The sequence below is a fragment of the Aeromonas sp. R5-1 genome, assembly GCF_040908265.1.
In the GTDB taxonomy this organism is placed as follows: domain Bacteria; phylum Pseudomonadota; class Gammaproteobacteria; order Enterobacterales; family Aeromonadaceae; genus Aeromonas; species Aeromonas caviae.
Genome location: NZ_JBFODJ010000102.1, coordinates 56,096 through 111,812, shown reverse-complemented (window position 1 = coordinate 111,812; position 55,717 = coordinate 56,096). Strand labels below are relative to the sequence as shown.

Annotated in this window: 54 protein-coding genes and 1 pseudogene (2 of these 55 cut by a window edge); 20 read left to right on the top strand and 35 right to left on the bottom strand. The window is 61.3% G+C overall.

The genetic code is table 11. The features are described from left to right. The 7 genes in view from rplV to rpsJ are tightly spaced (at most 22 nt apart) and all read right to left on the bottom strand, a layout consistent with a single transcriptional unit that may run on beyond the window. Positions 1 to 281 carry the 5' portion of a 50S ribosomal protein L22 gene (gene rplV, locus AB5Y64_RS13910; RefSeq protein WP_010672561.1) on the bottom strand. Its footprint begins 64 nt before the window's first position, so 281 of the gene's 345 nt are visible here — the first part of the coding sequence; its start codon is at positions 279 to 281; its stop codon lies off the left edge, out of view. Positions 282 to 291: 10 nt separating this feature from the next. Continuing rightward, positions 292 to 570: a 30S ribosomal protein S19 gene (gene rpsS, locus AB5Y64_RS13905; RefSeq protein ID WP_005307960.1), complete on the bottom strand. Its 279-nt coding sequence runs from the start codon at positions 568 to 570 to the stop codon at positions 292 to 294. Positions 571 to 592: 22 nt separating this feature from the next. Continuing rightward, a complete protein-coding gene (gene rplB, locus AB5Y64_RS13900; RefSeq protein WP_010672560.1) occupies positions 593 to 1,414 on the bottom strand; it encodes a 50S ribosomal protein L2 in 822 nt (273 codons plus the stop codon). 15 nt (positions 1,415 to 1,429) lie between these two features. Further along, positions 1,430 to 1,729, bottom strand: a complete 300-nt coding sequence (rplW, locus tag AB5Y64_RS13895) for a 50S ribosomal protein L23 (RefSeq protein WP_342690021.1) — start codon at positions 1,727 to 1,729, stop codon at positions 1,430 to 1,432. Beyond that, positions 1,729 to 2,334, bottom strand: coding sequence for a 50S ribosomal protein L4 (rplD, locus tag AB5Y64_RS13890; protein ID WP_005340616.1), 606 nt, complete (start codon positions 2,332 to 2,334; stop codon positions 1,729 to 1,731). The genes rplW and rplD overlap by 1 nt, the downstream gene beginning before the upstream one ends. Before the next feature lie 17 nt (positions 2,335 to 2,351). Beyond that, positions 2,352 to 2,984, bottom strand: coding sequence for a 50S ribosomal protein L3 (gene rplC / locus AB5Y64_RS13885; protein ID WP_010672559.1), 633 nt, complete (start codon positions 2,982 to 2,984; stop codon positions 2,352 to 2,354). Between the two features lie 22 nt (positions 2,985 to 3,006). Then, a complete protein-coding gene (gene rpsJ, locus AB5Y64_RS13880) occupies positions 3,007 to 3,318 on the bottom strand; it encodes a 30S ribosomal protein S10 (protein ID WP_005307944.1) in 312 nt (103 codons plus the stop codon). A gap of 354 nt (positions 3,319 to 3,672) precedes the next feature. On the opposite strand from rpsJ, the gene AB5Y64_RS13875 reads away from it, so the two are divergent. After that, complete coding sequence (locus AB5Y64_RS13875; protein WP_043153503.1) at positions 3,673 to 4,587, top strand: DMT family transporter; 915 nt, start codon at positions 3,673 to 3,675, stop codon at positions 4,585 to 4,587. Between the two features lie 36 nt (positions 4,588 to 4,623). Here AB5Y64_RS13875 and envZ read toward each other — a convergent pair whose 3' ends face one another. Both envZ and ompR read right to left on the bottom strand, forming a co-directional pair. Then, positions 4,624 to 5,934, bottom strand: coding sequence for a two-component system sensor histidine kinase EnvZ (gene envZ / locus AB5Y64_RS13870; RefSeq protein ID WP_010672557.1), 1,311 nt, complete (start codon positions 5,932 to 5,934; stop codon positions 4,624 to 4,626). Beyond that, positions 5,931 to 6,650: a two-component system response regulator OmpR gene (gene ompR, locus AB5Y64_RS13865; protein WP_010672556.1), complete on the bottom strand. Its 720-nt coding sequence runs from the start codon at positions 6,648 to 6,650 to the stop codon at positions 5,931 to 5,933. Before ompR ends, envZ begins: the two co-directional genes overlap by 4 nt. A 202-nt stretch (positions 6,651 to 6,852) precedes the next feature. On the opposite strand from ompR, the gene greB reads away from it, so the two are divergent. Continuing rightward, positions 6,853 to 7,326, top strand: coding sequence for a transcription elongation factor GreB (gene greB / locus AB5Y64_RS13860; protein WP_043153505.1), 474 nt, complete (start codon positions 6,853 to 6,855; stop codon positions 7,324 to 7,326). A gap of 268 nt (positions 7,327 to 7,594) precedes the next feature. Further along, complete coding sequence (locus tag AB5Y64_RS13855) at positions 7,595 to 9,901, top strand: Tex family protein (RefSeq protein ID WP_210537968.1); 2,307 nt, start codon at positions 7,595 to 7,597, stop codon at positions 9,899 to 9,901. A gap of 58 nt (positions 9,902 to 9,959) precedes the next feature. On the opposite strand, the gene AB5Y64_RS13850 is transcribed toward AB5Y64_RS13855, so the two are convergent. From AB5Y64_RS13850 to bioH, 3 genes are all read right to left on the bottom strand, one after another. Then, positions 9,960 to 10,721 carry a putative metalloprotease CJM1_0395 family protein gene (locus AB5Y64_RS13850; RefSeq protein ID WP_043153510.1) on the bottom strand — a complete coding sequence of 254 codons (762 nt, stop codon included), beginning with the start codon at positions 10,719 to 10,721 and terminating at the stop codon, positions 9,960 to 9,962. A gap of 1 nt (position 10,722) precedes the next feature. Beyond that, positions 10,723 to 10,956 (bottom strand): hypothetical protein, encoded by a 234-nt coding sequence (locus tag AB5Y64_RS13845; RefSeq protein WP_041214075.1) that lies wholly within the window; start codon positions 10,954 to 10,956, stop codon positions 10,723 to 10,725. Between the two features lie 72 nt (positions 10,957 to 11,028). Further along, positions 11,029 to 11,793, bottom strand: coding sequence for a pimeloyl-ACP methyl ester esterase BioH (gene bioH, locus AB5Y64_RS13840; protein WP_043153512.1), 765 nt, complete (start codon positions 11,791 to 11,793; stop codon positions 11,029 to 11,031). Between the two features lie 38 nt (positions 11,794 to 11,831). On the opposite strand from bioH, the gene AB5Y64_RS13835 reads away from it, so the two are divergent. After that, positions 11,832 to 12,560 (top strand): ComF family protein, encoded by a 729-nt coding sequence (locus tag AB5Y64_RS13835; protein ID WP_043153514.1) that lies wholly within the window; start codon positions 11,832 to 11,834, stop codon positions 12,558 to 12,560. A 148-nt stretch (positions 12,561 to 12,708) separates the two neighbouring features. Beyond that, positions 12,709 to 13,287: a Fe-S biogenesis protein NfuA gene (nfuA, locus tag AB5Y64_RS13830; RefSeq protein WP_010672549.1), complete on the top strand. Its 579-nt coding sequence runs from the start codon at positions 12,709 to 12,711 to the stop codon at positions 13,285 to 13,287. 69 nt (positions 13,288 to 13,356) lie between these two features. On the opposite strand, the gene gpsA is transcribed toward nfuA, so the two are convergent. Genes gpsA through AB5Y64_RS13815 form a run of 3 tightly spaced genes read right to left on the bottom strand, consistent with a single transcriptional unit; the run spans position 13,357 to position 15,313 of the window. Continuing rightward, complete coding sequence (gene gpsA / locus AB5Y64_RS13825; protein ID WP_368204005.1) at positions 13,357 to 14,361, bottom strand: NAD(P)H-dependent glycerol-3-phosphate dehydrogenase; 1,005 nt, start codon at positions 14,359 to 14,361, stop codon at positions 13,357 to 13,359. 2 nt (positions 14,362 to 14,363) lie between these two features. Next, positions 14,364 to 14,834, bottom strand: a complete 471-nt coding sequence (gene secB, locus AB5Y64_RS13820) for a protein-export chaperone SecB (protein WP_010672547.1) — start codon at positions 14,832 to 14,834, stop codon at positions 14,364 to 14,366. Positions 14,835 to 14,881: 47 nt separating this feature from the next. Then, a complete protein-coding gene (locus AB5Y64_RS13815; RefSeq protein ID WP_319902666.1) occupies positions 14,882 to 15,313 on the bottom strand; it encodes a rhodanese-like domain-containing protein in 432 nt (143 codons plus the stop codon). 348 nt (positions 15,314 to 15,661) lie between these two features. Here AB5Y64_RS13815 and gpmM point away from each other — a divergent pair, with 348 nt between their 5' ends. Continuing rightward, on the top strand, positions 15,662 to 17,191 hold the full coding sequence (gpmM, locus tag AB5Y64_RS13810; RefSeq protein WP_043153519.1) for a 2,3-bisphosphoglycerate-independent phosphoglycerate mutase: 1,530 nt from the start codon (positions 15,662 to 15,664) through the stop codon (positions 17,189 to 17,191). 9 nt (positions 17,192 to 17,200) lie between these two features. Beyond that, positions 17,201 to 18,604, top strand: coding sequence for a peptidoglycan DD-metalloendopeptidase family protein (locus tag AB5Y64_RS13805; RefSeq protein WP_043153520.1), 1,404 nt, complete (start codon positions 17,201 to 17,203; stop codon positions 18,602 to 18,604). A gap of 206 nt (positions 18,605 to 18,810) precedes the next feature. Here the strand turns inward: AB5Y64_RS13805 and AB5Y64_RS13800 are convergent, their stop codons facing one another. Then, positions 18,811 to 19,461: a Qnr family pentapeptide repeat protein gene (locus tag AB5Y64_RS13800; protein WP_041212172.1), complete on the bottom strand. Its 651-nt coding sequence runs from the start codon at positions 19,459 to 19,461 to the stop codon at positions 18,811 to 18,813. Positions 19,462 to 19,550: 89 nt separating this feature from the next. Between AB5Y64_RS13800 and AB5Y64_RS13795 the strand changes: the two genes are divergently transcribed. Together AB5Y64_RS13795 and AB5Y64_RS13790 are read left to right on the top strand one after the other, a co-directional pair. Further along, positions 19,551 to 20,558, top strand: a complete 1,008-nt coding sequence (locus AB5Y64_RS13795) for a substrate-binding domain-containing protein (RefSeq protein ID WP_039039499.1) — start codon at positions 19,551 to 19,553, stop codon at positions 20,556 to 20,558. Between the two features lie 110 nt (positions 20,559 to 20,668). Continuing rightward, the gene (locus AB5Y64_RS13790) at positions 20,669 to 21,058 is read left to right on the top strand and encodes a nuclear transport factor 2 family protein (RefSeq protein ID WP_103244080.1); all 390 of its coding nucleotides are present in this window, start codon (positions 20,669 to 20,671) and stop codon (positions 21,056 to 21,058) included. Positions 21,059 to 21,113: 55 nt separating this feature from the next. On the opposite strand, the gene AB5Y64_RS13785 is transcribed toward AB5Y64_RS13790, so the two are convergent. The 4 genes from AB5Y64_RS13785 to AB5Y64_RS13770 all read right to left on the bottom strand — a co-directional run bounded on the left by AB5Y64_RS13785 (position 21,114) and on the right by AB5Y64_RS13770 (position 24,962). After that, complete coding sequence (locus AB5Y64_RS13785; RefSeq protein ID WP_103244079.1) at positions 21,114 to 21,806, bottom strand: AraC family transcriptional regulator; 693 nt, start codon at positions 21,804 to 21,806, stop codon at positions 21,114 to 21,116. A 138-nt stretch (positions 21,807 to 21,944) separates the two neighbouring features. Next, positions 21,945 to 22,586, bottom strand: coding sequence for a bifunctional 4-hydroxy-2-oxoglutarate aldolase/2-dehydro-3-deoxy-phosphogluconate aldolase (locus AB5Y64_RS13780; RefSeq protein WP_039039502.1), 642 nt, complete (start codon positions 22,584 to 22,586; stop codon positions 21,945 to 21,947). Between the two features lie 9 nt (positions 22,587 to 22,595). Beyond that, on the bottom strand, positions 22,596 to 24,392 hold the full coding sequence (gene edd / locus AB5Y64_RS13775) for a phosphogluconate dehydratase (RefSeq protein WP_180907125.1): 1,797 nt from the start codon (positions 24,390 to 24,392) through the stop codon (positions 22,596 to 22,598). Between the two features lie 60 nt (positions 24,393 to 24,452). Further along, positions 24,453 to 24,962: a gluconokinase gene (locus AB5Y64_RS13770; protein WP_039039504.1), complete on the bottom strand. Its 510-nt coding sequence runs from the start codon at positions 24,960 to 24,962 to the stop codon at positions 24,453 to 24,455. Between the two features lie 153 nt (positions 24,963 to 25,115). Here AB5Y64_RS13770 and AB5Y64_RS13765 point away from each other — a divergent pair. The 4 genes and pseudogenes from AB5Y64_RS13765 (at position 25,116) to AB5Y64_RS13750 (ending at position 32,557) form a co-directional block, all read left to right on the top strand. Next, positions 25,116 to 26,488 (top strand): annotated as a pseudogene (locus AB5Y64_RS13765) (GntP family permease). 152 nt (positions 26,489 to 26,640) lie between these two features. Further along, positions 26,641 to 27,990, top strand: a complete 1,350-nt coding sequence (gene pssA, locus AB5Y64_RS13760) for a CDP-diacylglycerol--serine O-phosphatidyltransferase (protein ID WP_042015252.1) — start codon at positions 26,641 to 26,643, stop codon at positions 27,988 to 27,990. A 176-nt stretch (positions 27,991 to 28,166) separates the two neighbouring features. Then, positions 28,167 to 30,236, top strand: a complete 2,070-nt coding sequence (recG, locus tag AB5Y64_RS13755) for an ATP-dependent DNA helicase RecG (protein ID WP_010672534.1) — start codon at positions 28,167 to 28,169, stop codon at positions 30,234 to 30,236. A 254-nt stretch (positions 30,237 to 30,490) separates the two neighbouring features. Next, entirely contained in the window at positions 30,491 to 32,557 is a 2,067-nt protein-coding gene (locus AB5Y64_RS13750; protein WP_043153532.1) for an AsmA-like C-terminal region-containing protein, read from the top strand. A 46-nt stretch (positions 32,558 to 32,603) separates the two neighbouring features. Here AB5Y64_RS13750 and AB5Y64_RS13745 read toward each other — a convergent pair whose 3' ends face one another. Beyond that, positions 32,604 to 33,512, bottom strand: coding sequence for a bifunctional GNAT family N-acetyltransferase/hotdog fold thioesterase (locus tag AB5Y64_RS13745; protein ID WP_010672532.1), 909 nt, complete (start codon positions 33,510 to 33,512; stop codon positions 32,604 to 32,606). Positions 33,513 to 33,685: 173 nt separating this feature from the next. On the opposite strand from AB5Y64_RS13745, the gene AB5Y64_RS13740 reads away from it, so the two are divergent. Continuing rightward, positions 33,686 to 34,366 carry a spermidine synthase gene (locus AB5Y64_RS13740; RefSeq protein ID WP_182955805.1) on the top strand — a complete coding sequence of 227 codons (681 nt, stop codon included), beginning with the start codon at positions 33,686 to 33,688 and terminating at the stop codon, positions 34,364 to 34,366. A 65-nt stretch (positions 34,367 to 34,431) separates the two neighbouring features. Here the strand turns inward: AB5Y64_RS13740 and dtd are convergent, their stop codons facing one another. The 3 genes from dtd to typA form a co-directional block, all read right to left on the bottom strand. Continuing rightward, positions 34,432 to 34,869, bottom strand: a complete 438-nt coding sequence (gene dtd, locus AB5Y64_RS13735; RefSeq protein WP_039039510.1) for a D-aminoacyl-tRNA deacylase — start codon at positions 34,867 to 34,869, stop codon at positions 34,432 to 34,434. Between the two features lie 126 nt (positions 34,870 to 34,995). Further along, entirely contained in the window at positions 34,996 to 35,868 is an 873-nt protein-coding gene (locus tag AB5Y64_RS13730; protein WP_039039511.1) for a virulence factor BrkB family protein, read from the bottom strand. Between the two features lie 177 nt (positions 35,869 to 36,045). After that, the gene (typA, locus tag AB5Y64_RS13725) at positions 36,046 to 37,857 is read right to left on the bottom strand and encodes a translational GTPase TypA (protein WP_043153538.1); all 1,812 of its coding nucleotides are present in this window, start codon (positions 37,855 to 37,857) and stop codon (positions 36,046 to 36,048) included. Positions 37,858 to 38,207: 350 nt separating this feature from the next. On the opposite strand from typA, the gene glnA reads away from it, so the two are divergent. The 5 genes from glnA to add all read left to right on the top strand — a co-directional run bounded on the left by glnA (position 38,208) and on the right by add (position 44,091). Beyond that, positions 38,208 to 39,617 carry a glutamate--ammonia ligase gene (gene glnA / locus AB5Y64_RS13720; RefSeq protein WP_010672526.1) on the top strand — a complete coding sequence of 470 codons (1,410 nt, stop codon included), beginning with the start codon at positions 38,208 to 38,210 and terminating at the stop codon, positions 39,615 to 39,617. 191 nt (positions 39,618 to 39,808) lie between these two features. After that, positions 39,809 to 40,378, top strand: a complete 570-nt coding sequence (locus AB5Y64_RS13715) for a DUF4124 domain-containing protein (protein WP_010672525.1) — start codon at positions 39,809 to 39,811, stop codon at positions 40,376 to 40,378. An 86-nt stretch (positions 40,379 to 40,464) separates the two neighbouring features. Continuing rightward, complete coding sequence (gene glnL, locus AB5Y64_RS13710; protein WP_010672524.1) at positions 40,465 to 41,520, top strand: nitrogen regulation protein NR(II); 1,056 nt, start codon at positions 40,465 to 40,467, stop codon at positions 41,518 to 41,520. 9 nt (positions 41,521 to 41,529) lie between these two features. After that, the gene (glnG, locus tag AB5Y64_RS13705; protein ID WP_010672523.1) at positions 41,530 to 42,948 is read left to right on the top strand and encodes a nitrogen regulation protein NR(I); all 1,419 of its coding nucleotides are present in this window, start codon (positions 41,530 to 41,532) and stop codon (positions 42,946 to 42,948) included. Positions 42,949 to 43,089: 141 nt separating this feature from the next. Further along, positions 43,090 to 44,091: an adenosine deaminase gene (add, locus tag AB5Y64_RS13700; protein WP_041212164.1), complete on the top strand. Its 1,002-nt coding sequence runs from the start codon at positions 43,090 to 43,092 to the stop codon at positions 44,089 to 44,091. 67 nt (positions 44,092 to 44,158) lie between these two features. Here add and hemN read toward each other — a convergent pair whose 3' ends face one another. The 4 genes from hemN to AB5Y64_RS13680 all read right to left on the bottom strand — a co-directional run bounded on the left by hemN (position 44,159) and on the right by AB5Y64_RS13680 (position 48,012). Further along, on the bottom strand, positions 44,159 to 45,532 hold the full coding sequence (gene hemN, locus AB5Y64_RS13695) for an oxygen-independent coproporphyrinogen III oxidase (RefSeq protein ID WP_082180933.1): 1,374 nt from the start codon (positions 45,530 to 45,532) through the stop codon (positions 44,159 to 44,161). Positions 45,533 to 45,560: 28 nt separating this feature from the next. Continuing rightward, entirely contained in the window at positions 45,561 to 46,001 is a 441-nt protein-coding gene (locus AB5Y64_RS13690; RefSeq protein ID WP_043153541.1) for a DUF2489 domain-containing protein, read from the bottom strand. 11 nt (positions 46,002 to 46,012) lie between these two features. Continuing rightward, positions 46,013 to 46,594 carry a Der GTPase-activating protein YihI gene (gene yihI, locus AB5Y64_RS13685; protein ID WP_039039515.1) on the bottom strand — a complete coding sequence of 194 codons (582 nt, stop codon included), beginning with the start codon at positions 46,592 to 46,594 and terminating at the stop codon, positions 46,013 to 46,015. An 800-nt stretch (positions 46,595 to 47,394) separates the two neighbouring features. After that, positions 47,395 to 48,012: a cytochrome c gene (locus AB5Y64_RS13680; protein ID WP_042882257.1), complete on the bottom strand. Its 618-nt coding sequence runs from the start codon at positions 48,010 to 48,012 to the stop codon at positions 47,395 to 47,397. Between the two features lie 143 nt (positions 48,013 to 48,155). Between AB5Y64_RS13680 and yihA the strand changes: the two genes are divergently transcribed. After that, positions 48,156 to 48,809: a ribosome biogenesis GTP-binding protein YihA/YsxC gene (gene yihA, locus AB5Y64_RS13675; RefSeq protein WP_041212162.1), complete on the top strand. Its 654-nt coding sequence runs from the start codon at positions 48,156 to 48,158 to the stop codon at positions 48,807 to 48,809. 980 nt (positions 48,810 to 49,789) lie between these two features. On the opposite strand, the gene aroE is transcribed toward yihA, so the two are convergent. From aroE to AB5Y64_RS13640, 7 genes are all read right to left on the bottom strand, one after another. Continuing rightward, complete coding sequence (aroE, locus tag AB5Y64_RS13670; RefSeq protein WP_043153544.1) at positions 49,790 to 50,611, bottom strand: shikimate dehydrogenase; 822 nt, start codon at positions 50,609 to 50,611, stop codon at positions 49,790 to 49,792. A gap of 103 nt (positions 50,612 to 50,714) precedes the next feature. Beyond that, positions 50,715 to 51,623: an oxygen-dependent coproporphyrinogen oxidase gene (hemF, locus tag AB5Y64_RS13665; RefSeq protein WP_043153546.1), complete on the bottom strand. Its 909-nt coding sequence runs from the start codon at positions 51,621 to 51,623 to the stop codon at positions 50,715 to 50,717. Positions 51,624 to 51,723: 100 nt separating this feature from the next. Then, positions 51,724 to 52,284 (bottom strand): Sua5/YciO/YrdC/YwlC family protein, encoded by a 561-nt coding sequence (locus tag AB5Y64_RS13660; protein ID WP_039039520.1) that lies wholly within the window; start codon positions 52,282 to 52,284, stop codon positions 51,724 to 51,726. A gap of 273 nt (positions 52,285 to 52,557) precedes the next feature. Continuing rightward, entirely contained in the window at positions 52,558 to 53,115 is a 558-nt protein-coding gene (locus AB5Y64_RS13655) for a type I DNA topoisomerase (protein WP_201871925.1), read from the bottom strand. A gap of 55 nt (positions 53,116 to 53,170) precedes the next feature. Next, positions 53,171 to 53,644, bottom strand: coding sequence for a DUF494 family protein (locus AB5Y64_RS13650; protein ID WP_010672510.1), 474 nt, complete (start codon positions 53,642 to 53,644; stop codon positions 53,171 to 53,173). Beyond that, a complete protein-coding gene (dprA, locus tag AB5Y64_RS13645) occupies positions 53,637 to 54,752 on the bottom strand; it encodes a DNA-processing protein DprA (protein ID WP_042882248.1) in 1,116 nt (371 codons plus the stop codon). Before dprA ends, AB5Y64_RS13650 begins: the two co-directional genes overlap by 8 nt. Position 54,753: 1 nt before the next feature. Beyond that, positions 54,754 to 55,717, bottom strand: partial view of a LysM peptidoglycan-binding domain-containing protein gene (locus tag AB5Y64_RS13640; protein WP_039039523.1) — the 3' portion only. It continues 125 nt past the right edge of the window; only the last 964 of its 1,089 coding nucleotides appear in the window; its start codon lies beyond the right edge, outside the window; the stop codon is at positions 54,754 to 54,756.

Here is a 55,717-nt window from a genome sequence, read left to right as displayed (position 1 = left end):
TCCGCGCGACCTTTGGCACGCGGGCGGATGCGCTTCATGGAGGGACCTTCGTCTACCATGATGGTGGCAACACGCAGGGTGTCGATATCGGCACCTTCGTTGTGCTCAGCGTTGGCAATGGCAGATTCCAGCACTTTCTTCACCAGAACAGCAGCCTTTTTCGGACTGAAGGTCAGGATGTTCAGAGCCTTGTCTACGGACAGACCACGTACTTGATCGGCTACCAGACGAGCTTTCTGGGCAGAAGTACGGGCATAACGGTGTTTAGCGATAGCTTCCATCATTTATCCCTTAGCGCTTCTTAGCCTTCTTATCAGCAGCATGGCCGCGATAAGTACGAGTCGGTGCGAATTCACCCAGTTTGTGACCGATCATTTCTTCGGTAACGAAAACCGGAACGTGCTGACGACCATTATGGACAGCGATGGTCAAACCGATCATGTTCGGGATGATCATTGAACGACGGGACCAGGTCTTAACCGGCTTTTTATCCCCGCTTTCCACCGCTTTCTCTACCTTCTTCAGCAAGTGCAGGTCGATAAATGGACCCTTCTTGAGAGAACGTGGCATGGTGATTCCTCTATGTTAACAATTACTTGTTACGACGACGTACGATGTACTTGTCGGTACGCTTGTTCTTACGGGTCTTGAAGCCCTTAGCCTTCTGGCCCCATGGGGACACAGGCTGCATGCCCTTGTTACGACCCTCACCACCACCGTGCGGGTGATCAACCGGGTTCATCGCCATACCGCGAACGGTCGGACGAATACCACGCCAGCGGTTAGCACCGGCTTTACCCAGTTGACGCAGCATGTGCTCGGAGTTACCCACTTCACCGATGGTAGCGCGGCACTCGGCCAGAACTTTACGTACTTCGCCGGAACGCAGACGCAGAGTTACATAGTTACCTTCACGAGCCAGGATCTGGATGAAAGTACCAGCGGAACGAGCCAGCTGGGCACCTTTACCAGGCTTCATCTCAACGGCGTGAACGGTAGAACCGACCGGGATGTTGCGCATCGGCAGGGTGTTACCCACCTTGATGGCAGCATCAGCACCAGAGGCGATTGCATCACCAGCTTTCAGGCCTTTCGGAGCCAGGATGTAACGACGCTCACCGTCTGCATACAGCACCAGGGCGATGTTTGCGGTACGGTTAGGATCGTATTCCAGACGCTCAACTTTGGCCGGAATGCCGTCTTTGTCGCGCTTGAAGTCGATCAGACGGTAGTGTTGCTTGTGACCACCACCGATGTGACGAGTGGTGATACGACCGTTGTTGTTACGGCCACCGGACTTGCTTTTGCTGTCCAGCAGAGCGGCGAAGGGCTTGCCCTTGTACAGCTCTTGGTTGACGATCTTGACGACGTGGCGGCGGCCCGGAGAAGTAGGCTTGCACTTAACGATTGCCATTTTTCAGAACTCCTCTTACTCGGCTGCGCCCATGAAGTCGATGTCCTGACCAGCTTTCAGGGTCACATAAGCCTTTTTCCAATCGGAACGACGGCCTACGCGTGCACCTGCGCGCTTGGTCTTACCCTTCATGTTCAGGGTACGGACGGTCTCAACTTCGACCTCGAACAGTTTCGCAACTGCAGCTTTGACTTCCGCCTTGGTGGCATCAACAGCAACTTTGAACACGATAGTGTTCTGCTTTTCTGCGACCATGGTGCTCTTTTCAGAGATGTGCGGAGCCTTCAGAACTTTCAGCAGACGCTCTTCACGGATCATGCCAGCATCTCCTCGATTTGCTTAACTGCGTCAGCAGTCATCAGAACCTTGTCGAAAGCGATCAGGCTGACCGGGTCGATACCGGCAACGTCACGCACGTCAACTTTGTACAGGTTACGAGCAGCCAGGAACAGGTTCTCATCGACTTCAGCAGTCACGATCAGAACGTCAGTCAGTTCCATTTCTTTCAGCTTGGCGATCAGTTCTTTGGTCTTCGGCGCTTCGATGCCGAACTTCTCAACAACGATCAGGCGCTCTTGACGTACCAGCTCGGACAGGATGCTACGGATAGCGCCGCGGTACATCTTCTTGTTTACTTTCTGGCTGTGATCTTGCGGCTTAGCAGCAAAGGTCACACCACCGGAACGCCAGATGGGCGAACGGATGGAGCCAGCACGGGCACGACCAGTACCCTTCTGACGCCACGGCTTTTTGCCGCCACCAGACACTTCAGAGCGAGTCAGCTGCGCACGAGTACCCTGACGGGCACCAGCGGCATATGCAACGACAACCTGGTGAACCAGAGCTTCGTTGAATTCGCGCCCGAAGGTAGTCTCGGAAACTTCAAGAGCGCTCTTGGCGTCTTTCATTACCAATTCCATTACTATCTCCTCAGACGTTACGCTTTGACGGCAGGTTTGACGATCACGTTGCCGTTGGTTGCACCCGGTACTGCGCCTTTGATGAGCAGCAGGTTGCGTTCAGCGTCAACACGAACCAGTTCCAGGTTCTGAGTCGTTACACGCTCAGCACCCATGTGACCAGCCATCTTCTTGCCCTTGAATACACGGCCCGGGGTCTGGTTTTGACCGATGGAGCCAGGTACACGGTGGGACAGGGAGTTACCGTGGGTCATATCCTGGGTACGGAAGTTCCAGCGCTTAACAGTACCGGCAAAACCTTTACCCTTGGATGTGCCGGTAACGTCTACCAGCTTAACGTCAGCGAGAAGATCTACTTTCAGCTCGCTACCAACAGTGAAAGTTTCACCGTTGTTCAGGCGGAATTCCCACAGACCGCGACCGGCTTCTACACCAGCTTTGGCGAAGTGGCCAGCTTCCGGCTTGGTTACGCGGCTGGCTTTCTTGGCGCCAGTGGTAACCTGAATAGCGTTGTAGCCGTCGGTTTCTACAGATTTGACCTGAGTTACACGGTTAGCTTCAACTTCGATAACAGTCACCGGGATAGAAACGCCATCTTCAGTGAAGATGCGAGTCATACCCACTTTGCGACCTACAAGACCGATTGTCATTGTTATCAACCTCTTTCCGTAATTAACCCAGGCTGATCTGGACGTCTACACCAGCTGCCAGATCCAGACGCATCAGAGCGTCAACGGTCTTGTCAGTCGGTTCAACGATGTCTACCAGACGCTTGTGAGTGCGGATCTCGTACTGATCACGCGCGTCTTTGTTGACGTGCGGGGAGATCAGAACGGTGAAACGCTCTTTGCGAGTCGGCAGCGGGATAGGACCGCGAACCTGCGCGCCAGTGCGCTTAGCAGTTTCAACGATTTCCGCAGTGGATTGATCGATCAGGCGATGATCAAAAGCCTTCAGGCGGATACGGATTCTTTGGTTCTGCATTGACAGAGCTCCAATAGATAAAAGAACATAAATCAACACCGCCCGACCGAGATTACTCCCGCCAGAGGTGTGATTTTTCACGTTTCCTCCCATATCGGGAGGACTGTATGGCTGGCAACTCGTAAACGGGAAGCTCAGCAAGCAGACATATCGTCTGGCTGCCTCATGGGCAAGCGGAGGGGATTATACGGATTTTTTCCACTCACGCAAGTGAAGGCGGACAGATTGTGCGCAATGTTGTGTGGCGGATGGATCTCCAGGCGATCAAATCATCGCCCTCGGCGAGACGGTAACGACAATGTTGCAAACAGGCTGATAGACTGCGCCCTCGCCCCTGTTTGCGGAACGCATCCCATGCTCAAGAATCAGAAGAAAGCCTACCAGTACGGGCTCTGTGCCGTCGCCCTCTGGTCCACGGTGGCCAGCGCCTTCAAGATCTCCCTCGCCTACTTTGAACCAGTACAGCTGCTGCTGGTCGCCGCCAGCACCTCGACCCTGACCCTGGGATGCATCGTGGCCTGTCAGGGCAAACTGCCGCTACTGCTCGACTACATCAAGAGTCGCCCCCTCTACTACCTCGCTCTCGGGGTCCTGAACCCCTTCCTCTATTACCTGCTGCTGTTCAAGGCATATGATCTGCTGCCCGCCCAGCAGGCGCAGACTCTCAACTACACCTGGGCCATCACCCTCAGCCTGCTGGCCGTTCCCTTCCTCGGTCAAAAGCTGCGCCGCCGCGATGGCGTCGCCATCGTGCTCGGCTATTTCGGCGCCCTGGTGATCGCCACCAGGGGGGACGTGTTCGGTCTACAGTTCGACAGCCCCCTCGGCGTCACGCTGGCGCTGGTGTCGACCCTGATCTGGGCCGGTTACTGGATCCTCAACACCCGCAATCAGGGGGATCCCGTCGTCAGCCTGCTGCTCGGCTTCCTCATCAGCCTGCCCTTCATCATCGTGGCGACCTGGTTGCTCTCGGACTTTGCCATGACCGCCTGGCAGGGATGGGCCGGCGCCATCTATGTGGGGCTGTTCGAGATGGGCTTCGGTTTCGTGCTCTGGCTGATGGCCCTGCGCCACGCCACCAACACAGCCCCCATCAGCAACCTCATCTTCATCTCGCCGTTTGCCTCTCTGGTGCTGCTCAACCTGTTGATCGGCGAAACCATTCACCCGGCAACCCCCATCGGGTTGGCTCTCATCGTCGCCGCCCTGCTTATCCAGCAACTCAAATATGGCAAGCGCTACCGCAAGGTGAGCGACCCCCACGCCTGACAGACAAAAGGGCGCATCTCTCGATACGCCCTGCTTTCAATCCATCCACTCCAGCGGCTGGTTCTTGGGTAGCCGGATCTCCACCTGCAAGCCCCCCAGTTCGGAGCGCCCCAACCTGATGGTGCCGTGATGCTGGGAAACTATCTTGGCAACGATGGCCAGCCCCAGCCCACTGCCGCCACCGGTGCGCGCCACATTGCCCTGGGTGAAGGGCTTGAGCACCCGGGAGTAGTCCTCTTCTGCGATCCCCGGGCCATTGTCGGAGAGTCGCAGCCGCACCCAGTGGCCATCATCCCTGAGCTCGGCCTGCAACCGGGTCGCGCCATAGCGCAGGGAGTTGCCCGACAGATTGTTGAGGATACGGCGAATGCTGATGGGATGGCAGGCCACACGCACCGCCTCCTCCGGCAGGAGCAGCTCCACTTCCAGTCCCTGATCGGTCTGCATCAGCAACGCATCGTGAATGAGCTGGGTCAGGTCGACGGGCCGGGCATCGAGCCCCTCGTTCGGGCGAATGTAGTCGATGAACTGATCGATGATGCCGTTCGACTCATCGATATCCGCATTGATGCTCTCCTTGAGGTACTCATCCCCCGAGGACATCATCTCGGTCGCGAGACGAATGCGGGTGAGAGGGGTGCGCAAATCGTGGGATACCCCGGCCATCATCAGGTTGCGCTCCTCGATCAGCCCCTTGATGGAGCTCGACATGTGGTTGAAGGTGCGGGTCAGGCGGCGCACCTCCCGCGAGCCCTGCTCCCCCAGGGCATCGGGAAAGTTGCCGCGCGCCACCGCCACGGCCCCCGCTTCCAGATCCTCCAGCGGTCGCACCAGCTGACGGGCAAAACGCCAGGCTGCAAACAGGGTCACCACCAGCAAGACGCTCATATAGAGGATGAGCGGTTCGATGTCGTCATCTTCAATTTCAGTCAGGGGAATGCGCACCCACATCTGGCTGGCCTGGGGAGGCTGGATCCAGATGATGTAGTGATCCTGGATTTCAACTCTGACCCTGGTATCCCCTTTCAATTCGCGGCTGATGCTCTGCTCCAGATAGGGGTAGGGCTTGGAATCATTCAGCCCGTGCTGCTCCGCCTCGCTCTGGGTATAGATGTCGCTGCCAGTGGTCACATAGACCAGCGCCTCGGCATCTTCACTGAGCGCCAGCTGGTTGTTGTCCACCGGAAAGATGAGTTTGACCTGGTTTGCCAGCAGGTGGCTGATCTGCTTGACGGTCGGCGCCAGCAGGTAGTTGTAGAAGGTAACGTAGGAGACGACTTGATAGACCACCAGCACGGCAGCCAGAAACCAGAGCATGCGGGAGAACATGCTGCCCACTTTCTTCATGCGTTCTCACCGTCCGGTACGAACACATACCCCAGACCCCAGACGGTCTGCAGATAGCGAGGCTGGGCCGGGTCCTGTTCCAGCAGGCGGCGCAGGCGGGAGACCTGCACATCAATGCTGCGCTCGGTGGCCGTGTACTCGCGACCACGGGCCAGGTTCATCAGCTTGTCACGGGAGAGCGGTTCGCGAGGATGACTCACCAGCACCTTGAGCACGGCGAACTCCCCGCTGGTCAGGGCAACCGGTTCGCCATCACGGCTCAGTTCACGGGTCGCCAGATTGAGCTGGTAGGCCCCGAAACTCACCATCTTCTCCGCCGCGGAAGGGGCGCCGGGCAGCTCCACGGTGTGGCGGCGCAGCACGGCGCGGATCCGGGCCAGCAGCTCACGGGGGTTGAACGGCTTGGGCAGATAATCGTCGGCCCCCATCTCCAGACCGACGATGCGATCCACTTCGTCCCCCTTGGCGGTGAGCATCAAGACAGGGATCTGGTTGCCGGCCTCGCGCAGGCGGCGGCAGATGGAGAGGCCGTCTTCCCCCGGCAGCATCAGATCAAGCACCATCAGGCTGAAGTTTTCACGCGTCAGCAGGCGATCGGCCTGCTCCCCGTTGGCGACACCTCGCACTACAAACCCCTGCTCGGTGAGGTAGCGCTCCAGCAAGGAACGCAGTTTCAGATCGTCGTCCACCACCAGGACCTTGTATTGCTGACTCATTGCCACCTCTCTTTTCTGTCTCCCCTCATACTAGAGCCGCCCCCTGCAACCACAAAGCATAAATATGTTACCGGTTATTGCCCTCATTCGGCCCCGGAGCCGGGAAGGATGGATGGCCAGCTCTGCTTTTTGCTCGACAGCGCGGCGACAATGACTAAGATCCCGAGCAACCGGATGCAATTGGCGAGGGAGTGATAACTCCATGAAAACCAAACTCATTACCCGTGAAGGCTACACCATGCTCCGGCAGGAGCACGACATGCTCTGGCGGGAGGAGAGGCCCGATGTCACCAAAAAAGTGGCCTGGGCAGCGAGCCTGGGTGATCGCAGCGAGAATGCCGATTACCAGTACAACAAGAAACGCCTGCGGGAGATCGACCGCCGGGTTCGCTACCTGCGCAAGTGCCTGGAAGAGCTGACCATAGTCGACTACTCCCCCTCCCAGGAGGGCAAGGTCTTCTTCGGCGCCTGGGTCGAGGTGGAAAACGACGAGGGTGAGACCAAGCGCTTTCGCATCGTCGGCTATGACGAGATCTTCGGCCGCAAGGATTACATCTCCATCGACTCCCCCATGGCCCGTGCCCTGCTCAAGAAAGAGGTGGGCGATGAAGCCATGGTTCAAACGCCAGTGGGTGACGCCTGCTGGTACATCAATGAGATCAGCTATCCCAAATAAGCCAGGCCTAGCCTCACTGCCAAATCGGCTGACAAGGCCAGGAGAGACCGAGCATGTCCGCCCACCGGGTATGAGAAACGTCATTTCTGCCGGGGTGGCATCCCGCTGCCCGACCCCATATAGTGCTCACACTCGGCGCCTTGCGGCGCCAACCGGCCCGCGCGGCAGTGGCCTGGCAGGTATCTAAAGTATCGCCAGGACAGACCCCCTGTTCGGCGACATAGCCCCACGCTGGCCAGTTAGACAGAACCCGACCAAGAGACCCTCGATGCAAAGCCACGTAATAGAACATCAGATCGCCGGTGAGCTGAATGCCCGCCCGGAACAGGTGCAGGCAGCCGTTCGCCTGCTGGACGAAGGCGCGACCGTTCCCTTCATCGCCCGTTACCGCAAAGAGGTGACCGGCGGTCTGGACGACAGCCAGCTGCGTACCCTGGAGAGCCGCCTCGGCTACCTGCGTGAACTGGCGGATCGCCGTCAGGTGATCCTGCGCTCCATCGAGGAGCAGGGCAAACTGACCCCCGAGCTGGCCCGCGAGCTGAACGAGGCCGACAGCAAGACCCGTCTGGAAGACCTCTACCTTCCCTACAAGCCCAAGCGCCGCACCAAGGGGCAGATGGCCATCGAGGCGGGGCTGGAGCCACTGGCGGATTTGCTGCTGGGTGACCCCATGAAGGATCCCGAACAGGAGGCGGTTCGCTTCCTCAATGTCGAGCAGGGGATCACCGACGGCAAGGCCGCCCTCGACGGTGCCCGTTACATCCTGATGGAGCGTTTCGCCGAGCAGGCCGATCTCCTTGAGAAGTTGCGGGACTACCTGTGGCACAACGCCACCCTGCGTACCCGCGTAGTGGCAGGCAAGGAGCAGGAAGGGGCCAAGTTCAAGGACTACTTCGAACACGACGAACCCCTGCACAAGGCCCCCTCCCACCGGGTGCTGGCCATGTTGCGCGGCCGCAACGAGGGGATCCTCAACCTGGCGCTGGTCACCGGCGAGGATGAGGGTACCAGCCCCTGCGAAGGGATCATTGCCCATCACCTCAGACTCAACCTGCAACACCGCCCGGCCGACAAGTGGCTGCAGGGGGTGGTGAGCTGGACCTGGAAGATCAAGCTCTCCCTGCAGATGGAAACCGAGCTGATCGGCCGTATCCGCGAGTCAGCGGAGGAGGAGGCGATCAAGGTGTTCGCCATGAACCTCAAGGATCTGCTGATGGCGGCACCGGCCGGCATGCGCTGCACCATGGGGCTGGATCCCGGCATCCGCACCGGGGTCAAGGTAGCGGTGGTGGATGCCACCGGCAAGCTGGTCGATCACGCGACCATCTATCCGTTCGAACCCAAACGCCAGGTTGACCAGAGTCTCAAGACCCTGAGCGAGCTGTGCCAGAAGCACAAGGTCGAGCTCATCAGCATCGGCAACGGCACCGCATCCCGGGAAACCGACCGCCTGGTGAGCGATCTGTTCGAGCGCTACCCGGCCGCCAAGGCACAGAAGATAGTAGTGAGTGAAGCGGGGGCATCGGTCTACTCCGCCTCCGAGCTCGCCTCCCAGGAATTCCCGGATCTCGACGTCTCCATTCGCGGCGCCGTCTCCATCGCTCGTCGTCTCCAGGATCCCCTGGCAGAGCTGGTCAAGATCGATCCCAAGAGCATCGGTGTGGGCCAGTACCAGCACGACGTCGGCCAGAGCCAGCTGGCCCGCCGCCTCGACGCGGTGGTCGAGGATTGCGTGAACGCGGTCGGGGTGGATGTGAATACCGCCTCGGTCGCCCTGCTCAACCGGGTTTCCGGCCTCTCCCAGACCCTGGCCCAGAACATCGTCGCCTACCGCGACGAGAACGGCGCCTTCAAGAGTCGTCAGCAGCTGCTGAAAGTAAGCCGACTCGGGCCCAAGGCATTCGAGCAATGCGCCGGCTTCCTGCGCATTCGGGGCGGCAGCAACCCGCTGGACGGCTCGGCGGTGCACCCGGAATCCTACCCGGTGGTGGAGCGGATCCTCGCCAAGCTGGAGCAGACCGTGGACAGCCTGCTCGGCAACAGCAGCCTGCTGCGCACCCTCAAGCCCACCGACTACACCGACGATCAGTTCGGGGTGCCTACCGTCACCGACATCATTGGCGAGCTGGACAAGCCCGGCCGCGACCCGCGTCCCGAGTTCAAGACCGCCACCTTCAAGGAAGGGGTGGAGAAAATCAGCGATCTGGTGCCCGAGATGGTGCTGGAGGGTGTGGTCACCAACGTCACCAACTTCGGCGCCTTCGTCGACATCGGCGTCCATCAGGACGGGCTGGTGCACATTTCTTCCCTCACCGATCGCTTCGTCAAGGATCCCCGCGAGGTGGTCAAGGCCGGTGACATCGTCCGGGTCAAGGTGCTGGAAGTCGACGTACCGCGCAAACGCATCAGTCTGACCATGCGTCTGGATGAAAAAGCCGGCCAGCCTGCACGCAAAACGGCCGAGCCGCGTCACACCGGCAACACCCGACCGAAACAGGCGCCCCGTCAGAGCGCTCCGACCGAGGGTGCCATGGGCAACGCCTTCGCGGCTGCCCTGTCGAAACTGAAGAAATAAGCCCCCAGAATGCAAAAAAGCCCCGAAAGGGGCTTTTTCATGCCTGCACGGAGCGGGATCAGACGTCCTGACTCAGGCTATGCGGGGAGGCCGGCCTCACCGCTTGCTGATAGTGCCTGGCAATCACCTGGTTTCGATTGTCCATATAAGCACCGAGCGGGCCTGTGGTTTCCTGCCTGAGGGTCATCAGATCCTTGCGGGCCTGTGCCTCCTTGCCAGAGGCGGCACGGGCCACACTCATGTCTTGTGACGATGGTTCATCGGGAGCCAGTGCTGCGGCACGCACCTGCTGCATCTTGGCGATGGTCGCGGCGGGATCCCCGGGAATGGTCCCCATGTCGATGACCACCTCCCCCCCGGTGGCATAACGCTTGCCATCCGGCCCACGGGAAAACTGGTAGGTAGGGCTCCCCGCATGCTCGCCGCCGGCTGCCTGGTGCGCCTGCTCGTGCTTGCGAACTTCGAGATCCCGTTCGACCAGCGCAGCCACCTGACGCTGCTGCTTTTGCTGCTCCTGCTGTTCACCCTCCTGACGTTGTCGACGCTCCCCCTCCTCCCCCGTTGCCTCGACAAAACGGTGCGCCACCATCACGGGGCCGGTCTGGCCGTTCTCTTTCGTGGACGAGGATGGGGCGGCGGGATTGGCCTGGGCGGCCCGGGATCTCTCTTTCTGGGAACCGACGCCGGACTCGGCGTTGGACGCCTCACTCTGGCGGCTGGGGGGCACCAGTTCTGCGCGGCGGTTGTCAGTCTGTGCCGATTCCGTCTGCGGCTGCAGTTGATTCGGAATGATGGTCGGCAGACTGACGTTGATGTTCATGTCACACCCGGATATCGATCAGGGTGCCCAGCATGTCGCTGGCCGTCTGGATCACCTTGGCGGATGCCCCGGCATGCAGCTCGGCCACCTTGAGATTCACCAGTTCATCCGGCAACTGCACCTGCTCACCCGCTGGCGTATTGAGACGGGCGATTTGGCTGGACGCCTGGCCCGCCAACTGCTCGGCCCGTTGGAACCCCTGCACGCCCGCCGTCATGGCTGATTCGATACGCATTGGCACACTCCTCTGTAGGGTTGGCTAATTATCCATCAACCTGACGAGTTATTGAAGCCTGCCGCTCAAATCTCAGTCAATGAACTGCCGCAGGAGGGTGATGAACTGCTCTGGATGGGAGATGAAGGGGGCATGGGATGCCTTCTCCAGCACCAGACTGTGGCTGGCAGGGTAGCGCGCATCCAGCAAGGGAATGGCGGCCTTCGGCACCAGGGTATCCAGCCTGCCGTAAAGACGCAGCCAGGGCAGATCCAGGCCGATCAGTTCATCCCGCAGATCGACCTCGGCCAGCAGGCCCAGACCCGCCTCCAGGGCCGCAAGCCGGGGAGCTGGTCGCTCCGCCAGCCAGTGACGCAACTGGCGAATGTCATTTCTGGCGTGCTCGCTGCCCATGGCCTGGATCGCGAGGAAACGCTCTATGGTCTGCATGAAGTCGCCGGCCAGCATCTGGTTGAACCCCGCCAGCACCTTGGGGGCAATCCCGGGCCACTCGTCGCGGGCCATGAAGCAGGGAGAACTGGCTACGGTAATGAGAGAGTGAAGGCGTTCAGGCATGGTCAGCGCCAACTGGCTCGCCACCAGACCACCGAGGGACCAGCCGAGCAGATGGCATTTTTCAGGCAATATGGCCGCCACCTGCTCTGCCAGCCAGGGCAGGGTGTAGTCTGTTCCTGATTGCAGGGGGCTGTTGCCAAAGCCGGGCAGGTCCACCAGATGCAGCCGATAGTGGGCAGCCAGTTCTTGGGCAATACCGTGCCAGACGGCCCCGTTCATGCCCCAGCCATGCAACAACACCAGGTCCGGGCCCTGGCCAAACCGCTCAACCGATACGCTCATCTAGACTCAAGATCCCTGTTTATCTGCTTGGAGCCTGCATGTTAAAGCGGCTGCTCGCCAAAGCAAGTCCGATCCTTGGCACCCAGTCCGACTGGCTCGGTCTGTGCCTGCTCTGTCGCCAACCCTGTGATGACACGCCCTTGTTGTGCTCCTGGTGTCGCCACGCCCAGCGCCAACACGACAGACGATGCCTGATGTGTGCAGCACCGCTGCCGGAGCAACATCGCGAGAGCGAACTGCTGTGCGGTCGCTGCCAGCGCAGACCCTCCCCCTGGGAGCGTTTACAGGTGATCGGCGATTATCAGGCACCTTATGCCCAACTCATCCCCCAGCTGAAGTATTCCGGTCAGATCCTGCTCGCGCCGCTGCTTGCCCGCCTGCTGGCAGACCATCTGGACCTCGCCAACCCACCGCAGGTCATCATTCCGGTTCCCCTGCACTGGTGGCGCCAGTGGTGGCGCGGCTTCAATCAGGCAGAAGAAATCGGCCATGCCCTGAGCGCACTCACCGGCATTCCTTGCGACACCCGCGTACTGCGCCGGACAAGGTCGACCCCGCAACAGACCCGGCTCAGTGCCGGCCAGCGGCGACGCAATCTGCGTGGCGCCTTCGAAATAGAACCTCACCACTACCGGCATGTGGCACTGCTTGATGATGTGGTCACCACGGGCGCCACCGCAGGTCAGCTCACCCGGTTGCTTCATGAGCACGGCGTCACCACGGTAGAGGTGTGGGCCATCTGCCGTACCCTCCGACACCTGAAATAACCGGGCTGGGATCCGGCCCGGGAGTCCGCTGGCGGCATGATTCCGATACGCCCGGGCTCACAGGCTCGCCATCGGCACGCTACCCAAGCCCCGCCAAGCGAGTTATCATGAATACCCTAGTCGTACACTCAGGTTTATGAGGATAGTGATGATCAGCATTTCCGACACCGCCCAGGCCCACTTCCGCAAGTTGCTGGAGAAGCAGCCTGATGGCACCAACATCCGGGTGTTTGTGGTCAATCCGGGAACCCAGAATGCCGAGTGCGGCGTATCCTATTGCCCACCCGACGCGGTCGATCCGGAAGATCAGCACCTGCCCTTCAGCGGCTTCGACTGCCTGGTCGATCCCCTGAGCGCCCCCTTCCTGGTGGATGCCACCATCGATTTCGTCACCGATCAGATGGGCTCCCAGCTCACCCTGAAAGCCCCCAACGCCAAGATGCGCAAGGTGGCCGACGACGCCCCGCTGATCGACCGTATCGAATACGTGTTGATGTCCGAGGTGAACCCCATGCTGGCCGGTCACGGCGGCAAGGTCACCCTGGTCGAGCTGACCGACGACAAACTGGCCATCCTGCAGTTTGGCGGCGGTTGCAACGGTTGCTCCATGGTCGACTACACCCTGAAAGAGGGGATCGAGAAGCAGCTGCTGGAGAAATTCCCGGGCGAGCTCAACGGCGTCAAGGATGCCACCGAGCACCAGCGCGGCGACCACTCCTACTACTGATTTGCCCCCTTGCGGCAAAGAAAAGGCCCCGCCAGCTGGCGGGGCCTTTTGCATGCTGCGGCTGGCAGATCACTCGTCCTTCTTGTCTCGCGACAGCAGGGCGATGGCTGCCTCTTTCGGGTTCTTGCCCTCGTACAGCACCTTGAAGATCTGTTCGCAGATGGGCATCTCGACGCCACAACGGGCCGCCAGCAGATGCACTTCCTTGGTGTTGCGATAGCCTTCCACCACCTGGCCTATCTCGGCCATGGCGGTGTCAACCGACTTGCCCGCTCCCAGCGCCAGACCGAAACGGCGGTTGCGCGACTGGTTGTCGGTACAGGTCAGCACCAGATCCCCGAGCCCCGCCATCCCCATGAAGGTCTTGGCGTCGGCCCCGAGGGCGGCGCCCAGACGCTGCATCTCCACCAGACCTCGGGTGATGAGCGCGGTTCTGGCGTTGGCGCCAAAGCCGAGTCCGTCAGAGAGGCCGGCACCGATGGCGATGACGTTCTTGACCGCCCCGCCCAGCTGCAGACCGATGAAGTCCGGATTGGTATAGACCCGGAACGAGCGGCCGCAGTGCAGCAGGTGGGAGAGATCGTCGGCAAAGTCGTCGTGGGTCGAGGCCACCGAGATGGCGGTCGGCAGACCGGCAGCCAGCTCGCGGGCGAAGGTCGGGCCCGAGATGACCGCCAGTGGAATGGCATCCCCCAGCACCTCGCGCGCCACGTCTTGCAGCAAGCGGCCGCTGTCCGGCTCCAGCCCCTTGGTGGCCCAGGCGATCCGGGTATCCGGGCGCAGGAAGGGTTTGACCCGGGCCAGTACCTGGCCGAACACATGGCTCGGCACCACCAGCAGCAGCACGGGAGCGGCTTGCACCGCCGCCTGCAGATCCGACGTCAGTTGCAGATCGGCCGGGAAGGGGACATCCGGCAAGAATGCCTTGTTGCAGCGATCCTGTTCCAGCTCGGCGACATGGGCAGGGTCGTGACCCCACAGCAGGGTCGGATGACCATTGCGCGCCAGAGAAATGGCAAGGGCGGAGCCATAAGACCCCGCCCCCAGGACCGAGATTGCGATCTGGTCGGCCATTATCAGGCTTCCGCAGTCGCCTGCTGGGCCTGTACCTGCGCCATGTGCTGGGCGAACAGGGCGTCGAAGTTGACCGGTGCCAGGTTCAGTTGCGGGAAGGAACCCTTGCTCACCAGGTTGGACACCGCTTCGCGGGCATACGGGAACAGGATGTTCGGGCAGAAGGCCGCCAGGCAGTGGGCCAGTTGCGGCTCAGGCAGGTTGCCGATGGTGAAGATGCCGGCTTGCTGCACTTCGCACAGGAAGGCGGTCTCGGTTTCCAGCTTGCAGGTGACGGTCAGGGTCAGCACCACTTCATAGACGCTGTCGGCCAGGACATTGGTCTTGGTGTCCATGTCCAGCTTGACGTCCGGCTGCCACTCTTTCTGGAAGATGTGCGGGGTATTCGGGGCTTCGAAGGAGACATCCTTGGTGTAGACACGCTGGATGTGGAATTCCGGTTGCACTTCCTGGTTGTTGATTTCGTCAGCCATTTCGTTTGATTCCTTTTTAAGATAATGAGTGGGCGCAGGCCCTTAAATCAGCGTTTTTTGGTCACCGGCAGATTGTCTGCACGCCATTGGGCCATGCCACCGCTGAGCACATACACCTGCTTGAAACCGGCCTTGCTCAGTTGGCGACCCGCGCCACCAGCGGCCATCCCCGACTCGCACACCACTATGATGGGGGCATCCTTGTGCTTTTCAACCGGACCCAGATTATTCGCCTGGATCTGGGCGAGCGGCAGGTGATGGGCCCCGGCCAGATGGCCCTTGGCAAATTCATCCTGACTGCGAATGTCCACGACGGTGGCATTTTCACGGTTGATAAGCAGGGTAGCGGCGTGGTTGTTGACCGCCTTCACCGGAGAAAAACGAGCACGCACAGTGGTATACACCAGGGTGCCTGCCAGGCCCAACCAGGCTGCGGTCAGCAGCGGATTGCGGGCCGCGAAATCCAAATACTCTTGCATCTTCAACTATCCAGGGACCAAGACAAGGGCCCGAGTATACATGGGGCCCTGCATAAGATCAGCCATCTTGGCGGCAAAGCGAGAGCAAGCTCCCATCAAGGATGGCTGCCGATTCTTCCTCCTCCAACCGGGCAGAACGAGAGGATGCGCCATGCCGAAAAGAGGGGGGAAACAGAGGAAAGCCCGCCGCGGCAGACAAGCCGGCAACATGCCTAAAACAGCGGGATAACAGTTAAAAAGCGAGGCTGGAGAGGGACTTGGCTATCAGGTGACTATTTCGGCAGATGTAGTAATATTACGCTAGTTTCACTTCCCGCAATTCATTCCTATCCGAGAGGACATAGCCTTATGTCAACAGCTAAGAAACCGCTGGTTCTGGTCATCATGGACGGTTGGGGCTACAGCACCAAGCAAGAGTACAACGCCGTTGCTGCTGCCAAGACCCCCAATCTGGATCGCCTGGCCCGTGACTACACCAGCACCCTGATCTCCGGCTCCGGCCTGGACGTGGGTCTGCCGGACGGCCAGATGGGCAACTCCGAAGTGGGCCACACCAACATCGGTGCCGGTCGCGTCGTCTATCAGGAGCTGACCCGCATCTCCAAGGACATCCAGGACGGCGACTTCTTCCAGAACGTCGAGCTGGCCAAGGCTGTCGACGCTGCCGTGACCAAGGGCAAGGCCGTGCACATCATGGGTCTGATGTCCCCGGGTGGCGTACACAGCCACGAAGAGCACATCATGGGCATGATCGAGATGGCCGCCAAGCGTGGCGCCGAGCAGATCTACTTCCACGCCTTCCTGGATGGCCGCGACGTCCCGCCGCGCAGTGCCCAGTCCTCCATCGAGCTGTTCGACGCCCTGTTTGCCCGACTGGGCAAGGGTCGTTTCGCCTCCATGATCGGTCGTTACTACGCCATGGACCGCGACAACCGCTGGGATCGCGTGCAGCAGGCCTATGACCTGATGACCCAGGGCAAGGGCGAATTCACCGCCGACAACGCCACCGACGCGCTGGCCGCTGCCTATGCCCGCGACGAGAACGACGAGTTCGTCAAGGCCACCCGCATCGGCGACGCTGCACCGATGATCGACGGCGACGCGCTGATCTTCATGAACTTCCGTGCCGACCGCGCCCGCGAAATCACCCGCGCCTTCGTCGATACCGACTTCACCGGCTTCGCCCGCACCGCCACCCCGGCCCTGCACTTCGTGATGCTGACCGAATACGCGGCCGACATCAAAACCGCCTGCGCCTATCCGCCCACCGCCCTGGTCAATACCCTGGGTGAGTGGCTGGCCAAGCAGGGCAAGACCCAGCTGCGCATCTCCGAGACCGAGAAGTACGCCCACGTCACCTTCTTCTTCAACGGTGGCGAAGAGGCCTGCTTCAGCGGCGAAGATCGCGAAATCGTGGCGAGCCCGAAAGTGGCTACCTATGACCTGCAGCCGGAGATGAGCTCCGAAGAGCTGACCGACAAGCTGGTTGCGGCCATCAAGAGCGGCAAGTACGACGTCATCATCTGCAACTACCCGAACGGCGACATGGTCGGTCACACCGGCGTGTTCGATGCGGCCGTCAAAGCCTGTGAAGCGGTCGACCACTGCATCGGTCGCGTCACCGACGCCCTGGCGGAAGTGGGTGGCGAGTGCCTCATCACCGCAGACCATGGCAACGCCGAGAAGATGATGGACGAAGAGACCGGTCAGGCCCACACCGCCCACACCAATCTGCCGGTTCCCCTCATCTACTTCGGTCGTAAAGCCGAGGTCGCCGAAGGCGGCAAACTGTCCGATCTGGCCCCCACCATGCTGACCCTGATGGGTCTGCCGGTGCCGCCGGAAATGACTGGCAAGCCCCTGATGATTCTGAAATAATCCTGCCCCATGCGGGGATGCGAAATTATTTCACAGAAAACCAGTCGCGTCGGCCTGTTGGTCGGCGCGCTGTTTTTTTGCCTGATCGGCGGTACCGGCACAGCCCGGGCTGCGAACCAGCAGCTGGGGGCCATGCAGTCCCAGATCAAGGAACAGCAACAGACCCTCAAGCTCAGCAAGCAGGAGCTTGCCAAGCTCAACACCCAGCTCAAGGCTGACGAGCAGGCCATTTCGGCTGCCGCCGCCAAACTCGAGCAGACCAGACAGCAACTCCGGCAGAACCAGCAGAAGCTGGCGTCCCTGCAGCAGGACAAGCTGGCACTGGAGCAACAAGCCAAACACCAGAAGCAGTTGCTGGCCAAGCAGGCGGAAAGCGCCTTCCAGGCGGGCAACCACGATTACCTCAAACTGCTGCTCAACCAGCAGGATCCGGCCAAGCTGAGCCGCGCCCTCGACTATTTCGATTACCTCAACAAGGCCCGTATCGAGGCCATTGAAGCCCTGCGCGCCACCCGTGACAAGCTGGCCAAGAACCAGCAGGCCACCAGGGAGACCGAGAACCGCCTCCAGACCCTGCTCGGCGAGCAGCAGGAGCATCACCAGAGCCTGCTGGCCAGCCAGCAGAGCCGTGCCAAGGTGCGCAACCAGTTGCAGCAATCGGTGCAGGCCGACGAGCAGAAGCTCGACAAGCTGGTCAAGGCGGAGAAGGCGCTCAAGGCGCGGCTGGAAGAGCTGCGTCGCCAGCAGGAAGAAAAGGAACGCCGCGAACGGGCAGAGCGGGAGCGCCTCGCCAAGATCAAGGCCGAGCAGGAGCGCCAGCGCCGTCTGGAGGCCCAGCGCCTGGCAGCCGAACAGAAACGCATCGAGGAGCAGCAGCGGATCGCGGCCCAGCAGCGCCAGGTCGGCGAACAGCAGCGGCTGGCGGCCCAGCAGCAGCGCGTCGCCGAACAGCAGGCCAAGGTGGCGCAGCAGCAAGCTGCCGCCCGCAACAGCGCCAAGGCGAGCAGCAACGGCTACGGCGGTCTGAGCACGGGTGGCAACCTGCGCTGGCCGGTGCAGGGCCCCATCCTCATCTCCTACGGCTCGCCGCGTACCGCCGAGCTGAAGTGGAAGGGCACCCTGATCGGCGCCAGCGAAGGGACCCAGGTCAAGGCGGTGGCTCCGGGCCAGGTGGTCTACGCCGACTGGCTCGACGGCTTCGGCATGCTGCTGGTCATCGACCACGGCAAGGGTTACATGAGCCTCTACGGCCACAACCAGTCGCTGCTGCGCCAGGTGGGACAAAAGGTGGAGCAGGGTGAGCCCGTGGCCCTGGTCGGCGACAGCGGCGGACAGGAGCGCTCCGGCCTCTACTTCGAGATCCGCTATCAGGGCGAGGCCATCAACCCGACCAAGTGGCTGGCCAGACGCTAAGCCCGCCTTGGCGGTGCCCGATCGGAGTCCGCTACCTCATCCCCAGCCCTTCTCCCGCGAGGGGAGCAGGGAGCAAAAGACAGCAACACCGCGTCGTTTACCACTTCACCTGACAAAAAGTCTGCATCGCGCAGGCTTTTTACTTGGCAGGGGAGGCACCACACCGCCCGCCCCGATGATGAAAACTTACCTCTTTTCCATCCCGCTCAGGGGAAGACCACCAGCCCGATCTGCTCCAGTAGCCCCTGCTGCTGATCTTCATTGATCTGCACCCCGGCGAGGTTGACCCGGCGCAGATCCAGGCCGGGCAGATCGCACTGGCGCAGATCGCAGCCTTGCAGGTTGAAGCTGGTCCAGTCGATTTGCCCGAACTCGGAGCCGCTGAGATCCGAGCCCGCCAGGGAGGCGCCCAGCAGGTTGGCCCCCTGCCAGCGGTTGCCGGCAAGCTCGCACCGCTCCAGCAGGCAGCTTTCGAAGTTGGCGTAGCTGAAGTTGTTGCCGGTGAGGTGGGCTTCGCAGAAGTAGCTTTTGGCGGTGATCCGGTTGGCGAAGCTGGCATGGGCGAAGTTGATCCCCATGGCCTGGCAGTCGCGCATCTCCAGCCCAAGACACTGGCTGCGGCCGAAGTCCGCCAGGGTGAGATCGCAGCGCAGGAAGCTCGCCTCCCTCAGATCGCAGCCCTGAAACAGGCATCCCAGCTCCCGTTCCCTGTCATAGAAGCTGCAGTCGACGAAGCGGCTCTCCCCGAGATCGAGCCAGGAGAAGTGACAGCCGATGAAGCGGCACCCCTGGAACTGCTCCCCCTCCACCTCCTGCTGCTCGAAGTGGACCCCCTCGAAACACCTGCCCTTGATCATCCCCTGCCCCCTGTTGATGGCGTCATATGCTGACATTGCCGTGCAAAAACGGTAATGTTACGTGTAACATTTTTTTGCCGGATCCCCAGATGAACGACACCCGCAAGCGCCGCCCTACCCTGCAGGACATTGCCGACCTGACCGGTGTCACCAAGATGACCGTCAGCCGCTACCTGCGCGACCCGTCCGCCGTGGCCGAAGGGACCCGCGAGCGCATCGCCGCCGCGGTGGAGGAGCTCGGCTACATCCCGAACCGGGCGCCGGACATGCTGTCGAACGCCACCAGCAAGGCGATCGGCATCCTGATCCCCTCCCTCTCCAACCAGGTCTTCTCAGCGGTGATCCACGGCATCGAGGCGGTGACCCGGCCCGCCGGCTACCAGACCCTGCTCGCCCACTACGGCTACAGCCCGGAGCGGGAGGAGGAGCAGGTCGCCTCGCTCCTCTCCTACAACGTGGACGGGCTCATCCTCTCGGACACCCAGCACACCGAGCGCACCCGCAAGATGATCGCCACCGCCGGCATCCCGGTGGTGGAGACCATGGATCTGCCCCTCTCCCCCATCGACATGGTGGTGGGCATGGATCACCGGGCCGCCGCCCGGGCCATGGTAACAGAGATGCTGCGCCGGGGACGGCGCAAGGTGATCTACCTCGGCGCCCGGCTCGACGTGCGCACCCAGCTGCGAATGGAAGGCTACTACCAGGCGATGGCCGATTTCGGTCTGACCGGCCAGCACCTGCTGACGGAGCAATCCTCCAGCTTCACCCTGGGGGGAGAGCTGCTGGCCCAGGCCATGGCGCGCTTCCCCGATCTCGACGGCCTGTTCTGCACCAACGACGACCTCGCAGTGGGGGCCCTGCTGCAATGCCAGGCCAGGTGGATCCCGGTGCCCCAGCAGGTGGCCATCGCCGGCAGCAACGCCCTCGACATCGGCCACGCCATGACCCCCAAGCTCGCCAGCATCGTCACCCCCCGCGAGACCATAGGTCGCGAAGCCGCCATCATGCTGCTGGCCCGCCTCGGCGGCCAGCCGCTGGCGACCAGGTGCAAGGACATCGGCTTCTCCCTCTATGAGGGGGAAAGCCTCGGCTGATCCCCGTCCATCATGGCGCGTTCGACCGCCATGATGGCGCCTTCTCCCCTCTCCCCTCGCCGCCCCCTGGCCTATGCTGGCTCTTCCATCCACCCTGTCAGGAGCAGACCATGCACCACACCGAACGATTGAAAGCCTGCCTGCAGCGCGTCATCTGCGATCCCGCCTTCCCCCTGTCGGAGCTCGACGCCTGGTTCACCCCCGACTACTGCCAGGAGGTGAACGGCGAGCGGCTCGACTACCCGGCGTTTCACCAGCACATCGCCACACTGCGCCGCCATCTGGCCGGTGCGAGCATCGAGTTTGTCGCCACCCTGGCGCAGGGGGAGCGGGTGCACTCGACCCATGTGGTACGGGCCACCCGCCAGGACGGCGGCACCCTGGTCTACAAGGTGAGCGGCCTCTTCACCTTTCGCGGCGATCGGATCTGCCACACCGACGAGGTGACCTGTCTGCTGGCAGGCAGCAAGGAGGATGCGGATATCGGCTCGCGGCGCTGACTGCCGGCAACCCGCAGACACCGCCATGGCGGGAAGGAAGGCAGACGACGGGCCCTCAGGCCGCCGGTTCGCGCCGAGCAAGGCGCTGGAGGGCGCGGGACAAGGCGCCGGGATCTTCGTAGCCGAGCCGATCGGCGATCTGGGCCAGCGTTAGCCCCCGGTGCTGCAACTGGCGCGCCCGTCCCAGCACCACCTGCTCCCGCCACTGGCGAAAGCTGCACCCCAGCTGCTGGAGGAAGAGCCGGTTGAGGGTGCGCACCGAGGCGCCGCAATCTGCTGCCAGCGCCGTCAGCGTCAGATGGATGGCGGGTGCCTGGCACACCCTGTCCAGCACCCGCAGCAGGCGCGGGTCCAGCTCCCCGGTGAGGGGAATGCGCGCCGCGAGCGGGTCGGCGCGCTCCAGCTCCTGGCCAAGCACCGTCAGATAGGCCCCCTTCACCTCCCCCTCGGCCAGCTCGGGCAGGCGGGCGAAGAGGCCCGCCAGCAGCGTGCTGGCCTGCAGGGGGCCGAAGGCGGTGCGGGCCGACGTCGGCACATAGAGGAGGGAGAGCCGGGAGCGGCGCAGCACGCGAAACTCGTGCTCCCACCCCGCCGGAATAAAGCAGATCTGGCCCGCCACCAGCAGTTCTCCCTCCCCTCGCCCCGTGATGATGCCGCCCCCGTCGTGCAGATAGCAGTATTGGGCATGGGGGTGGCAGTGCAGCGCGGTGAAGTGCCCTTGCGGGTAGGATGGATGCAGACAGGACATGAAGGCTCCAGGGGAGAGGGGCGGCCCCCGACCTTAAGCCAGGGCGAGGCCGGAAGCAAACGGCCCACCCCCTCCGGGGGCGGAAAAACAGCAGGCCACCCGGGGGTGGCCTGTTTAATTTTTCTAAACGATATTTGCTTATCGTTTAACCAATTCAACCGCTTCCCGGGAGAGGCGGGTCACCTCCTCCCAGTTGCCGCTCTTGACGGCGTCTGCCGGCAGCATCCAGGAGCCGCCGACGGTGGCCACACATTTCAGCGCCAGGTAGTCGGCCACGTTTTTCGGGCCGATGCCGCCGGTGGGGCAGAATTTCACCTGGGGCAGGGGCGCCGCGATGGCGGAGAGTGCCTTGGTGCCGCCGTTCGCCTCGGCCGGGAAAAATTTGAGGTGGTCGTAGCCTGCTTCCAGCGCCTGCATCACCTCGGACGGGGTGGCCACGCCCGGGATCAGCGGCGCCGTGCTCTTGGCCGCGTGGGCCAGCAGGGCCGGGGTCATGCCCGGGGAGATGACGAAGCGGGCACCGGCAGCGACGGCGGCATCAAACTGCGCGCAGTTGAGCACGGTACCGGCACCGACCATGGCATCCGGCATCGCCTTGGCGATGAGGGCGATGGCGTCCAGCGCCACCGGGGTGCGCAGGGTGATCTCGAACACCGAGATGCCACCATCCAGCAGGGCCTTGGCCATGGGCAGGGCCTGCTCCAGGTCGTTGATGACCATCACGGGTACCAGGGGGGAGGCAGCAAACACCTCGGCAGGGGTCACTTTCCAGTTCTGCATAGCTCTTCCTTAGTCAAAGATGGTGGCGCCGCACTCGGCGCTCGATACCGCGCGACGCATCACGCTGAACAGTTCACGGCCCCACCCCTCTTGTTCCAGGGTGAGGTCGATCTCGGCCTGGGTACGGCCGCTCAAATCGGTCAGGCAGTCGAGGCGGCCTGACTCGGCATCCACCCGCAGCAGGTCGCCATTGGCGAGCAGGCCGATGGCCCCGCCGTGCAGGGCTTCCGGGGTGACGTGGATGGCGGCCGGGATCTTGCCGGAGGCGCCGGAGAGGCGGCCATCGGTGACCAGGGCCACCTTGTGACCCGCCTTCTGCAGGTTGCCAAGCACCGGCATCAGCTTGTGCAGCTCCGGCATGCCGTTGGCGGCCGGGCCGTTGTGGCGCACCACGATGACGGCGTCCTGGTTCAACTCACCGGCCTTGTAGGCCGCCTCCACCGCATGCTGGGAGGAGAAGACCCGGGCCGGGGCCTCGATGACCCGATACTCGGGCGCGACGGCGGAAACCTTGACCACGGCGCGGCCCAGGTTGCCCGCCAGCAGCTTGGTGCCGCCGGTGGCCTGGAACTCGCTGCCAGAGGGGGAGAGCACGCTCGGATCCCCGCTCTCGCCCACCGGTTGCCACACCAGCTTGCCATCCACCAGTGCCGGACGGCTGAGGTAGTCCTGCATCTCGCCGAAGACCGGGGTGGCATCCATGTGGATCAGCCCTTCTTCGGCCAGACGACGCATCAGGCCGGGCACGCCCCCCGCCTGCTCGAAGGCGTTGACGTCCGCCGGGCCGTTCGGGTACATGCGCACCAGGAGCGGCACCACGTCGGAGAGATCGCTCAGGTCGTCCCAGGTCAGCTCCAGCCCGGCGGCACGGGCCAGCGCCACCATGTGGATGCTGTGGTTGGTGCTGCCGCCGGAGGCGAGCAGGGCCACCAGGCCGTTGACCAGGGCGCGCTCGTCGATCACCGCACTCAGGGGGCGATAGGCGGGGGAGCCCGGGATCATGGCGCTGATGCGGCGGGCCGCTTCCTCGGTGAGGGCGTGGCGCAGCTCGCTGTGCGGATGCACGAAGGCGGAGCCCGGCAGCATCAGGCCCATGGCTTCGAACACCAGCTGGTTGGTGTTGGCGGTGCCGTAGAAGGTGCAGGTGCCCGCCGCGTGGTAGGCGCCGCACTCCATCTTGAGCAGGGCGTCGCGGCCCACTTCACCGGCAGCGTACTGCTGGCGCACCTTCACCTTCTCGTCGTTGCTGATGCCGCTCGCCATGGGGCCGGCAGGCACGAAGGCGGTGGGCAGGTGGGCGTGGGAAAGCGCCCCCATGATCTGGCCCGGGGCAATCTTGTCGCAGATGCCGAGCAGCAGGGTGGCGTCGAAGGTGTTGTGGGAGAGGGAGACCGCGGTGGCCTGGGCGATGAGGTCCCGGGAGAAGAGGGACATGTCCATCCCCGGCTGACCCTGGGTCACGCCGTCGCACATGGCGGGCACGCCGCCGGCGACCTGGGCGCTGTGGCCGAGCTCCGCCAGGGCGCCCTTGATGATGTCCGGGTAGCCCTGATAGGGCTGATGGGCACTCAGCATGTCGTTGTAGGCGGTGACGATGGCCACGTTGGCGCGGGTCATGTCGAGGATCCGCCCCTTCTCGTCACAGCTCGAGGCGGCCACGGCGTGGGCCAGGTTGCCACAGGAGAGGGAGGCGCGGGTCTTGCCCTGATCAGCCTGGCGCTGGATGCGGGCCAGGAAGCGGGCACGGCGGGCGGTGCTGCGCTCGCGGATGCGGTTGGTCACCTGGGTGATCACGGGATGGGTCATAGCTTTCTCTCCAACTCTATATACGGGCGCGGTCGGCTGCAGCCGGGCGCGCGACATGGCTCATTGCGCCTGCGTCAGCGCGGTGACGGCACGGTCGACCACCTGTTCGAAGGTCCCGTCGATATCGATGCGAAACACGCCGGGCTCGCCATCCGGTCGCTCCAGGGTATCAAACTGGCTTTGTACCATGGCTTCGCGCATGAAGTGGCCCTGCCGTGCCCGCATCCGTTCGAGAATGAGGGACTGGCTGCCATCCAGAAACAGGAAACTCACCGAGTCGTTGCCCTCGCGGATCTGGTCGCGGTACTGCTTCTTGAGGGCCGAGCAGACGATGACGCCGAGCTCGTTCTTGCGCTCCAGGCTGTAGGCCGCATCGCGGATCCGCTCCAGCCAGGGGGCCCTGTCTTCATCGTTGAGCGGGTTGCCCGCCGCCATCTTCTGGATGTTCGCGCGAGGGTGCAGATCATCGCCGTCGATGAACTTGGCCCCCAGGGCATTGGCCACCTTGAGGCCGATGCTGGACTTGCCGCTGCCACACACACCCATCACGATAATGCACTTGCCCGCCATTATTTGACCTCTCTCTCACTTTTCAAAAAACGTTCGCCTGATGGGTTCTAAGCTACCACGTTACCGGTAACATGTTACCGGTAACGTTTCGCAATGTGAAGTGCAGCACAGAAATGTGCAGAACAACAACTAGAACCATTTGAGGACAATTTTATGGACGGAGCAATGAACACACCCGATGTCGCCTATCTGCTCTCGGTAGCGGGCGGAGCCATTGTCATGTTGCTGGTGCTGATCATGCGATTCAAGGTACATGCCTTCGTGGCATTGACCCTGGTCAGCATGCTGACGGCCCTGGCCACCGGGGTCACCTATGACCAGGTGATCCCCACCATGCTGACCGGTTTCGGCGGCACCCTGGCCTCGGTCGCGCTGCTGGTCGGCCTCGGCGCCATGATAGGCCGGATCCTGGAGATGACGGGGGCGCCAAGGTACTGGCCGATACCCTGATCAACCGCTTCGGCTCCCACCGCGCCCCCTTCGCGCTGGGTGTGGCCTCCCTGCTGTTCGGCTTCCCGATCTTCTTCGACGCCGGTCTCATCGTCATGCTGCCCATCATCTTCAGCGTGGCGAAGCAGTTCGGCGGCTCCGTCCTCAAGTATGCCCTGCCCTCCGCCGGCGCCTTCGCGGTGATGCACGCCTTCCTGCCGCCCCACCCGGGCCCGGTGGCCGCCAGCGAGCTGCTGGGTGCCAACATCGGTCTGCTCACCGTCGTGGGCCTGCTGGTCGCGCTGCCCACCTGGTATCTGGGTGCTTACCTGTTCGGGCTCTGGTCCGGCAAGAAGTTTGAGTTGCCCCTGCCCCCGAGCTTCACCGCCAGTGCCGAGCAGCTCTCCGACAAGGCGCCGAGCTTCGGCCAGGTGATCTCCATCCTGCTGCTGCCGCTGGTGCTCATCTTCATGGATACCGGCCTCAATACCCTGGGCGTCATGGGCGTCATCGACAAGGGTGCGGACTGGGTCAACGTGCTGCGCATGGTCGGCAAGACCCCGGTCGCCCTGCTCATCACTGTGCTGTACGCCCTCTGGATGTTCCGCCAGAGCCAGGGCAAGGTGCAGCTCGAGAAGTTCTGCAACGACGCCCTGGCCCCGGTCTGCGCCGTCATCCTGGTCACCGGTGCCGGCGGCATGTTCGGCGGCGTATTGCGGGCGAGCGGCATCGGCACCGCGCTGGCCGACGTGCTCTCCGATACCGGCATGCCGGTGATCCTCGCAGCCTTCCTGGTGTCCGCCGCGCTGCGGGTTGCCCAGGGTTCCGCCACCGTGGCCCTGACCACCACCGCCGCCCTGATGGCGCCGACCGTGGCCGCCACCACCGGCCTGAGCGAGCTGGACCTGACCTTCATCGTCATCGCCATCGCCGGGGGCGCCACCGTGCTCTCCCACTTCAATGACTCCGGCTTCTGGCTGGTCAGCCGCTTCCTCAACATGGACGAGAAGACCACCCTCAAGACCTGGACCGTGATGGAGACCCTGCTCGGCACCATCGCCTTCCTCATCGTGGCCACGGCCAGCGCCATCCTCTGACGGAAACACATCGGGGCCGCATCCGTCGGCCCCGATGTGATATTGCACCGACTTTTTACGGATTCTTGCTTGGGCCCATCGCCACAGATTGCTAGAATTGCCTATTCTTCGCCCCGAGTGGAACGCTTCATCCCGTGATTTCAGGCTTCTCTATGCATTCATCGGCACATTATCGACAGTTGCTGACCCGCTTACCCCAGATCGCGGTCGCCGCGGATCAGTTCCAGATACTCAGCAGCGCCAAAGACTTCAAGAGCCGGATCCTGTCGCTCATCGCCCATGCGACCCAGCGCATCTATCTGATCGCGCTCTATCTGCAGGATGACGAGGCGGGACGGGAGATCCTCTCCGCCCTCTATGCCGCCAAGCAGCGCAATCCCTCTCTCGACATCAAGGTGTTCGTCGACTTCCACCGCGCCCAGCGCGGCCTGATCGGCAAGGGCAAGCAGGGGGGCAACCACCTGATGTACCAGGCCATGGCCGCCAGCCACCAACACCAGATCGAGATCTACGGCGTGCCGGTCAAGGGCCGCGAGCTGCTCGGGGTGCTGCACCTCAAGGGCTTCATCTTCGACGACACCCTGCTTTACTCCGGCGCCAGCCTCAACGACATCTACCTGCACCAGCAGGAGCGCTACCGCTTCGATCGCTATCACCAGATCCACAGCCCGGCACTGACCCGCAGCATGGTCAACTACGTGGATGACGTCTTCCTCGGCAGCGAGGCCGTCCAGCGGCTGGATCGCACCGGCATCCCCGGCGCCAAGCAGCTCAAGGGGCCGATCCGCCGCTTCAAGCAGCGTCTGCGCCTCTGCCAGTACCGCTTCGAGAGCATCAAGCCCAACGATCGGGAGATCGCCGTGACCCCCATGGTGGGCCTGGGCAAGCGGGGCAACCAGCTCAACCGGATGATCCGCAACCTGGTGCGGGCCACCGAGCGGGAGATCTTCATCTGCACCCCCTACTTCAACCCCCCCAAGGAGTTGAACAAGGACGTGGAGGCGCTGCTCAAACGCGGCTGCAAGGTGACCATCGTCGTGGGCGACAAGACCGCCAACGACTTCTTCATCCCCCCGGAGGAGAAGTTCTCCACCATCGGTGGTCTGCCCTATCTCTACGAGACCAACCTGCGCAAGTTTGCCGAGCGCAACCAGCACCACATCGACAACGGCCGGCTCAACCTCATGCTCTGGTGCTGCGAGAAGAACTCCTATCACCTCAAGGGGATCTTCGTGGATGAGGAGTGGGCCCTGCTCACCGGCAACAACCTCAATCCCCGAGCCTGGGCGCTGGATCTGGAGAACGGCCTGCTGGTACACGACCAGCACCATCACCTGCGCGAGCAGTTCAGTGCGGAGCGGGAGAACATCCTGGCCCACACCCGCCGCATCAGTCACTTCGACCAGATAGAGCAGATCAAGGATTACCCGGATCAGGTGCGCAAGCTGCTGGCCCGGATCCACAGGGTCAAGGCTCACCTCCTGCTCAAGCGCATCATCTGACCGCCAGGGCGCCCCGTCAGTGAAAAGGCCTGCCGTTTCCGGCAGGCCTTTTTCATGGATGACCCTCCCCCCGCTCCCTTGCCCACCAGCCCGGAACGGCACAACGCGGCTTGCATCGAGGCCGCAACAACCCCTATCATCTGGACATATTTACAGTGTTTTCGGGCATCTAATTGATGAAATTGGATAAAATCTCCCTCGACAGCCTCAAGGGTGTCGGCAGCAAGATGCTGGAGAAACTCGAGCGGCTGGGGCTGGCCACGGTACAGGACCTGCTGTTCCACCTCCCCCTGCGCTACGAGGACCGCACCCAGGTGTGGCCCATCGGCGATCTGCCGCCCGGCCTGCACGGTGCCGTCGAGGGCGAGATCCAGGACACCCAGCTGGTGATGGGGCGCCGCCGCATGCTGGTGTGCCGTATCAGCGACGGCACCGGCAGCCTGACCCTGCGCTTCTTCAATTTCACCGCTGCCCAGAAAAACAGCCTGGCCCAGGGCCGCCTTATCCGCTGCTTTGGCGAGACACGTCCCGGCAAGTACGGCCTGGAGATGGCCCACCCCGAGTACAAGCTGCTCGGCGAGGAGCAGGCCGGCCAGACCGAAGAGGCCCTCACCCCCGTCTACCCCACCACAGAGGGGCTGCGCCAGCTCACCCTGCGCAGCCTCACGGATCAGGCCCTGGCCCAGCTCGACCTCTACGGGGTCGAGGAGCTGCTGCCTGCCGGCCTCTATCCCCAGCAGATCGATCTTGCCGCCGCCCTGAAGCTGCTGCACCGCCCGCCTCCCTCGGTGGCGCTGGCCCTGCTCGAGAGCGGCCAGCACCCGGCACAGCAGCGGCTCGTACTGGAAGAGCTGCTGGCCCACAACCTCTCGGTCTTGAAGGTGCGGGCCCAGGCACAGACCCAGCTGGCCCGAGCCCTCAAGCCCGCTCCCGAGCTGGTCCGGCAGCTGCTCGGCGCCCTGCCGTTCACCCCCACCGGTGCCCAGAGCCGTGTGGTGGCGGAGATAGCCAGGGATCTGCAACAGAGCCACCCCATGATGCGCCTGGTCCAGGGGGACGTGGGCTCAGGTAAAACGCTGGTCGCTGCACTGGCCGCCCTGCAGGCCATCGGCAACGGCTGCCAGGTGGGGCTGATGGCCCCGACCGAGCTGCTGGCCGAACAGCACGCCATCAACTTCGCCAGGTGGCTGGAACCGCTCGGCATCAAGGTCGGCTGGCTGGCGGGCAAGCAGAAGGGCAAGGCGCGGGAAGAGGCGCTAGCCGCCATCGCGGACGGCAGCGTCAAGATGGTGGTGGGCACCCACGCCATCTTCCAGGAGCAGGTGGTGTTCCAGCGCCTCGCCCTGGTCATCATCGATGAACAGCACAGGTTCGGGGTGCATCAGCGCCTCGCCCTGCGGGAAAAAGGAGAGCGGGAAGGGGTGCATCCCCACCAGCTCATCATGACCGCCACCCCCATCCCCCGCACCCTGGCGATGACCGCCTATGCGGACCTCGACACCTCCATCATCGACGAGCTGCCGCCGGGCCGCACTCCCATTACCACGGTCGCCCTGCCGGACAGTCGCCGCCAGGACGTGATCGAGCGGGTGAGGCTCGCCTGCGAGGAGGGCAAGCAGGCCTACTGGGTCTGCACCCTGATCGAGGAGTCGGAGGTGCTGGAGTGCCAGGCCGCCGAAGACACCGCCGCCGAGCTGCAAACCCTGCTGCCCGGCCTGCACATCGGCCTGGTACACGGCCGGATGCGCCCTGTCGAGAAACAACGGGTGATGGAGGAGTTCAAGGCGGGCATACTGCAACTGCTGGTCGCCACCACCGTCATCGAGGTGGGGGTGGATGTGCCCAATGCCAGCCTGATGATCATCGAAAACCCGGAGCGACTGGGGCTGGCCCAGTTGCACCAGCTGCGCGGCCGGGTCGGGCGGGGGTCGGTGGCCTCTCACTGCGTGCTGCTCTATCATGCCCCCTTGTCCAAGACCGCCCAGAGCCGCCTCGGGGTACTGCGGGAGACCAATGACGGCTTTCTCATCGCCCAGCGGGATCTGGAACTGCGCGGCCCAGGCGAGCTGCTCGGTACCCGCCAGACCGGCCTGGCCGATCTCAAGATCGCCGATCTGGTGCGCGACCAGCCGCTCATCCCTCAGGTGCAGAAGATGGCGCGCTTCCTGATGGACAAACACCCGGCGCATGTCGAGCCTCTGATCCGCCGCTGGCTGGGCCTGCGAGACCACTACTCCAATGCTTGACCAAGGCAGATGCAGAAGAGGGTCACCTTGCCTGATGGATAAACACCCGAGCCATGTCGAGCCCCTGATCCGCCGCTGGCTGGGCCTGCGAGACCACTACTCCAATGCTTGACCAGGGCAGATGCAGAAGAGGGTCACCTTGCCTGATGGATAAACACCCGAGCCGTGTCGAACCCTTGATACGATGCTGGCTCGGTCTACGGGATCACTACTCGAATGCCTGACCAAGCAACAGAAACAGGAGGAAAGCACTGATGAATTCCTGGCTGCGCGGCCTGCTCTACACCTTTGCCTTCCTGCTGCTCTTTGTCTGGGTCGGTCTCGGCCTGTTCGATGCCGAGCGCGCCAAAGGCCCCATCGCCAACTGGCTCAGCCAGCAGACCGGGGTGCCCGTCACCATAGGCCGACTGGTGTTCAATCCGCTGCACCCCTACACCCTGCTGGCGGAGCAGGTGCGCTATGGGGATGCGGTACAGCTGGAAAAACTCTATCTGGAGATCGAGCACATCGACTGGTTGAACCGGGATGTGCGCATCGCCCACCTGGACCTCATCCGTCCCGTCATCAAGCTGCCGCTCCCCAACCAGTTGCCAAGCCTGCCGGTTCACTCCCTCACCATCAGCGACAGCACCATCGACAACCTGAGCCTGCAGAGCGAGGCCCTGACCCTGCGCGGCCTCAGTGCGTCCCTGAGTGACTGGGAACTGATCGACCCGAGACGCCAGCCCCAGGCCAACCTCACCCTGGGCATCAACCAGCTGGAGACCCCCATGTTCACCCTGGCCCGTCTCAGCCTCAAGGGGCGGCTGGAGGGGCAGGTGCTCAGCACCGACAGACTGACCACCAACCTGTTCGACGGCCTGCTCGAGACCGGCATGGTGCTGAACTGGCCAGAGCGCAGCCTGCAACTGCACGATCTCAAGGCCCGCGCCATGCGCCTCGAGCTTGGTGACATACCCCCTGGCGAGTTCCCCCTGCGCCGCATCACCCTGGACAGGGGTCAGCTTGCCCAGGTGAGCATCAATGCCATCGATCAGGAGCTCTCCCTCAACAACTTCAACGGCCAGCTCACCGCCTTCGACTGGCAGACGGGCAGCCAGCCCAGCGGCTATCTGGCGGGCACCCTGGGCGACATGGGCCGCGGCCTGTTCCAGCTTGAGGCCGTCGAGGGCAAGCTCGCCTTCTCCCCCCGGCAGCTGGATGCCGAGCTGCGGGGCAAGGCATACGAAGGGGAGTTCAACGTCGAGCTGGCCCTCGACACCCAGCAGCAGAAGCTCGTCCTGAAGGATCTGGCCCTGAGCGGCATGGACATCAGCTTGCCCCAGGGGTGGTGGCAGGATTGGCAGGGCTGGCGCCCGCAACAGATCGACATCCGCAAACTGGCCTTCGACAAGCTCAAGGTGCTCTCTTTCGACGACACCCTGCCCCTCTCCCTGACCGGCTGGCAACTCTACCTGAACGATCTCGCCCTGTGGGGCAACCAGCCAGGCCCCCTGCTGGGGCGTGCCCGCATCGAGAGCAAGTGGTTCGAGCTGGTGTGGGACGGTCTCAGTGCTCGCAACGGCACCCTGGATGGCGAGCTGACCCCCAGCTCCTGGCAGCTCAACACCCTCGCCACCTCCCTGCCCGACGAGGGCTCCCTCAACCTGAGCGGCCAGTGGGGCAGAACGCCCGGGCAGGAGAGCCGCCTGCAGTTGCAGGGCAAGCAGCTGGATCTGGAGCAGTGGGGCAAGCTGCTGCACTCCCCCGTCTCCTTCGCGGGCAAGGTGGATCTGGCGGCAGATCTGCAGGCCGACCTCAACGGGCAACCCGGCGAGCAGACGGCCAACTGGCGCCGGACCCTTCAGGGCAGCCTGAGCCTGGAGAGCAAGGATCCCTTCTGGGACAAGGTCGGCATCGACCCCCTGCTGGATGACTGGTTCAGGGAGCAGACCCCCCCCGATCTGACACCGCAGACGCTGTGGCAGGCGATGCAACGCGGAGACACCCCCTTCTATCAGATCAGGCTGGATGCCAGGGCGGAGCAGGGCAAGGTACGGATCGAGCAAGGTGGCGCCTCCACCATCACCCACCTGCTGGCGCTGCAAGGGGGTGTCGACCTGGCCGCAGACCAGTGGCAGCTCGACCTCGGGGTCCTGAACAAGGGACGCTGCGCCGAGCTGCTCGCCCGCTGGCGCGGCCCCCTCAATGCGCCCGACCTGGGCTGGAGTTTCCCCACGGGACAGGACGCCTGTGGCTGGGAGGCGGGTGTGCGCTACCCCGCCCAGGGACGAAGCGGCCCGCTCTGGCGCCCCCGGCCCCCGGCCCCTGCCGCCCAATAACGAACAAGGCCTCGCGAAGAGGCCTTGTTGCTGTGAACACCAGGGATCAGCGTGCGCCGCGCTTGATGGGCAGTACCACATACTGACCGACAAACTCCACCGCCAGCTTGCGGCCGCTGAACAGCTGCACCCGCAGGCTGAACTTGGCGGATTCTCCGCCCCTCAGCGGCTCGAGCACGGCGGGCATGCCCTCCCGGGCCACCCGCGCCTCCGGCTCTTCGCTCACCGGCCGGTAATACTTGATGTTGCCCTCGGCCAGCACGGTATCGCCTCCCAGCCCTGCCTCCTTGAGCTGCAACCAGATGAGACCCCAGCCCGCCAGCACGCACTGGCTGTAAATGCTGCCGGCGAACATGGTGTCGTGGACGTTGAGATTGGCCGCCAGGTTGGCCTTGAGGTGGAAGGTCTGGCCATCGTAGTGGGTGATGTGCACCCCCATCTTCTCGCTGATGGGAATGCCCCGCGACCAGCGGGTGGTGAGATCCTGGCACCACTCCGGACGGTACTGGATGGTCTGCATGGGACTCAGGGACTTGATCATCTGGCGGTGAGGGATGCGGCCGAAAGAGACGGGGCCTTCCCCTACCTCGAGGAAGCCGCAGCGGCGATAGAACTCCACCGCCTCCTGGCGGGCGTTCATCACCAGCCGTTTCACCTTCTCGTCGCGGGCAAGCTGTTCGAGATCCTCCACCATGCGGGCGCCCAGCCCCTGGCCGCGAAATTCGGGTCGCAGCGCCATAAAGCGGATCTGGGCTTCATCGCCGCCCACAAAGAGGCGACCCACGGCGATGGGCGTTCCGTCGGGTGAGAGCATCAGCCGGTGAATGGCGACGGTATCGTACTCGTCACGCTCGGAGCCAAGGGGCAGATTGAAGGGTTTGCGCAGTAGTTCCCAGCGCAACTGATAGTAAGCATCCAGCTCCGCTGGTGTTTCTGGGGTGACTACCCGGTACATAAAGCGATCCTTGAGTGTGCGCCGACTGGCAGATGGAAGGACTGACGCAACCATTTCTCCCGGCGCAGCCTGTAGTAGGTATCCAGCTCGGCTGCCGTTTGGGGGGGGACCACCCGGTACATAACAACATCCTTGAGTTACACTGGTCGAAAGCCATCTTGCCGTGCAAATTCATGGACTTCAATCTGCAAGCGTACCAAGCCGATCACTTATTGCACCTCAGTGCCAAACCCGAACGCCGCGTTTCGGTGCTTGAAAATGCCCGTCATCGCTGGCTGGAAATGGACGGCGTGGTGCAATCCGCCATGAGCCTCCACCAGCCGGCCCGCCTCTGTCTGCCTCATCAACGGAGCATCGCGGAGCAGTTGCCAAAGCAGGCAAGCAGGATCCTGGAGCTGGGGCTGGGCGGAGGGGATCTCACCCGTCACCTGGCGGCACGCTGGCCCGATGCCCACCACGACTGCGTGGATCTGGATGCCGAGATCCTCACCCTGTTCCAGCAATTCTTTCTCCCCTCGTCAGGGGGCTCGCCTCGGCTGCATCACGCCGATGCGCTGCACTTCCTGCACCAGAGCCAGGAGAGCTACGATCTGGTGCTGCTGGATTTGTTCAGCCAGGACGGCAACCCCCTGCTGCTGTTCCAGGCCCCGCTCTATCAGGCGCTGGCCAGCCGCCTGAGCGGCACCCTCATCATCAATCTGCTGCCCCGCACCCTGCTCGAACAGGCACAGGCTCTGCGATTGGCAGAGGAGTGGATAGGCCCGACCCGCGTCCACGACGTGCCCGGCTACCGCAACGTCATCCTGCACGCGACCCGTCAGCATGGCCAGGGCGGGCGAGCACCGGCAGGGTGAAGAACCTGCGAAGTGTGCAGGCATCGCGTCCTGCCCTCCGGTGAGGCCCGCCCTGCCTGCCACCCTTATACCTGCAGCCAGAAGGTAACGGGGCCGTCGTTGAGCAGCCTGACCTTCATGTCGGCGGCGAAGCGGCCGGTTTCGGTCGGCACACCGCTCTCCCTGGCGCGAGCCACGAAGTACTCATAGAGTCGCTCGGCATCTGCGGGATGGGCGCCACCGGAGAAGCTGGGTCTCATCCCCTTGCCGGTATCCGCCGCCAGGGTGAACTGGGAGACCACCAGCAGGCTGCCACCCACCTGGCTCACGTTGAGGTTCATCTTGCCGTTCTCGTCAGAGAAGATGCGATAGCCGCTCACCTTGTGCAGCAGCTTGTCCGCCTTGGCCTCGTCATCCCCCTGCTCCACCCCGAGCAGCACCAGCAACCCCTGGCCGATGGCCCCGGTCACCTCTCCCTCTACCGTTACGCTGGCCTCGCTGACCCGCTGAATCAGTGCAATCACATCCCTCTCCTCTCAAAACAGCACGACCGCCCATCCTGCGGGATGAGCGGTCGTCGATGCTACCAATAAATGCCCTGCCCGGGCCAACCCCTTTGTGTCGGGATCCGGTGTGATGGCCGGCCGGCGTCAGGCCAGTTCCTCTGCACCGGGCTTCTCGTACTCCCCGAGGCAGGCGGTGGTCTCGGCCCCCAGCAACACCACCAGCCAGCTCAGATACACCCAGACGAACAGGATGGGAATGGTCGCCAGGGCGCCATAGATGGCCTGGTAGGAGGGGAAGTTGGTGATGTAGATGGCAAAGCCGCGCTTGGCCAGCTCGAACAGGGTGGCCGCCACCAGGGCACCGATGAAGGCGTGGGTCAGCCGCACGCGGCAGTTGGGCACCACGGTATAGATCAGCAGGAAGGTGAGCACGGAGAAGAGGAACGGCAGGCTGCGCAGCAGCAGATAGCCGATACCGAACAGGCTGTCAGCCGCGAACAACCTGAGCGAGAGAATGTAGGAGGAGATGGCGATGCTGGCACCGATGAGCACGGGGCCCAGGGTCAGGATCATCCAGTACATGGCGAATGCCTGGGCCAAGGGCCGGCTTCGGGTGGACCGCCAGATGTAGTTGAGGTTCTTGTCGATGGCCGAGATGAGCATCAGGGCCACCACGATCAGGGCACCGATACCGACGGCCGTGGTGTTGGTGGCGTTGGCCACGAAACCGTCGATGTACTCCTTGAGCATCTCGCCGGCGGTGGGGACGAAGTTGTGATAGACGAACTGCTCCATCGCCTGCTTCAGGCTCTGGAACACCGGAAAGGCCGACATCATGCCGAACACCACGGCGATCATGGGCACCAGGGAGAGCAGGGTGACATAGGCCAGGTAACCGGCAGTCACCGTCAATCTGTCCTGCTGGAAGCGGCCCCAGACAAACTGGGCGAAGTGGGCACCATCGTGGCGCAAGAAGGAGAGTGCATGGGCCAGACGGCCGCGGATCTGCTGCTGCATCTTGTTTCTCGTAAGCGTGATCATGCAGACATTGTGTCAGATAGGGTGGTCATTTGGCCACCCGCAGACCGGCCGGATGCGCCTCCATCGAACTAAGGCCCCATGAGCCCTCATGTCGAGCCCATAAAAAAAGAGGCCATAAGGCCTCTCTTTGGTCTGTCGATGAACAGCTATCGATCAAGCACGACCGGCGCGCTTGCGATCCATCTCGGTCAGCAGTTTCTTGCGGATACGGATGGCCTTGGGGGTGATCTCGACCAGCTCGTCGTTGTCGATGAACTCGAGAGCCTGCTCCAGGGTCATGCGGATCGGCGGAGTCAGCACCTGGGCTTCGTCGGTACCGGAGGCACGCATGTTGGTCAGCTGCTTGCCTTTCAGGCAGTTGACGGTCAGGTCGTTGGAGCGGGAGTGGATCCCGATCACCTGGCCTTCGTACACTTCGGTCGCGTGACCGATGAACAGACGACCACGATCTTGCAGACCGAACAGGGCGAAGGTCAGGGCCTTGCCGGTGGCGTTGGAGATCAGCACGCCGTTCTGACGCTCACCGATGCTGCCACCCTTGTGCGGACCGTAGTGGTCGAAGGTGTGATACAGCAGACCGGTACCAGAGGTCATGGTCAGGAACTCGGTCTGGAAGCCGATCAGGCCACGGCTCGGGATGATGAAGTCCAGACGGACGCGACCCTTGCCATCCGGGGTCATGTTGGTCATCTCGCCTTTACGCAGGCCGAGCTGCTCCATCACGGAACCCTGATGCGCTTCTTCCACGTCCACAGTAACGGTTTCGAACGGTTCTTGCAGTTCGCCATCCACGGTACGCAGGATAACTTCCGGACGGGATACCGCCAGTTCGTAACCTTCGCGACGCATGTTTTCGATCAGGATGGAGAGGTGCAGTTCACCACGGCCGGAGACGCGGAACTTGTCCGGATCTTCGGTCTCTTCCACACGCAGGGCCACGTTGTGGACCAGTTCCTGGTTCAGACGCTCCAGAATGTTGCGGGAGGTGACGAACTTGCCTTCTTTACCGGCGAACGGCGAGGTGTTGACCTGGAAGGTCATGTTCACGGTCGGCTCGTCCACGGAGAGCGGCGGCAGGGCTTCGACGGCACTGTTGTCACAGATGGTGTCGGAGATCTTCAGCTCGCCCAGACCGGTGATGGCGATGATGTCGCCCGCTTGCGCGTCGGTCACTTCGGTACGGGACAGGCCCAGGTAGCCCAGCACCTGACCGACCTTGCCGGTACGCGGTTTGCCGTTGGCACTGACGATGGTGACCTGCTGGTTGGTCTTGACGCGACCACGAGTGATGCGGCCGATACCGATGACGCCCACGTAGGAGTTGTAGTCCAGCTGGGAGATTTGCATCTGGAAGGCACCGTCAACGTCGCCCTTCGGGGCTTCCACGTTGTCGACGATGGCCTGGAACAGGGGTTCCATGTTCTCGGACGGGACGTCCTGATCCAGGGTGGCCCAACCGTTCAGTGCAGAGGCGTAAACAACCTTGAAGTCCAGTTGCTCATCGGTGGCACCCAGGTTGTCGAACAGATCGAAGACCTGATCCATTACCCAGTCAGGACGAGCACCCGGACGGTCGATCTTGTTGATGACCACGATGGGCTTCAGACCCTGGGCGAACGCCTTCTGGGTCACGAAACGGGTCTGCGGCATCGGGCCGTCAACGGCGTCGACCAGCAGCAGCACGGAGTCAACCATGGAGAGTACGCGCTCAACTTCACCACCGAAGTCGGCGTGACCCGGGGTATCCACGATGTTGATGCGGTAGTCGTTCCAGCGGATCGCAGTGTTCTTGGCGAGAATGGTGATGCCACGTTCCCGTTCCAGATCATTGGAGTCCATGATCCGTTCCTGACCTTCGCTGGTGCGATCCAGAGTGCCGGATTGCTGCAGCAGCTTATCAACCAGAGTCGTTTTGCCGTGGTCAACGTGCGCAATAATCGCAATATTGCGTAAATTCTCTAACATTCTCGCCTCAAATCACCGGGTAAAATTGGGCGCTAATTGTACTCTCGCCTTTGTGATCTGCCTAGCAGAATTGCAACACATTCACACACAACAAAGGATCAGGATCATGGACCCCGCAGCAAAAGGCTGCTTAGATGGCCTGGATACGCTGGCGCACCATCTCGGTGCACCAAAACGATCCAAGGTTGCACCACTTTAATGCAGCAACCGGCATGAGAACGGGTTTCTCGACAGCCTGAAACGGTGCAAGTGCCCTGAAATCAAGCTGTCACAAACTTGGCACGATACTGGCTTATGTGAATGTGACGACGCATTCACCCAAAGAGTTTTAACACCGGAGGTTACTTAGCATGTCAGCCCAGAACGTTTTGGCCCTGATCCAGGAACACGAAGTCAAGTTTGTTGATCTGCGTTTTACCGACACCAAGGGTAAAGAGCAGCATGTATCCATCCCTTCCCACCAGGTTGACGAAGACTTCTTCGAAGACGGCAAGATGTTCGATGGTTCCTCCATCGGCGGCTGGAAGGGCATCAACGAGTCTGACATGGTGCTGATGCCGGACCCGGCTTCCGCCAAACTGGACCCGTTCACCGAAGAGACCACTCTGAACATCGTCTGTGACGTGCTTGAACCCGCCACCATGCAAGGCTATGACCGCGATCCGCGCTCCATCGCCAAGCGTGCCGAAGATTTCCTGAAGTCCAGCGGCATCGCTGACACCGTGCTGTTCGGGCCGGAGCCGGAATTCTTCATGTTCGACAATATCACCTTCTCCAACACCATGGGCCACAGCTTCGTGAAGATCGAATCCGAAGAAGCTGCCTGGAACTCCGGTACCGACTACGAGCACGGCAACAAGGGTCACCGTCCGTTCGTCAAGGGTGGTTACTTCCCGGTTGCCCCGGTTGACTCCTCCCAGGACATCCGTGCCGCCATGTGCCTGGTGCTGGAAGAGATGGGCCAGGTCGTCGAAGCTCACCACCACGAAGTGGCGACCGCCGGTCAGAACGAGATCGCAACCCGCTTCAACACCCTCACTCTGAAGGCTGACGAAGTACAGGTCCTGAAGTACGTGATCCACAACGTGGCCCACGCCTACAACAAGACCGTCACCTTCATGCCGAAACCCATGTTTGGCGACAACGGCTCCGGCATGCACTGCCACCAGTCCCTGGCCAAAGACGGCGTAAACCTGTTCGCAGGTGACCTGTATGGCGGTCTGTCCGAGATGGCGCTGCACTACATCGGCGGCATCATCAAGCACGCCAAGGCCATCAACGCCTTCGCCAACCCGACCACCAACTCCTACAAGCGTCTGGTGCCGGGCTATGAAGCACCGGTCATGCTGGCCTACTCCGCCCGCAACCGCTCTGCCTCCATCCGTATCCCGGTCGTGCCGAGCCCGAAAGCCCGCCGCATCGAAGTGCGCTTCCCGGATCCGGCAGCCAACCCGTACCTGGCCTTCGCTGCCCAGCTGATGGCCGGTCTGGACGGCATCATCAACAAGATCCATCCGGGCGATGCCATGGACAAGAACCTGTACGATCTGCCGCCGGAAGAAGCCGCTGAAGTGCCGACCGTTGCCGGTTCCCTGGACGAAGCGCTGTCCGCACTGGATGCAGACCGTGAGTTCCTGACCCGTGGTGGTGTGTTCAGCGATGACTTCATCAACTCCTACCTGGAACTGAAACAGCAGGATGTTGACCGCGTGCGCATGACCCCGCACCCGCTGGAGTTCGAGCTGTACTACTCCGTCTAATCCGCTTTCCCATGACAAACCCGCCATCTGGCGGGTTTTTTTCATTCTGGCAACGGAAATACCGCCAAACGGGCACGATCGTGCAGAAAGATGATCCCGTTCACGGAGCCGTACCACCCTCGGCTGTTCACACCCCGACCCCATGGTTTTTCTCTGATAGGATTAAGGTGAACCCCGTCAAGGAGAGATGGATGAACACTGTACCCTGGCTGCTGAGCCTCCTGCTGATGGCCTCCTGTTCCGCACAGGCCGCCCGCGTCTACTCCTGGGTCGATCCCCAGGGGGTGACCCACTACACCGATGCCCCCCCTCCCGGCAAGAGCGCAAAAGAGGTGGACCTGCGGGTCTCGCCGCTCATCGGCACAGCCCCCCACTCGGTCCAGGTGGACAACTTCAACAGCCTGACCGGTGTCGATGCCAGGAAAGCCCTGGAGGCCGCCCCTCTGGAGATCGACCTCATCTCTCCGGAACCGGGCAGCACATTGCGTGACAATACCGGCAACATCGTCTTCCAGGGCGAGATCTCTCCCCAGGTCCCGGTGCAATACGATGTGCGCCTGATCCTGAACGGCAAGGCGGTGCCCCTGGTTCACAACAGCCTGGCCATACGGGTGGAAAACCTCGATAGGGGCGCATACGAGGCACGGCTCGAGTTGCTCGCCAAAGACGGTACGATCCTTGCTAAATCTAAGCCAACCACCTTTTACCTGCACAGGGCGTCGGTGAATCAGGCTCCCAGAGCCGCCCCCAAGGCCAATTAGGGGTGATGTGACGCACCGATGCGGGTAAACTTGATGCACTATATTGGTGCATTCTAGGTGTACAGCACCGTTTTAGGGAGAAACCTGTGCCAACCCGCTCGGACAACGCCAAGACACTCTTGGACAATCTGCTGACCGCCGTCATTCTCATGGATGAACGTCTCTGCATTCAATTCGTCAACCCGGCGGCAGAACAGCTGCTTTCCCTCAGCGAACGACGACTGATCGGCATCGAACTGCCCCACCTGCTGGAACACATCTCTCTCGATCTGCAGCGTTTCAAACAGTGCCTCATTTCGGGGCAGGGCTTCACCGACAGCGAAGTCACCCTGGTGGTGGAGGGGGAGCCCAGGCTGGTGGAGATCAGCGTCAGCCCTATGGCCGATCATGAACAGCGACTGATGGTGGTAGAACTGCGCAAGATCGATCAGCAGAAGAAGATCAGCCAGGAGCTGCAGCAACACGCCCAGCAGCAGGCCGCCAAGGAGCTGGTGCGCGGCCTGGCGCACGAGATCAAGAACCCCCTGGGGGGATTGCGCGGCGCGGCCCAACTGCTGCAAAAGGAGTTGCCCGACCCGGCCTTGCGTGAATACACCGGCATCATCATCGAGCAGGCCGATCGCCTGCGGGTGCTGGTCGACAGGTTGCTCGGCCCCCAGCGTCCCGGCCGTCACCAGATGCACAACGTTCACTCCGTGCTGGAGCAGGTGCGCCGTCTGGTGGACCTGGAGCTGCCGCCGCAGATCCGCATCGAGCGGGACTACGACCCCAGCATCCCCGAATTCGAGATGGAATCGGACCAGCTGCAACAGGCGTTCCTGAACATAGTGCGCAACGCCGCCGAGGCCCTTGGGGATCAGGACGGCCTCATCCGCATCAAGACGCGCACCGCCTTCCAGATCACCATCCATGGCCAGCGCTATCGCCTGGCGGCCGAAATCAAGATCATCGACAACGGCCCCGGCATTCCCGACGCCATTCGCGACACCCTCTTCTACCCCATGATCACCGGCAAGGAAGGGGGAACGGGCCTGGGCCTCTCCATCGCCCAGAACCTGATCGATCAGCACAAGGGTCGCATCGACTGCATCAGCTGGCCGGGCCACACCGAATTCACCATTTATCTACCACTTCGCAAATAAGGGAACCTCATGACAGCAAAAGTGTGGATCGTCGATGACGACAGCTCCATCCGGTGGGTTCTGGAGCGCACCCTTGGCAGCGAAGGCTTCGAATGCGAAAGTTTCGCCGACGGCGAAGCCCTGCTGAGTTCACTGGAGATGCGCTCACCGGACGTGATCCTCTCGGATATCCGCATGCCGGGCATCGACGGCCTGAGCCTGCTGGAACAGATCCATCGCCGCCAGGCCGATCTACCCATCATCATCATGACGGCCCACTCGGACCTCGACAGCGCGGTCAACGCCTACCAGCGCGGAGCCTTCGAATACCTGCCCAAGCCGTTCGACATCGACGAGGCTGTCACCCTGGTACGCAGGGCCGAGAACCATCTCAAGGAGCAACGTACCAAGCGCAAGGCTCGCCAACAGGAAGCCACCACCACCCCGGAGATCATCGGCGAAGCCCCTGCCATGCAGGAGGTGTTCCGCGCCATCGGCCGGCTGTCGCGCTCCAGCATCTCGGTGCTCATCAACGGTCAAAGCGGTACCGGCAAGGAGCTGGTTGCCCATGCCCTGCACAAGCACAGCCCCCGGGCCCACAAGAACTTCATCGCCCTCAACATGGCGGCCATCCCGAAAGATCTCATCGAATCCGAGCTGTTCGGTCATGAGAAGGGGGCCTTCACCGGTGCCAACAACATTCGTCACGGCCGCTTCGAACAGGCCGACGGCGGCACCCTGTTTCTCGACGAAATAGGCGACATGCCGCTGGACGTGCAGACCCGGTTGCTGCGGGTACTGGCGGACGGGCAGTTCTACCGGGTTGGCGGCCACCAACCGGTGCAGGTGGATGTGCGGATCATTGCCGCCACCCACCAGAATCTGGAGAAGCGGGTCGCCGACGGCGAGTTTCGGGAAGACCTGTTCCACCGCCTCAACGTCATCCGCATCCATATTCCGGCCCTCAAGGAGCGCCGGGAGGACATCCCCCAGCTGGCCCAACACTTCCTGCTGCGAGCCGCCAAGGAGCTGAACGTGGAGGCCAAGAGCCTGCACCCGGATACCCAGACCTACATCAGCCGCCTCCCCTGGCCGGGCAACGTGCGCCAGCTGGAGAACGTCTGCCGCTGGCTGACGGTGATGGCCTCGGGCCAGGAGGTGCTGGTAGGCGATCTGCCCACCGAGCTGCTGACTCCCATCACCAGCACCGCCGAGCCGGGCCAGCCCGCCCTGACCGGTGGCTGGCAGCAGCAGTTGCAGGACTGGGTGGCCGCCAAGCTGGCCCTGGGGGAGACCGATATCCTGGCGGATGCCATGCCCCAGTTCGAACGGATCATGCTGGAGACGGCACTGGATCACACCCACGGTCACAAGCAGGAGGCTGCCCGCCTTCTCGGCTGGGGCCGCAATACCCTGACCCGCAAGCTCAAGGAGCTCGACATTCCCTGAGCCTGCGGGAAAAACGATTCCCATCACGCCTTGAGGGAAAGCCTGACCAATCACACCCCGTTTGCTTGCAAACGGGGTATCTTTTTCAGGCGCCCCGCCTAGAATGGCAGGCTTTCCAACCCGACTCGCAGAAGGTGCCCCATGATTGACAGATCCCTCCCCCTGACCGACCTGCATCGCCATCTGGATGGCAACATCCGCCCGCAGACCATTCTCGAGCTGGGACGTCAGCACAACATCCGACTGCCGGCCGATGAGCTGGAAGCCCTGCGCCCGCACGTGCAGATCGTCGAGAACGAGCCGAGTCTGGTGGCCTTCCTGAAGAAACTGGACTGGGGTGTGGCCGTGCTGGCCGACTACGATGCCTGCCGCCGGGTCGCCTACGAAAACGTGGAAGATCTGCTGCGTGCCGGGATCGACTATGCCGAGCTGCGCTTCAGCCCGGCCTACATGGCGATGACCCACAAACTGCACCCGCAGGGCGTGGTCGAAGCCATCATCGACGGCGTGGCCGCAGGCAGCCGTGACTTCGGTATCAAGACCAATCTCATCGGCATCATGAGCCGTACCTTCGGCACCGAGCAGTGCAAGCAGGAGCTGGATGCCTGTCTGGCTCATCGCGATCGCCTGGTCGCCATCGATCTGGCCGGCGACGAGCTGGGCTTCCCGGGCGATCTCTTCACCGACCACTTCCGCCGGGTGCGGGATGCAGGCATGCGGGTCACCGTGCACGCCGGTGAAGCCGCCGGCCCCGAGAGCATGTGGCAGGCCATTCGCGAGCTGGGAGCCGAGCGCATCGGCCACGGGGTCAAGGCCATCCAGGATCCGGCCCTGATGGCCTATCTGGCCGAACACCGCATCGGCATCGAGTCCTGCCTCACCTCCAACCTCCAGACCACCACGGTGGCGAGTCTGGCCGATCACCCGATCCGCCAGTTCCTGGCAGCCGGCGTGCTGGCCTGCCTCAATACCGACGATCCGGCGGTGGAGGGGATCGACCTGCCTCACGAATACGAGGTGGCGGCCCCGGCTGCCGGCATGACGGTGAGCGAGATCCGCACCGCCCAGCAGAACGGCCTGACCCTGGCCTTCCTGAGCGAAGCCGAGAAGGCCGAGCTGAGTGCCCGTGCGGCTCAACGCTGAGCAGGGGTAAAACCCAATAAAAAACCGCCGAAAGGCGGTTTTTTATTGTCCAACGATATTGCCCGGCCTAGATCACCCGGGAGAACTGCTGCTGGCGCGCCTTGTTGCGCAGGTAGACATCGAAGCACATGCAGATGTTGCGGATCAGCAGCTGACCGGTGGAGACCACCTCCAGCCCCTCTTCGGTCATGCGCACCAGACCGTCGTCGATGAAGGTCTGCAACAGCTTGAGATCCTCGGCAAAATACTCCTTGAACACCAGGCCGTGGGCCTGCTCCACAGCGGCGAAGTTCAGGGAAAAATCGCAGATGAGGCGCTTGATCACCTCACGACGGATCAGATCGTCCCGATTGAGGGAGCACCCCTTCCACTGGGCATGGCCCAGTGACTCGACCTGGGCGTAGTAGGTTTTGAGATCCTTCTGGTTCTGGGAATAGGCATCCCCCATCATGCTGATGGAAGAGACCCCCAGCCCCAGCAGATCGCAATCCCCCTGGGTGGTATAGCCCTGGAAGTTGCGATGCAGCTTGCCCTCGCGCTGGGCGACGGCCAGCTCGTCATCGGGCTTGGCAAAGTGGTCCATGCCGATGAACTGATAACCCTGGCCGGTCAGGAAGGCAATGGTGTCCTGCAGCATGGCCAGCTTCTCCTGCGGCGCCGGCATGTCCGCTTCTTTCAGCTTGTGCTGGGCGGCAAAACGGCTCGGCAAGTGGGCATAGTTGAAGATGGAGAGGCGGGCCGGGTCGGTCTTGAGCACCTCTTCCAGGGTGTGATGGAAGCTCTCCCGGTTCTGGTGCGGCAGACCGTAGATGAGATCCAGATTGGTGGAGCGGAACCCCAGCTCGCGGGCACGGACCAGCATGGCGCGGATGAAGTCGTTGTCCTGCTCCCGATTGACCGCGACCTGGACCGCCTTGTTGAAGTCCTGAACGCCAAGGCTGATGCGGTTGAAACCGAGCTCCCGCAGCACATCCAGCATGGACAATTCGATCTCGCGAGGATCCACCTCGATGCTGATCTCCCCCTCCTCGGCGAAGTGGAAGTGCTCCCGCAACATGGCCATCAGGCGACGAGTCTGGGGTTCGCTCAGATAGGTGGGTGTACCGCCCCCCCAGTGCAGCTGGGTGACCAGTCTCTCCTTGAACAGGGGGGCCTGGCCCTTGATCTCCTGTTCGAGGTAGTCGAGGTATTGATCTGCCTTGTGCTGGTGCCGGGTAATGACCTTGTTGCAGCCGCAGTAGTAGCAGAGCTTGTGACAGAAGGGGATATGCACGTAGAGCGACAGATTGCGTGCAGGATACTGGCCCGCTGCCTGGACAAAGTCCGGATAGCCGAACCCCTCGTTGAACTCCAGCGCAGTGGGATAGGAGGTGTAACGCGGACCACTGTAGTTGTATTTTTCGATCAGGGCCTGATCCCACACAATCTGTTCTGCTTGCACGCTTGCTTCCTCTGTCTTTGTTATGGGCTCACCGGCTTAACTGAAAATCCTTCAGTCTGGCGACATCCTCAAGGATCTGCGCCTCCAGCTCGGCCTCGTAGCCGCTGCGTTCGAGATCCATCTTCATCACTTCATTGCGCTTGAGTGCCCGCCTCGCCTCATGGGTCGGCATCTCCTTCACCTTCTCATAGAGGCCGTAGAGCCCCGGGAACTCGGTGGCAAAGGCGCGGCCCCCCTTTATTTGCAAGGCATCCAGCAGATTGGTCAGCCGGATGGCACCTTCTGAGTAGTCGCACTGACCATCTCGTACCGCGTGGGCGATCACCCTGACACTCTCCAGGATCCGCTCGTTGCGGGCCGTAATGGCGTGCTGCTGCATCTCTTGCTGGCGTTTGAGACGCGCCATCAGGGTGCCGGCATAGACGGCCAGCCCCAGCAAAATCAGGCCACCCAACAAGGCGGCCAGCATCCATCCACTCATCACTTTTTCTTCGGCTCGGGTTTGGCTTCAGGCTGGTAGTCCGCCTGAGAGAAACGCTCCCACAGCTCCTCTTCGGAGGCAGGCTGACTCGGCTCGTCAAAATCGGCATCATCAAAATCCATGTCGCCATCTTCGTCATCGTCGTTGTCGATGATACCGAGCTCGTCCATCAGCTCCTGATAACGGTCAACCCGCTGATCGACCCATGCCTGCTCTGCGGCCTCCAGGGTTTCACCGGCATCCAGACGATCCAGCAAGGCATTGAGGCGATCATCATTCTCGATGGACGCCAGCTCCTGCTCGGGGGTCATCACCACCCGCTTCTCTTTCGCAGGCTTGGTCGCCACCGGCTTGCTGCCCTTCTCGTCGGCAATCAGCGCGATGGGCTTGCGAGAGCCGATGCGTGGATCCTTGGCCTGCTTGGAGCCGCTCTTTTTGCCCGCCTGCTCGACCTGTTGGCGGGAGCCCGCCTTCAGGCCCTTGCGCTTGGCGGCGCGCTTGCGCTCACGACCTTCCTGGGCACTGGCATCTGATTCTTTGCGCTTGCCGGTAGGCTTGCGGTTGGGTTGTTTGGCCGACATGAATGACTCCGACAAATAACTGAATGGAAACCCCCGGAGCGTGTCGTCCGGGGAGGATGCTGAAGCGGGGAACAGTAAATATGGAACAAGAGTGGGATCCCGCACCAATTCGACCACTTTGGGCCGCTGAACACCGCAGGATCGGCATCCTCTGGGCATGTTGCTGGTATTTTGACACAGAATGTCTTGGCGGGTTAATGACCCAATAGAAAAAAGGCAGCCGAAGCTGCCTTTTTCCATCATGCGAGTTCCATTCCCTGGTAGCCAATCGCCTTATCCCTGGGCGAACCACTGCGCATCATTTCGTTGGATCATCCTGATCCTTATTGACCAGTCCTGAGTGTGCGTGTGTTTGTTTGTCTAACCCAAACCGGCGACATCCTGCCTCCCATCGGGGTGGTTGCCTCCCGCAGCCCCGCTCATCCCTGGCGGTCACCATCCTGGCTTTTTGCATCTATTGCTCATCGCATGCTCCGAGCAGACATCCTGTCAAACCGAAGACGGGTCTTGCACCCTCTCTCCGGCCAATCCTGATTGCCTACTGTAACTTCTTCGCTGGATGGCTCAATCAACCAAAGCACATTTCGAACTGGTACAAAGTAATGTTCTATTTCTTAATTCATTGAAAAACAAAAAATAAAATAATATACGTGAGCAATCTTTCAGACACGACCAGCCCCGTATATAGAAGATCTCTTACAGCAATGCAGGCTGTTTACGGGCGATCGCTACAACCTCAAAAAAGAACAGGGAACACAATGGTTCCCTGTTCTTTTCAACAAGATAACTAACAGGCTATATCAGTGAAGCCCCGCCACATACTTGGAGAGCGCCTCGATGTCCTGATCCGTCAGCTTCTTGGCCACATCCCGCATCATGCCATTGGGATCGTTGTCGCGGGTCGCCGAACGAAAAGCGGTGAGCTGGGCCTTGATATAGGCGGGATGCTGCCCTGACAGGCTGGGGTACTTCGCTTGCTCGACGCCGGAACCCCGTGGGCCATGACAGGCGGTACAGGCGGCCAGGCCTCGCTCCATGTCTCCCCCCATATAAAGCGCCTTGCCTGCGGCAACTACATCATCGGGCACGGCAACCGGCGTCACCTTCTGGCTGGAGAAATAGGCGGCAAGATCGTCCATATCCTGCTCGGACAACGGCAACGCCATGGGTCCCATGACGGGCGCAACCCGACCAGTTTGGCCAGAAGCTGCAGCCTTCAGTTCAACTAATTGTTTTTTGATATATGATGCGTGCTGACCAGCAATCTTGGGATACATGTCGACTGGGCTGTTGCCGTCCGGTCCATGACAGGCCGCACAGACGGCAGCCTTGGTTTGTCCCGCAGCGGCATCGCCCTTGGCTTGTGCCATCCCAGTTACGCCAACCATCAGAGCAAGTGTAATGACTAGGTTCTTCATGGCGTTCCAACTTTCTCGTTATTAGGCTTCCAGATCCCATGCCGCTGAAGGCATGTTAAAATAAACGCGTTCAAGCGACGCCATTTTACACTATTTCACAAAAAAGTAACTCTATAACCCTCTATCTCTATGGGGAATTTACGTTGGATACACAAACTCTGAATTTCAATAAGGTGCATTTTGTGACCAGCGCACCCGACATCCGCCACCTGCCAAATGATGGAGGTGTCGAGATTGCGTTTGCCGGTCGTTCCAACGCTGGCAAATCGTCTGCATTGAATACCTTGACCAAACACAAGAACCTGGCGCGTACCAGTAAGACCCCTGGCCGTACTCAGCTGATCAACCTGTTTGAGCTGGAACCGGGCAAACGCCTGGTTGACTTGCCTGGCTATGGATATGCCCAGGTTCCGCTGGAAATGAAGCTCAAGTGGCAAAAGTCACTGGCTGAATACCTGCAGCGACGGGAGTCCCTGAAAGGGCTGGTGATCCTGATGGACATCCGCCATCCGCTCAAGGAAACCGACATGAACATGCTGGAATGGAGTTCACACCGTGAACTGCCGGTGATGCTGTTGCTAACCAAGGCGGACAAGTTAAGCCCGGGGCCCCGCAACAACCAGGTGATCAAGGTTCGTCAGGCGGTGGCAGAACTGGGCCCGCAGATCCAGGTTGAAGCATTCTCTTCTCTGACCAATATCGGCGTCGAGAAGCTGGCCCAGACCCTGAGCGGCTGGTATCTGTCCGAAGCAGACAATGCCCAGGCAGACGACGAAGATCATCAGAACGAGGAGTAAACGACTCCTCTCCCTGGCTGCAATTGGCGGAGTTGGACCTCCGCTGATTGAAAGGCTTTCATGATCCCCCCATCTCCGAGCCCCTCCTCCCCGCCTTCGCCACCTCTGAAGAAAAACCTAAAAAAATATATTTAAATCATACTGATAGCATGTTTAGACGCGAAAAGAATTAACTAATCATCAACCTGATACCGTTTTCATGGATATCGAGTAAAAAATCAGAATTGAAGGCTGTAACAAACGAAACTGAAATTTAATTACACGGCGAGGCAATATAGGGATAAAAATGAGGCCGGTCTTGCCATTGCAAACCGGCCTGAAGAAATGAGTTCAAAAATTTGGGAAAAAGCGAGTTCTCGAGAACAAAGACGATTGGTTTTCCTCAAGAAACGCCTTCATTCTAACAAAGAACGGCAACAATTAAAGCATTTACTCTAAATGTTGCTCATAAAAAAACGCCCCGACGATGACTCATCGGGGCTGCTATTCAGCCACATTCAATTACGTGAAATAAAAGGTCTGAAAGATAGAACATCTTACCTCTGTACCCTACGCCGACAACTGTACAGCAAAGCAGCAGAAAGTGAAAGTAATTTATGTAATTTAGTTTCAAAGATAGGGAAGGAAAAAAATATTCATAATTTTCATGCAGATAAAAAAATCCCCAGTACGAATACCGGGGAGTTATAAAGGTGACTAGCTAGCACTTCCTCAACTATCCAGTTAGTCAGCAGTCCGTTACAGAAGTTCCGCTGCTTTGAGAAAAAACTCAAAAAAATTCTGCGAGTGACGGCAAAGTAAAAGTAACTTATTGTTATGAAATGGTTTTATAAAAATGGCACCTGTTCTGCCACACACCCACCGCAGAACGACCGTTTCACATCACACGTGCCGTGCCGCATCACGAGGGAGCCCTTATCCAGAGATGCAGAATCTCTACATCAGACCTGCCGACAGCCCAATAGAACGCACAAGCTGGTTCACACGACGCCCAGATTGCGCTGCAACTCTCTCAATACCTGCTTGGTGCCGGGCCGGATCCCTCGCCATACGGTAAAGGCCTCAGCAGCCTGCTCGACCAGCATGCCCAATCCATCCATGGTATGGCGCGCGCCATGTTGTTTGGCCCAGCCGATGAAGGCTGTGTCCGTTGCGCCATACATCATGTCGTAGATCGCGATGTCCGGGTGGATGAGGGTTGGCGCCAAAGGTGGCAACTCTCCTTGCAGACTCGCTGAGGTGGAATTGATGATGAGATCGAACGGCCCCACCAGCTGTTCATAGGACTGAGCAGTGATGCTGCCCAGATCCCTGAACTCCACAGCCAGCTGTTCCGCCTTGGCATGGGTACGGTTGACCACGACGATCTCGCCCGGCGCTTCCGCCAGCAGGGGGGCCAGGGCACCACGAGCTGCGCCACCGGCCCCCAGAAGTAGGATCCTGCTACCGGCAAGGTTCACTCCGTGAGCCTTGAGATCGGCGACCAGCCCGGCGCCGTCGGTATTGTCACCCAGCAGCACACCATCATCAGTCAGTTTGATGGTGTTGACCGCTCCCGCCCGCTTGGCCCTGGGGCTCAGCCGCTCCACCAGCCCGAAGGCTTGCTCCTTGAAAGGTACGGTCACGTTGCACCCCTTCCCTCCTTCGGCGAAGAAGTGGTTCAGAGCGCTGGCAAACTCATCGACAGCAGGTTCTGCCAGACCATACTCCAACTCTTGCTGGGTCTGCCTGGCAAACAGGGTATGAATGAAGGGAGATTTGCTGTGGCGCACGGGGTGGCCAAAAACCAGATAACGATCCATCAAGGCGTTCCTTTTGAAGGCAATATCCCGATTTAACGGGTTTTCTCATGAAGGAACAAGCCGAATATCGGCCAATAAGAAGGGGCCATCATGGCCCCTCTGGTCACAACCACTCGCGCGGTTTGAGGTAGTCGCTGTAGAGCAATGCCTCCGGGCTGCCGGCCTCCGGCTGCCAGTCGTACTCCCAGCGCGCCAGCGGCGGCATCGACATCAGAATGGATTCGGTGCGCCCCCCCGTCTGCAGTCCGAACAGGGTCCCGCGGTCGTAGACCAGATTGAACTCCACGTAGCGGCCACGGCGATAAAGCTGGAACGCCCGTTCCCGCTCCCCATAAGCAAGATCCTTGCGTCGCTCGACAATCGGCAAGTAGGCCGCCAGATAACCCTCACCCACTGCACGCATGAAGGCAAAGCAGTCGGCAAAGGGCCAGCGGTTAAGGTCATCGAAGAACAGGCCACCCACCCCGCGCGTTTCGCCCCGATGCTTGAGGAAGAAGTAACGATCGCACCAGGATTTGAACTCGGGATAAATGTCGGTGCCGAACGGCTGACAGAGCTCATGGGAGACCTGGTGCCAATGCCTCACGTCCTCTTCGAACGGATAGAAGGGCGTCAGGTCGAAGCCGCCACCAAACCACCAGATCGGCTCCTCCCCCTCTTTCTCGGCGATGAAGAACCGCACATTCGCATGGCTGGTCGGTACATAGGGATTATGCGGGTGGATCACCAGCGACACCCCCATGGCCTCAAACCTGCGGCCAGCCAGTTCGGGACGATGTGCGGTCGCGGATGCCGGCATGGCATCGCCATAGACATGGGAGAAGTTGACCCCACCTTGCTCGATCACCGCCCCCTGACGCAGCACCCGTGTTCTACCGCCACCACCACCTTCGCGACTCCAGGCATCTTCCACAAAGCGCCCGCATCCATCGGCCTGCTCCAGGCCACGGCAGATATCATCCTGCAATTGCAGCAGGAAGGCTTTTACCTGGGCCACATCCGGTTTGCTCATTTTATCTCCTGTCAGACAGGCATCATGCATGCACTGCCTGCACTTCTCGTATTGTCATGACCTCATCGCACAACCTGCATGAAACAGGGCCGTGCCCAACTCAGGATGGGCGAATGATGGCCCCGGTGCGGGCGTCCTTGATTTCGGACGGGTTGGCTTGCCCCCCGACTTCGCCGGGCAGAATGTAAGCCAGCTGGCTTGCCAGCAGATCGCCAATATCAGCCACCCGGCGAGCGGGTTCCTCACCGGTTAGATTGGCACTGGTGGACACCAGCGGTTTGCCAAATGCCCGGCAAAGCCCTTGCACCTGGGGGTGGCCTGTGACCCGCACCGCCAGGGTCTCGAACTGACCGGTCAACCAGGACGGCGTCGTCGCGCGAGCGGGCATGATCCAGGTGAAGGGACCAGGCCAGCTCGCCTGCACGCGAGCAAGCTGCTCATCGCTGAGCTGGCTCAGGTCGATGTAGTCCTGCAATTGCGCCAGATCTGCCGCGATCAGGATCAATCCCTTCTCCACCGGCCGCTGCTTGATGGCCAGCAGCCGCTGCACGGCGGCTTCGGAATCAGGATCACACCCCAGACCAAACACGGCTTCGGTGGCATAGGCGATAACCCCTTCTCCTTGAAGGGCGGCAACCGCTTGTTCAAATTCATTTGGCATAAGCACATGCGACAGCCACGCTGCCGCCTCTCATCACTGGATTGTATGTTGAACCGACATGACGGCATCGGGGCCATCACTGCTGCGATATGGGCTATATCCCTGCTCCTCTTCAGTCATGCATTTCGGCTCAGACGCTTGCGTGCATCAGTGAACCGAACAACCGCAGGGAGCTTGAGATGGCGATCAGGAGCAGGGCGACTTGGGCGATGCGCATCGGCTCACAACCTCACTCTGACCAGCAATCCGCCTGCCTGATCACGGGCGGCGAGATTATACCCGCTCAATCTGGTGGGAGCATTTCTTTTGCGGGCAGACCCAGCGCAGGTTTCCCCGCACCTTCTTCTCGATCATGATGCCCCAGCCACACTCGGGACAGGACATGGGAACCGGCTTGTCATTCACCACATACTTGCAGTGAGGATAGGCGTCACACGAGTAGAACTGTTTGCCATAACGGGACGTGCGGCTCACCAGATGACCTTTGCCACACTCCGGACAAAGGATTTGGGTATCGTCACTCTCCTGAAGGGACTCGATATGCTGACAGGCCGGGTACTGGGTACATCCCACAAACAGACCGTAACGACCCTTCTTGATGGCAAGTGGATGGCCACAATCCGGACAGGACGACCCCTCGAGCACTTTCTCTATATCGCGGCCAGAGGGGGTGAGGGAGCGAATGTAATCGCAAGCGGGATAGGCTGAACAACCAAGGAAGGGACCGTGCTTGCCCTGGCGGATCACCAGTTCAGCACCACACTGCGGGCACGGCTCGCGCTCGAAGGCATGTTCGTGGGCAGAGAAGAGGTGGTGATCGATCTTTGACATGGGCCGCGCCTTGAAATCCAGATGGCCTGAATTCTACCAGCGCGGCACCGGGCTGTCAGTGGATGACGCCGTCCGACTCGTCAAACACCAGCTCTTCCATCTGCTGGTAGGCGTTTTCGCTGCCTGGCACATTGAACAGCACCATCATGACGACCCACTTCAGATCGTCCAGCTCGATGTCCGGCTTGTCCAGCTCGAGCAACCGTTCGATGCAGATTTCACGGGTTTCGGCATTCAGCACTTGCGCCTGCTCCAGGAACAGCAGAAAACCGCGACATTCAGTACTGAGGCGAACCAGCTCCTGCGGCGCATAGATCCGCATAGAGCCCTGCTGGCTTGCGGTGACATAGACTTCCCGCTCGCTGTCGTGCAGGTTGGCCAGTCGCTCCAGCCAGTTGAGCGCTTTCTCGATCTCGTCCTTGTCGAAACCGGCCCGGCTCAGTTCGTCGGTGAGTTCATCCTGCTCGACCATCACATCTGCATCGCTGTGGATGTAGGTCTCGAAAAGGTACATCAATACATCAAACATGATTCGCCCTCCTCGCTCTGACGTATCCACCGGCTACCGCCATCACTGCACCAACCAGCTCCAGCTCTACCAACCTGCCCAGTACGACATCGACAGGAAGCCGGGCCCGTTCGGCAACGGTATCCACGCTCGTGGTCTCATAATCTACGTTATCCAACAAATCGGCATAAGGCAATTCGCTATTATGCTGCGCCTCGGAAGAACCGTTGGCGGGTCCGGGGGGCAAGACCAGCCTTGGAAACTCTTCCAGGATATCGGCGGCATTCAAGACCAGCTTGGCACCCTGTTGAAGCAGACGGTTGCACCCTGCTGCCTGTGCATTTTGCGGGGCGCCGGGAACGGCAAAGACCTCGCGGCCCTGCTCCAGCGCATAACGGGCCGTGATGAGCGAACCACTCTGTTCTGCCGCTTCCACCACCAGTGTCCCCAGCGACAGACCACTGATGATACGGTTGCGGCGAGGGAAGTGTTCAGCCAGGGGGCCTTGCTGGGGCGCCAACTCGGAAACAAGCAGACCTTCCTGCTCGAGGATCTGCATCGCCAACCCCTGATGACGCTTGGGGTAGAGACAATCCAGACCGGATCCCAGCACCGCCAGGGTGATTCCGCCCGATGCCAGCGCCTGCTGATGGCAGACGCCATCGATGCCCAACGCGAGGCCGGAGGTGATCGCCAGACCACAGCCCACCAACTCGGCACACAAGCGTGTCGCATTGTCTTTGCCGGCATAGGTGGGGTGGCGGGTACCCACCATCGCCAACTGTGGCAGGGAGAGGGATGAGACGTTCCCGCGGCAGTAGAGCAAGAGCGGGGCACCGGGGATCTCTTTGAGCAGGGCAGGATATGCGGGGTCATCGGGACAGAGGAGGTGATTGCCGGGCTCGGCGGCCCAGCTCAATCCCTGCTCCACGACAGGAAGAGGCCATCTCATCTGCTGAATCTGGGCACTCTGCAGACCAAGAGCTCGCAGGGCGCCATCGTCTGAGTCAAACAGAGTTGTGATGTCACCACCCACATGCGCCAACAGGCGAGCGGCGGTGACCGGGCCTATGCCTGTAACGGCATCCAGCGTCAGCCATAGCGACAACCGCTCCAGTGGCAAGGACACGTCAGAAATTACTGACCTGATAACCAGAGCCGACCAGATCCTGACTCTGCAGGATAAGACCGTAACTCAATTTGTCGTAGACCTTGAACAGCATGACTCTGGCAACGGCCTCGGCAGGCAACGATGACTTGCCGGCAGAATAGAACGCCTTGTCATAGACGGATGAATATTCCCGGTATGACACCTTGCCATTCTTGTCCACCATCTCGGCTCCCGGGCGCAGGATCTCGAGCACATCGCCCGGGGCCACCTGATCACGCTCCCCCTTGTTGATGAGTACCACATCAAACTTGCCCCCACCATGTACCTTGCTCGGCAGCTCGATCACATAGCCGGGGGAAATGGAAGGTGCCGCCTTTGGCATGAACACGGCAGAGATGCTCTCCTGCGACGGCAGCGGCATCACCTTGTCGCCCTGATACACCTCACGCCGGTTATGGGTCAGCGTCACTTTGGTGGTGTCGTGGGCAAGGTACTCCTCTGCCCGCACCGTGCCGACAAAAATTGCCTCCTGACCGAGCGACTCGCCGGTGTGCTTGTCCTTGTATGCCACCCCCGGGCGATAGAGGCCATAACTCTGGCCCGGGTTCAGGGCTCCTTTCACATAGAGAATGTCGCCCTCCAGCATCCCGACATGCTTGTCATTGTTGCCGAGCACATAGGGCAGGTCCTTGCTCTGCTGGCTGTTGGCCAGAATGTGGTCGGTCTGCAGGAAGGGCGCTATCTCGCTCAGAGGCAGGGTCGGTATGGGATTGGCCTTGTTTTCATAGCGGTTCTTGGGTGAGAGACGGATGACCTGCTTGCCCCCCTGATTGGCTTTGCCGAGCCGAGGCTCACCATTTACCCAGCTCAGGTGCAGCACGTCACCGGGATAGATCCAGTGGGGATTGGCGATCTGCGGATTGATGTTCCAGAGGCGTGGCCAGAGCCAGGGTTCGGCCAGATACTGGCCCGAGATATCCCAG

Coding starts and splice junctions, on each gene's coding strand:
- rpsS (WP_005307960.1), bottom strand. CDS start 570: ATGCCACGTTCTCTCAAGAAGGGTCCATTTATCGACCTGCACTTGCTG.
- rplB (WP_010672560.1), bottom strand. CDS start 1,414: ATGGCAATCGTTAAGTGCAAGCCTACTTCTCCGGGCCGCCGCCACGTC.
- rplD (WP_005340616.1), bottom strand. CDS start 2,334: ATGGAATTGGTAATGAAAGACGCCAAGAGCGCTCTTGAAGTTTCCGAG.
- rplC (WP_010672559.1), bottom strand. CDS start 2,984: ATGACAATCGGTCTTGTAGGTCGCAAAGTGGGTATGACTCGCATCTTC.
- rpsJ (WP_005307944.1), bottom strand. CDS start 3,318: ATGCAGAACCAAAGAATCCGTATCCGCCTGAAGGCTTTTGATCATCGC.
- AB5Y64_RS13875 (WP_043153503.1), top strand. CDS start 3,673: ATGCTCAAGAATCAGAAGAAAGCCTACCAGTACGGGCTCTGTGCCGTC.
- envZ (WP_010672557.1), bottom strand. CDS start 5,934: ATGAAGAAAGTGGGCAGCATGTTCTCCCGCATGCTCTGGTTTCTGGCT.
- ompR (WP_010672556.1), bottom strand. CDS start 6,650: ATGAGTCAGCAATACAAGGTCCTGGTGGTGGACGACGATCTGAAACTG.
- greB (WP_043153505.1), top strand. CDS start 6,853: ATGAAAACCAAACTCATTACCCGTGAAGGCTACACCATGCTCCGGCAG.
- AB5Y64_RS13855 (WP_210537968.1), top strand. CDS start 7,595: ATGCAAAGCCACGTAATAGAACATCAGATCGCCGGTGAGCTGAATGCC.
- AB5Y64_RS13850 (WP_043153510.1), bottom strand. CDS start 10,721: ATGAACATCAACGTCAGTCTGCCGACCATCATTCCGAATCAACTGCAG.
- AB5Y64_RS13845 (WP_041214075.1), bottom strand. CDS start 10,956: ATGCGTATCGAATCAGCCATGACGGCGGGCGTGCAGGGGTTCCAACGG.
- bioH (WP_043153512.1), bottom strand. CDS start 11,793: ATGAGCGTATCGGTTGAGCGGTTTGGCCAGGGCCCGGACCTGGTGTTG.
- AB5Y64_RS13835 (WP_043153514.1), top strand. CDS start 11,832: ATGTTAAAGCGGCTGCTCGCCAAAGCAAGTCCGATCCTTGGCACCCAG.
- nfuA (WP_010672549.1), top strand. CDS start 12,709: ATGATCAGCATTTCCGACACCGCCCAGGCCCACTTCCGCAAGTTGCTG.
- gpsA (WP_368204005.1), bottom strand. CDS start 14,361: ATGGCCGACCAGATCGCAATCTCGGTCCTGGGGGCGGGGTCTTATGGC.
- secB (WP_010672547.1), bottom strand. CDS start 14,834: ATGGCTGACGAAATCAACAACCAGGAAGTGCAACCGGAATTCCACATC.
- AB5Y64_RS13815 (WP_319902666.1), bottom strand. CDS start 15,313: ATGCAAGAGTATTTGGATTTCGCGGCCCGCAATCCGCTGCTGACCGCA.
- gpmM (WP_043153519.1), top strand. CDS start 15,662: ATGTCAACAGCTAAGAAACCGCTGGTTCTGGTCATCATGGACGGTTGG.
- AB5Y64_RS13805 (WP_043153520.1), top strand. CDS start 17,201: ATGCGGGGATGCGAAATTATTTCACAGAAAACCAGTCGCGTCGGCCTG.
- AB5Y64_RS13800 (WP_041212172.1), bottom strand. CDS start 19,461: ATGATCAAGGGCAGGTGTTTCGAGGGGGTCCACTTCGAGCAGCAGGAG.
- AB5Y64_RS13795 (WP_039039499.1), top strand. CDS start 19,551: ATGAACGACACCCGCAAGCGCCGCCCTACCCTGCAGGACATTGCCGAC.
- AB5Y64_RS13790 (WP_103244080.1), top strand. CDS start 20,669: ATGCACCACACCGAACGATTGAAAGCCTGCCTGCAGCGCGTCATCTGC.
- AB5Y64_RS13785 (WP_103244079.1), bottom strand. CDS start 21,806: ATGTCCTGTCTGCATCCATCCTACCCGCAAGGGCACTTCACCGCGCTG.
- AB5Y64_RS13780 (WP_039039502.1), bottom strand. CDS start 22,586: ATGCAGAACTGGAAAGTGACCCCTGCCGAGGTGTTTGCTGCCTCCCCC.
- edd (WP_180907125.1), bottom strand. CDS start 24,392: ATGACCCATCCCGTGATCACCCAGGTGACCAACCGCATCCGCGAGCGC.
- AB5Y64_RS13770 (WP_039039504.1), bottom strand. CDS start 24,962: ATGGCGGGCAAGTGCATTATCGTGATGGGTGTGTGTGGCAGCGGCAAG.
- pssA (WP_042015252.1), top strand. CDS start 26,641: ATGCATTCATCGGCACATTATCGACAGTTGCTGACCCGCTTACCCCAG.
- recG (WP_010672534.1), top strand. CDS start 28,167: ATGAAATTGGATAAAATCTCCCTCGACAGCCTCAAGGGTGTCGGCAGC.
- AB5Y64_RS13750 (WP_043153532.1), top strand. CDS start 30,491: ATGAATTCCTGGCTGCGCGGCCTGCTCTACACCTTTGCCTTCCTGCTG.
- AB5Y64_RS13745 (WP_010672532.1), bottom strand. CDS start 33,512: ATGTACCGGGTAGTCACCCCAGAAACACCAGCGGAGCTGGATGCTTAC.
- AB5Y64_RS13740 (WP_182955805.1), top strand. CDS start 33,686: ATGGACTTCAATCTGCAAGCGTACCAAGCCGATCACTTATTGCACCTC.
- AB5Y64_RS13730 (WP_039039511.1), bottom strand. CDS start 35,868: ATGCAGCAGCAGATCCGCGGCCGTCTGGCCCATGCACTCTCCTTCTTG.
- typA (WP_043153538.1), bottom strand. CDS start 37,857: ATGTTAGAGAATTTACGCAATATTGCGATTATTGCGCACGTTGACCAC.
- glnA (WP_010672526.1), top strand. CDS start 38,208: ATGTCAGCCCAGAACGTTTTGGCCCTGATCCAGGAACACGAAGTCAAG.
- AB5Y64_RS13715 (WP_010672525.1), top strand. CDS start 39,809: ATGAACACTGTACCCTGGCTGCTGAGCCTCCTGCTGATGGCCTCCTGT.
- glnG (WP_010672523.1), top strand. CDS start 41,530: ATGACAGCAAAAGTGTGGATCGTCGATGACGACAGCTCCATCCGGTGG.
- add (WP_041212164.1), top strand. CDS start 43,090: ATGATTGACAGATCCCTCCCCCTGACCGACCTGCATCGCCATCTGGAT.
- AB5Y64_RS13690 (WP_043153541.1), bottom strand. CDS start 46,001: ATGCTGGCCGCCTTGTTGGGTGGCCTGATTTTGCTGGGGCTGGCCGTC.
- yihI (WP_039039515.1), bottom strand. CDS start 46,594: ATGTCGGCCAAACAACCCAACCGCAAGCCTACCGGCAAGCGCAAAGAA.
- AB5Y64_RS13680 (WP_042882257.1), bottom strand. CDS start 48,012: ATGAAGAACCTAGTCATTACACTTGCTCTGATGGTTGGCGTAACTGGG.
- aroE (WP_043153544.1), bottom strand. CDS start 50,611: ATGGATCGTTATCTGGTTTTTGGCCACCCCGTGCGCCACAGCAAATCT.
- hemF (WP_043153546.1), bottom strand. CDS start 51,623: ATGAGCAAACCGGATGTGGCCCAGGTAAAAGCCTTCCTGCTGCAATTG.
- AB5Y64_RS13660 (WP_039039520.1), bottom strand. CDS start 52,284: ATGCCAAATGAATTTGAACAAGCGGTTGCCGCCCTTCAAGGAGAAGGG.
- AB5Y64_RS13655 (WP_201871925.1), bottom strand. CDS start 53,115: ATGTCAAAGATCGATCACCACCTCTTCTCTGCCCACGAACATGCCTTC.
- AB5Y64_RS13650 (WP_010672510.1), bottom strand. CDS start 53,644: ATGTTTGATGTATTGATGTACCTTTTCGAGACCTACATCCACAGCGAT.